This window comes from Pseudoalteromonas denitrificans DSM 6059 (assembly GCF_900112265.1).
In the GTDB taxonomy this organism is placed as follows: domain Bacteria; phylum Pseudomonadota; class Gammaproteobacteria; order Enterobacterales; family Alteromonadaceae; genus Pseudoalteromonas; species Pseudoalteromonas denitrificans.
This window is the reverse complement of sequence record NZ_FOLO01000023.1, coordinates 1-57671: the sequence shown is the minus strand read 5'-3', so window position 1 is coordinate 57671 and position 57671 is coordinate 1. Positions and strand designations below refer to the sequence as shown.

At 34.3% G+C, this 57671-nt stretch carries 54 protein-coding genes (1 of these 54 running past the window's edge); 31 read left to right on the top strand and 23 right to left on the bottom strand.

Annotated features, from left to right (window positions below; translation table 11 throughout):
- The 6 genes from BM088_RS14635 to BM088_RS14610 form a co-directional block, all read right to left on the bottom strand.
- Positions 1-435, bottom strand: partial view of a TIGR02285 family protein gene (locus tag BM088_RS14635; protein WP_177208061.1) — the 5' portion only. Its footprint begins 408 nt before the window's first position; only the first 435 of its 843 coding nucleotides appear in the window; its start codon is at positions 433-435; its stop codon lies beyond the left edge, outside the window.
- A gap of 62 nt (positions 436-497) precedes the next feature.
- A complete protein-coding gene (locus BM088_RS14630; RefSeq protein ID WP_091985531.1) occupies positions 498-860 on the bottom strand; it encodes a GFA family protein in 363 nt (120 codons plus the stop codon).
- A gap of 35 nt (positions 861-895) precedes the next feature.
- Positions 896-1672, bottom strand: a complete 777-nt coding sequence (map, locus tag BM088_RS14625; RefSeq protein WP_091985527.1) for a type I methionyl aminopeptidase — start codon at positions 1670-1672, stop codon at positions 896-898.
- Entirely contained in the window at positions 1665-1868 is a 204-nt protein-coding gene (locus tag BM088_RS14620; protein ID WP_091985524.1) for a ParD-like family protein, read from the bottom strand. Before BM088_RS14620 ends, map begins: the two co-directional genes overlap by 8 nt.
- A gap of 128 nt (positions 1869-1996) precedes the next feature.
- The gene (locus tag BM088_RS14615; RefSeq protein ID WP_091985520.1) at positions 1997-2950 is read right to left on the bottom strand and encodes an ABC transporter substrate-binding protein; all 954 of its coding nucleotides are present in this window, start codon (positions 2948-2950) and stop codon (positions 1997-1999) included.
- Between the two features lie 263 nt (positions 2951-3213).
- Positions 3214-4116 (bottom strand): LysR family transcriptional regulator, encoded by a 903-nt coding sequence (locus BM088_RS14610; RefSeq protein WP_091985516.1) that lies wholly within the window; start codon positions 4114-4116, stop codon positions 3214-3216.
- A 141-nt stretch (positions 4117-4257) separates the two neighbouring features.
- Between BM088_RS14610 and BM088_RS14605 the strand changes: the two genes are divergently transcribed.
- Positions 4258-4779, top strand: a complete 522-nt coding sequence (locus BM088_RS14605) for an NADPH-dependent FMN reductase (RefSeq protein ID WP_091985512.1) — start codon at positions 4258-4260, stop codon at positions 4777-4779.
- A gap of 264 nt (positions 4780-5043) precedes the next feature.
- Here BM088_RS14605 and BM088_RS14600 read toward each other — a convergent pair whose 3' ends face one another.
- From BM088_RS14600 to BM088_RS14585, 4 genes are all read right to left on the bottom strand, one after another.
- Entirely contained in the window at positions 5044-5247 is a 204-nt protein-coding gene (locus BM088_RS14600; RefSeq protein WP_091985507.1) for a BlaI/MecI/CopY family transcriptional regulator, read from the bottom strand.
- Positions 5248-5429: 182 nt separating this feature from the next.
- The gene (locus BM088_RS14595) at positions 5430-6983 is read right to left on the bottom strand and encodes an Ig-like domain-containing protein (protein ID WP_091985503.1); all 1554 of its coding nucleotides are present in this window, start codon (positions 6981-6983) and stop codon (positions 5430-5432) included.
- Positions 6984-7555: 572 nt separating this feature from the next.
- Positions 7556-8608 (bottom strand): NADP-dependent oxidoreductase, encoded by a 1053-nt coding sequence (locus tag BM088_RS14590; RefSeq protein WP_091985498.1) that lies wholly within the window; start codon positions 8606-8608, stop codon positions 7556-7558.
- A 9-nt stretch (positions 8609-8617) separates the two neighbouring features.
- Positions 8618-9304 carry a type 1 glutamine amidotransferase domain-containing protein gene (locus BM088_RS14585; RefSeq protein WP_091985592.1) on the bottom strand — a complete coding sequence of 229 codons (687 nt, stop codon included), beginning with the start codon at positions 9302-9304 and terminating at the stop codon, positions 8618-8620.
- Between the two features lie 156 nt (positions 9305-9460).
- Here BM088_RS14585 and BM088_RS14580 point away from each other — a divergent pair, with 156 nt between their 5' ends.
- The 7 genes from BM088_RS14580 to BM088_RS14550 all read left to right on the top strand — a co-directional run bounded on the left by BM088_RS14580 (position 9461) and on the right by BM088_RS14550 (position 18120).
- Positions 9461-10366, top strand: coding sequence for a LysR family transcriptional regulator (locus BM088_RS14580; protein WP_091985493.1), 906 nt, complete (start codon positions 9461-9463; stop codon positions 10364-10366).
- Between the two features lie 133 nt (positions 10367-10499).
- On the top strand, positions 10500-11777 hold the full coding sequence (locus BM088_RS14575) for an efflux RND transporter periplasmic adaptor subunit (RefSeq protein WP_091985489.1): 1278 nt from the start codon (positions 10500-10502) through the stop codon (positions 11775-11777).
- Between the two features lie 16 nt (positions 11778-11793).
- Positions 11794-12483, top strand: a complete 690-nt coding sequence (locus BM088_RS14570) for an ABC transporter ATP-binding protein (protein ID WP_091985485.1) — start codon at positions 11794-11796, stop codon at positions 12481-12483.
- A gap of 72 nt (positions 12484-12555) precedes the next feature.
- Positions 12556-13815, top strand: coding sequence for an ABC transporter permease (locus BM088_RS14565; RefSeq protein ID WP_177208060.1), 1260 nt, complete (start codon positions 12556-12558; stop codon positions 13813-13815).
- Positions 13816-13824: 9 nt separating this feature from the next.
- Entirely contained in the window at positions 13825-15030 is a 1206-nt protein-coding gene (locus BM088_RS14560) for an ABC transporter permease (protein WP_091985472.1), read from the top strand.
- Between the two features lie 755 nt (positions 15031-15785).
- Positions 15786-16523 (top strand): substrate-binding periplasmic protein, encoded by a 738-nt coding sequence (locus BM088_RS14555; protein ID WP_091985469.1) that lies wholly within the window; start codon positions 15786-15788, stop codon positions 16521-16523.
- 256 nt (positions 16524-16779) lie between these two features.
- A complete protein-coding gene (locus BM088_RS14550) occupies positions 16780-18120 on the top strand; it encodes a glycerophosphodiester phosphodiesterase family protein (RefSeq protein ID WP_091985465.1) in 1341 nt (446 codons plus the stop codon).
- A gap of 105 nt (positions 18121-18225) precedes the next feature.
- Here BM088_RS14550 and BM088_RS14545 read toward each other — a convergent pair whose 3' ends face one another.
- On the bottom strand, positions 18226-19425 hold the full coding sequence (locus BM088_RS14545) for a pyridoxal-phosphate-dependent aminotransferase family protein (protein WP_091985461.1): 1200 nt from the start codon (positions 19423-19425) through the stop codon (positions 18226-18228).
- Positions 19426-19880: 455 nt separating this feature from the next.
- Here BM088_RS14545 and bufA2 point away from each other — a divergent pair, with 455 nt between their 5' ends.
- The 5 genes from bufA2 (at position 19881) to BM088_RS14520 (ending at position 23412) form a co-directional block, all read left to right on the top strand.
- Complete coding sequence (gene bufA2, locus BM088_RS14540; protein WP_091985457.1) at positions 19881-20333, top strand: BufA2 family periplasmic bufferin-type metallophore; 453 nt, start codon at positions 19881-19883, stop codon at positions 20331-20333.
- Between the two features lie 76 nt (positions 20334-20409).
- Positions 20410-21258, top strand: a complete 849-nt coding sequence (gene bufB, locus BM088_RS14535) for an MNIO family bufferin maturase (RefSeq protein WP_091985454.1) — start codon at positions 20410-20412, stop codon at positions 21256-21258.
- Positions 21251-22027, top strand: coding sequence for an HvfC/BufC N-terminal domain-containing protein (locus tag BM088_RS14530; protein WP_091985450.1), 777 nt, complete (start codon positions 21251-21253; stop codon positions 22025-22027). Before bufB ends, BM088_RS14530 begins: the two co-directional genes overlap by 8 nt.
- A gap of 156 nt (positions 22028-22183) precedes the next feature.
- Complete coding sequence (locus BM088_RS14525) at positions 22184-23236, top strand: beta-propeller fold lactonase family protein (protein ID WP_177208059.1); 1053 nt, start codon at positions 22184-22186, stop codon at positions 23234-23236.
- On the top strand, positions 23206-23412 hold the full coding sequence (locus tag BM088_RS14520) for a beta-propeller fold lactonase family protein (RefSeq protein WP_091985442.1): 207 nt from the start codon (positions 23206-23208) through the stop codon (positions 23410-23412). The genes BM088_RS14525 and BM088_RS14520 overlap by 31 nt, the downstream gene beginning before the upstream one ends.
- 73 nt (positions 23413-23485) lie before the next feature.
- Here the strand turns inward: BM088_RS14520 and BM088_RS14515 are convergent, their stop codons facing one another.
- Positions 23486-27214, bottom strand: coding sequence for a two-component regulator propeller domain-containing protein (locus tag BM088_RS14515; RefSeq protein ID WP_177208058.1), 3729 nt, complete (start codon positions 27212-27214; stop codon positions 23486-23488).
- 188 nt (positions 27215-27402) lie between these two features.
- On the opposite strand from BM088_RS14515, the gene BM088_RS14510 reads away from it, so the two are divergent.
- On the top strand, positions 27403-28101 hold the full coding sequence (locus BM088_RS14510; protein WP_091985433.1) for an alpha/beta fold hydrolase: 699 nt from the start codon (positions 27403-27405) through the stop codon (positions 28099-28101).
- A complete protein-coding gene (locus BM088_RS14505; RefSeq protein ID WP_091985429.1) occupies positions 28094-28537 on the top strand; it encodes a GNAT family N-acetyltransferase in 444 nt (147 codons plus the stop codon). Before BM088_RS14510 ends, BM088_RS14505 begins: the two co-directional genes overlap by 8 nt.
- Before the next feature lie 7 nt (positions 28538-28544).
- On the opposite strand, the gene BM088_RS14500 is transcribed toward BM088_RS14505, so the two are convergent.
- Genes BM088_RS14500 through BM088_RS14490 form a run of 3 tightly spaced genes read right to left on the bottom strand, consistent with a single transcriptional unit; the run spans position 28545 to position 30522 of the window.
- The gene (locus BM088_RS14500; protein ID WP_425439317.1) at positions 28545-28889 is read right to left on the bottom strand and encodes a VOC family protein; all 345 of its coding nucleotides are present in this window, start codon (positions 28887-28889) and stop codon (positions 28545-28547) included.
- Between the two features lie 10 nt (positions 28890-28899).
- On the bottom strand, positions 28900-29586 hold the full coding sequence (locus BM088_RS14495) for a DUF4336 domain-containing protein (RefSeq protein ID WP_091985422.1): 687 nt from the start codon (positions 29584-29586) through the stop codon (positions 28900-28902).
- Between the two features lie 24 nt (positions 29587-29610).
- Entirely contained in the window at positions 29611-30522 is a 912-nt protein-coding gene (locus BM088_RS14490; protein WP_091985417.1) for a glycerophosphodiester phosphodiesterase family protein, read from the bottom strand.
- A gap of 202 nt (positions 30523-30724) precedes the next feature.
- Here BM088_RS14490 and BM088_RS14485 point away from each other — a divergent pair, with 202 nt between their 5' ends.
- From BM088_RS14485 to BM088_RS14475, 3 genes are all read left to right on the top strand, one after another.
- Complete coding sequence (locus BM088_RS14485) at positions 30725-31168, top strand: hypothetical protein (RefSeq protein ID WP_091985413.1); 444 nt, start codon at positions 30725-30727, stop codon at positions 31166-31168.
- A 12-nt stretch (positions 31169-31180) separates the two neighbouring features.
- The gene (locus BM088_RS14480) at positions 31181-31888 is read left to right on the top strand and encodes a hypothetical protein (RefSeq protein ID WP_091985408.1); all 708 of its coding nucleotides are present in this window, start codon (positions 31181-31183) and stop codon (positions 31886-31888) included.
- Between the two features lie 63 nt (positions 31889-31951).
- Positions 31952-33040, top strand: coding sequence for a TRAP transporter substrate-binding protein (locus BM088_RS14475; RefSeq protein WP_281247165.1), 1089 nt, complete (start codon positions 31952-31954; stop codon positions 33038-33040).
- Between the two features lie 110 nt (positions 33041-33150).
- Here the strand turns inward: BM088_RS14475 and BM088_RS14470 are convergent, their stop codons facing one another.
- The 4 genes from BM088_RS14470 to BM088_RS27265 form a co-directional block, all read right to left on the bottom strand.
- Entirely contained in the window at positions 33151-35121 is a 1971-nt protein-coding gene (locus tag BM088_RS14470; RefSeq protein WP_091985398.1) for a pre-peptidase C-terminal domain-containing protein, read from the bottom strand.
- 46 nt (positions 35122-35167) lie between these two features.
- Entirely contained in the window at positions 35168-35803 is a 636-nt protein-coding gene (locus BM088_RS14465) for an Lcl domain-containing protein (protein WP_091985395.1), read from the bottom strand.
- Positions 35800-37344, bottom strand: a complete 1545-nt coding sequence (locus tag BM088_RS14460; RefSeq protein WP_091985391.1) for an ethylbenzene dehydrogenase-related protein — start codon at positions 37342-37344, stop codon at positions 35800-35802. Before BM088_RS14460 ends, BM088_RS14465 begins: the two co-directional genes overlap by 4 nt.
- A gap of 404 nt (positions 37345-37748) precedes the next feature.
- Positions 37749-37916 carry a hypothetical protein gene (locus BM088_RS27265; RefSeq protein ID WP_177208056.1) on the bottom strand — a complete coding sequence of 56 codons (168 nt, stop codon included), beginning with the start codon at positions 37914-37916 and terminating at the stop codon, positions 37749-37751.
- A 242-nt stretch (positions 37917-38158) separates the two neighbouring features.
- Here BM088_RS27265 and BM088_RS14455 point away from each other — a divergent pair, with 242 nt between their 5' ends.
- From BM088_RS14455 to BM088_RS14410, 10 genes are all read left to right on the top strand, one after another.
- Positions 38159-38851: an ABC transporter ATP-binding protein gene (locus BM088_RS14455; protein ID WP_091985388.1), complete on the top strand. Its 693-nt coding sequence runs from the start codon at positions 38159-38161 to the stop codon at positions 38849-38851.
- Complete coding sequence (locus tag BM088_RS14450; RefSeq protein WP_091985385.1) at positions 38848-41325, top strand: ABC transporter permease; 2478 nt, start codon at positions 38848-38850, stop codon at positions 41323-41325. Before BM088_RS14455 ends, BM088_RS14450 begins: the two co-directional genes overlap by 4 nt.
- Positions 41326-41338: 13 nt before the next feature.
- Positions 41339-42037 (top strand): response regulator transcription factor, encoded by a 699-nt coding sequence (locus BM088_RS14445; RefSeq protein ID WP_091985382.1) that lies wholly within the window; start codon positions 41339-41341, stop codon positions 42035-42037.
- Positions 42027-43313 carry a sensor histidine kinase gene (locus BM088_RS14440; protein WP_091985378.1) on the top strand — a complete coding sequence of 429 codons (1287 nt, stop codon included), beginning with the start codon at positions 42027-42029 and terminating at the stop codon, positions 43311-43313. The genes BM088_RS14445 and BM088_RS14440 overlap by 11 nt, the downstream gene beginning before the upstream one ends.
- Positions 43314-43384: 71 nt before the next feature.
- Positions 43385-48262, top strand: coding sequence for an IPT/TIG domain-containing protein (locus BM088_RS14435; RefSeq protein ID WP_091985375.1), 4878 nt, complete (start codon positions 43385-43387; stop codon positions 48260-48262).
- Between the two features lie 77 nt (positions 48263-48339).
- Positions 48340-48543, top strand: a complete 204-nt coding sequence (locus BM088_RS14430; RefSeq protein ID WP_091985367.1) for a hypothetical protein — start codon at positions 48340-48342, stop codon at positions 48541-48543.
- A gap of 279 nt (positions 48544-48822) precedes the next feature.
- A complete protein-coding gene (locus tag BM088_RS14425) occupies positions 48823-49308 on the top strand; it encodes a hypothetical protein (RefSeq protein ID WP_091985362.1) in 486 nt (161 codons plus the stop codon).
- A 302-nt stretch (positions 49309-49610) separates the two neighbouring features.
- On the top strand, positions 49611-50018 hold the full coding sequence (locus BM088_RS14420) for a hypothetical protein (RefSeq protein ID WP_091985358.1): 408 nt from the start codon (positions 49611-49613) through the stop codon (positions 50016-50018).
- A 186-nt stretch (positions 50019-50204) separates the two neighbouring features.
- Positions 50205-50903 (top strand): HupE/UreJ family protein, encoded by a 699-nt coding sequence (locus BM088_RS14415; RefSeq protein ID WP_091985355.1) that lies wholly within the window; start codon positions 50205-50207, stop codon positions 50901-50903.
- Positions 50904-50925: 22 nt separating this feature from the next.
- Positions 50926-51462: a hypothetical protein gene (locus BM088_RS14410; RefSeq protein ID WP_091985350.1), complete on the top strand. Its 537-nt coding sequence runs from the start codon at positions 50926-50928 to the stop codon at positions 51460-51462.
- Positions 51463-51647: 185 nt separating this feature from the next.
- On the opposite strand, the gene BM088_RS14405 is transcribed toward BM088_RS14410, so the two are convergent.
- Positions 51648-52451, bottom strand: coding sequence for an ion transporter (locus BM088_RS14405; protein ID WP_091985345.1), 804 nt, complete (start codon positions 52449-52451; stop codon positions 51648-51650).
- A 390-nt stretch (positions 52452-52841) separates the two neighbouring features.
- Here BM088_RS14405 and BM088_RS14400 point away from each other — a divergent pair, with 390 nt between their 5' ends.
- On the top strand, positions 52842-53087 hold the full coding sequence (locus BM088_RS14400; RefSeq protein WP_091985343.1) for a hypothetical protein: 246 nt from the start codon (positions 52842-52844) through the stop codon (positions 53085-53087).
- 123 nt (positions 53088-53210) lie between these two features.
- Here the strand turns inward: BM088_RS14400 and BM088_RS14395 are convergent, their stop codons facing one another.
- On the bottom strand, positions 53211-53744 hold the full coding sequence (locus BM088_RS14395) for a GNAT family N-acetyltransferase (protein ID WP_091985340.1): 534 nt from the start codon (positions 53742-53744) through the stop codon (positions 53211-53213).
- Positions 53745-53869: 125 nt separating this feature from the next.
- On the opposite strand from BM088_RS14395, the gene BM088_RS14390 reads away from it, so the two are divergent.
- Positions 53870-54757: a LysR substrate-binding domain-containing protein gene (locus BM088_RS14390; protein ID WP_091985336.1), complete on the top strand. Its 888-nt coding sequence runs from the start codon at positions 53870-53872 to the stop codon at positions 54755-54757.
- A gap of 197 nt (positions 54758-54954) precedes the next feature.
- Here BM088_RS14390 and BM088_RS14385 read toward each other — a convergent pair whose 3' ends face one another.
- Positions 54955-55437, bottom strand: coding sequence for a DUF1579 domain-containing protein (locus BM088_RS14385; RefSeq protein WP_091985333.1), 483 nt, complete (start codon positions 55435-55437; stop codon positions 54955-54957).
- 101 nt (positions 55438-55538) lie between these two features.
- Here BM088_RS14385 and BM088_RS14380 point away from each other — a divergent pair, with 101 nt between their 5' ends.
- Positions 55539-56495, top strand: a complete 957-nt coding sequence (locus tag BM088_RS14380) for a helix-turn-helix transcriptional regulator (protein ID WP_091985329.1) — start codon at positions 55539-55541, stop codon at positions 56493-56495.
- 116 nt (positions 56496-56611) lie between these two features.
- On the opposite strand, the gene BM088_RS14375 is transcribed toward BM088_RS14380, so the two are convergent.
- On the bottom strand, positions 56612-57487 hold the full coding sequence (locus BM088_RS14375) for an EamA family transporter (RefSeq protein ID WP_091985325.1): 876 nt from the start codon (positions 57485-57487) through the stop codon (positions 56612-56614).
- Positions 57488-57671: the final 184 nt, after the last annotated feature.

Genomic DNA, 57671 nt, shown 5'->3' with positions numbered 1-57671 from the left:
GCGCCCTTTATCAAGGCCTAAAGTATAATCTTCTTGGCTAAGTAAGTCATCTAAAGCGATTGTTTTTTCAAATGGCAGTATTTTGTTATTGTTAAAAATGATTCTATGACTAGGGTGCGCTATGGATGATTTTGAAAAAGTCATATAACGTTTGCGCTCATCAGTGGCAAAAAGTGCAGGCAAACAAACATTTTTCTGTTTTTTAAGGTCAAAAATAGAGCGAGCCATTGAACTCACTATAATCTCGTGTCTGTATTGTGGTAATTCACTTATTATAAGTTCTAGAATCTTATCTAAAAACCCTTGGTCTTTATATTCACCTTTAAGAATTGTCACTGGCGGTGCATGATTAACTTGCCAAGTGATAGTATTACTGAGCGATTCTATACTAAAGCCAATAAAAATGAAGAAAATAAAGTTAAATAATAACTTCAATGGTATCTCACTCATAAAAGGCCGTACATTTAATTATAGAAGATATTCCTTATTCTCAGAAGTTACTCATTAATAAATTGCCATGAGTCAGCACCGTCAAAATATCTAACCTTAACTGTATTTAAAGTTTCAGGTGTTGTTAAGCGAAAATTAACGGCCATCCTGTGCTTATTTCCACGATCTGTCGGCATATAGTGCGTAATACAAGCACAGTTTTTACAATGATAAAATATGATGGTTTTATCACCATAACAATATGCGCCTAAATCTTCTTTATTAGCAATAACATTTATATCTTTAGGGTTAAAATATGCCCATAAGCTAGCATATCGACTGCAAATAGAACAATTACAGCTAGTAACAGTGTCAGTAGTATCTGGCACTGTTATTTTTATTTTGGCGCAATGGCAGCTAAGTTCAATCATTTTTTATTTATCCTTTTTGCAGAACCTTACCTTATTTAAATGATTTTTTCATCCGGCCTTAAAGTTAATACTTCAAAAGCAGTATCTGTTACTAAAATTGTATGCTCCCATTGTGCGGATAATTGTTTGTCTTTTGTGACGACAGTCCAACCATCTTTTTTGGTTTTTATTTTAGACTTACCTTGATTGATCATAGGTTCAATGGTGAATATCATGCCTGGCTTTAGCTTGAGACCCGTATTTTTTTTACCATAATGTAATACTTGTGGTTCTTCATGCATTTGGGTACCTATGCCATGACCACAATATTCCTTTACAATAGTAAAACCTGCCATATTGGCATATTTTTCAATGGCATGTCCTATGTCCCCTAAAGTTGCACCAGGCTTTACTTCTTTAATGCCTTTGCACATAGCTGCGTAAGTGACATTAACTAATTTTTTTGCCTGAGGCGTGACCTTATCAAACATATACATTTTACTTGAGTCTGTTATATAACCATTTTTTTCAAGGGTAATGTCTACATTTATAATATCAGTACATTTTAAAGTTTGAGATTCTTTTGGAATACCATGGCAAACGACATCATTCACAGAAGTATTTAATGCGTATTGATAACCATACTGACCTTTACTTGCGGGACGTGCATTTAAATTATTAATAATAAAATCCTCAACCTTATTATTAATCTGCATGGTTGAGATGCCTAAGGTGATAAAGTCATCTAGCATAGAAAATACCTGAGATAATAATTGACCTGACTCTCTCATTAACTCAATTTCTTGATCTGTTTTTATTATTACCTCACTCATTAACAACCTCTACGGTAACGCTTTCTTTTTTTAGTTGATCCTGAATGATTTCATTAAATGTTAACGTTGGATTGAATTCTGACAGCATGCCTATTTTAATCCAAAATTCAGCCTGTGAATTGATTGAACGCGTCATTACCTGACTTGATTTTCGAATTTCGTCATGTAGTTCATCTGATATTTTAACGATACCCATAGCATACACATTATATATAAAACATATATAAAGTGTATGTTTTATGTTGTTGTGGTGCAAGTGATTATTATTAAAGAATTTATAAATAATTAAGGTATAAATTAATGAAATAAATAATAAAAGTATATTTATGGGTTAGATTTAAGATCACATAGCCAAGAGTGCCATTTGGTTTGATTGTTATTGATCCAATGATCGGCTGCTTTTTTTGGTGACATCTTTTTCACATCCACTAAAGCCGCGATAGACTCGAGTTCTGAATTATTAAAGTTCATATTATTTAATATTTTAAATGCACAAGGCCATTTTTTAGGAAGATCTGTGGAAGATACTTTTTTGAGCCAACCAGCTCTGGGATTACCACAATCATATAAATAATTAGGGTTAATACCCCAGCTAGGTTGTGTTTCACATTCTATATGATGCTCTGGAAAGTCAACAAACTGGCCTTGATATACAGAGCCAACCCAATTTGGTGTCCAGTTAAAAAGTATAATTGGTTTTTTATGTTTATATGCTTTTTCTAGCTCAAACCAAAGTTGATCTGCAGTATTGGTATTTATGACTTTAAAGTTGAGGCCTAATGCGCGGACTCTGGCCTTATCTGGTTTTTCCCAAGGACCGCCAAAATAAATGCCTTTCGTTAACTGCTCTTTTCTGGAGAAAATACCTGTGCATTTCTTTAAAGCACGCCAATCTGGTAAGCCTGGGCAAAGTTTTTCTACATATTTAGGGTACCACCAGTCTTCTCTGGTGATGACCTTATAATCACCAGCATTAATAAGTTTATTTTTCGAGATTAATTGCTGGTATTTATCTGCCATAGTGCCTTCCCATACTTCGACCTGAACATGGGCAATATTATGTTTTAAAATATACCATTGGCCATCTGTTGGATAGTATACATATTCAACCGTAAAGCCTGATTTTTTAAATAAAGTACCAACAATATGAGATACAACGAGTTGTGAAGACCAGTTATTTAGAATGATTTTTATGGGAACATCTGTATTTATGACCGATGTGGAAAGGCATAAATTACTATTTGCCAGTAACATTAAAATTAAAAATGACTTTTTCATATGCACTCAATATGAATGTCTCGTTGAAACTTTAAGTTTAGTTGAATGTTCTATAAAACCCATAAATTATGATGGATATTAGTTATTTTTTAATATAAATAGGTATACTTTATTAAGGTATTTGATTGATCAAAAAATATGAATTTCAGACAAAAAAAAGCGCGTTGATATAAACGCGCTGAATATTACTCTAGGGGAAATCAACTAACTTATTAAATAGGAGTCTGCATTTTTATTAAAGTTCATTATTTTTAAAACTAATTTTACTGGGGGATTATTTCCATGAGTAAATCAATTAAGCATCTTACCTTAGGTGATAAATGCTTACGACTTGGATATAAAGCATATACCTCTACTAATTGGCTTTCGTACTCTTGAAATAAAATTTCTAATTTATTTTCTGCTAGCTCTTTTTGCATGTAAAACTCAGGTAATCTACAAATGCCATTGCCAGCGATTACCATAGCCAGTTGCATCTCTGCATTGTTGGACAAAATTGTTTGTGGCACATCAACTGAAATAGTTTCTCCAGTTAAACTTTTATATGACCAGCGTGTTGGAATCTTATGATTTGCATAACACATGCATTGATGATTTGTGAGCTCTTCAGGTTTTGTTGGTTTTCCAAATCGTTTAATATAATCAAATGAAGTAACAGTATAAGCCTTAAAGGTTTTTAATTTTTTGCATATAAGGCTAGAGTCAGTCAAGTTTGTTGTTGCGCGTATGACTAAATCATAACCATCTTGTATCACATCTACATGTCGGTCACTAAAATCTAAATCTAAGGTTACATCTGGATAGCGGTTTAAGTATTCAGCTAATACTGGTTTTAAATAAGCGGAGCCAAAACCGATAGGGCAGCTTATTTTAAGTATGCCTTTAGGTAAAATATGGCTTTGATTAAGTATGCCTTGCGCTTGTTGCGCATCTAAAATAAGTTGCTGGCATTGAATATTAAACTCTTTTCCTTCAGGCGTTAAGCTAATTGAGCGTGTCGTTCTATTTAATAACCTGACACCGAGTCTCGCTTCTAATTTATTTATTTCTTTACTGATATAAGAAGTTGAGTGGCCTGATACATTAGCTGCTGCTGAGAAGCCGCCACTTTCTACAACTTGGTTGAAAACAACTACGCCATCAAATAACTTAGTATTAAGTGTCATTTGGAAATAATCCTTTTACATTTACTATATTAATATTTATTTGGAATGAATGTATAGTGTAATCATTGAAACGTACTTAAGTCACTTTATTTTTAAAACTGATTTAATCGTTAACTAAAATACACATATTGAGGGTTTATCATGAAAGTATTAGCATTCGCAGCAAGCAATAGTAAAAGTTCAATTAATAAGCAGTTAGCAACTTATGCCGCTAATTTAGTGGATAATTCAGAAGTTGAAGTTTTAGATATAAACGATTATGAAATGCCAATTTTCAGTGAAGATCGTGAGAAAGAGTTAGGTCAACCCGAGCAGGCAAAAGCATTCTTTAAAAAACTAGGTGAAGCAGATGCAATCATCATTTCTTTCGCAGAACATAATGGTTCATATACGGCCGCATATAAAAATTTGTTTGATTGGACATCACGCATCGATATGAAAGTATTCCAAAATAAACCTATGTTAATGCTAGCGACCTCTCCTGGTCCAGGCGGAGCTTCAAGCGTATTAGCTGCAGCTTCAGGTTCTGCGCCTTACTTTGCAGCAGATGTAAAAGCGAGTTTATCTGTTCCTAGTTTTTTTGATAATTTTGATGTTGAACAAGGCAAATTAACAAACTCTGAACTGGTAGACAAATTGACAACAGCAATATCACTTTTATAAATTTTAAACCCTTAGGGGGGTTATTTTAAATAACCCCTTTTTTATAGATTATTTCCCCGTTCATTTGAACCTGTTAAAAGGTTTAACATGCTTTTAATATCAACTAGGATGTTATTAAGTCAATCAAAGATAGAGACCCTAATTTATATCACCAGCACATTCCAAGTAACTAGCAGAATGATTTTTGATAATAAAATGAGACGAGCATGACAAGTTAATAAGATTATTAGCTTCAATTCAATAGGACTCTGTACAATTTAGGCTTCATTTAGCAGCATTATCCACTTTATTGATTAACGACTTAAGCTCTTCAATTTCATTTTTACTTAATTTGTCATTATTAGCAAAGTGAGAAACCAATGAGGTAACTTGACCATTAAAAAGGCACTTTAAACAATGAGTCGATTCATATGGATAGTCGTGACATTCTTGTGTATATCTCGCTGCGTCTTTTTTGAATAGCCGCATTAATGAAATTTTAATTACATTAAGCCTTGCTTTTATTTTTGCTGTAAATAAAAAGGAGTGATATTTTTGCCATAGGAGACTAGCCCTGTTGATATGAGTGAGTTCTTTTTAGCATTGAAAATGTTAGGCGTTTTTGAATTATGGTGAATATCTAAAACGCCTTATTACTAAACTTTTTATGTTTATGAAATCATAGAACTTAATTTTTTAAGGTATCTTCTGCTTGGAATTAATATCAAGCCAAGTAAAAGAAATGCTCCCAAAGAACCACTGCTTTTTGATGAAGATGTTGTTGTTTTAGCTGCTTGTTTAGCTGAAACGGTTATGGCTACATTTGCTTCATTTGATACATCACCATTTGTATTTTTAATCGTGTATATAAAAGAGTCTGTACCACTGAATCCTGTGTCAGGTTTATAGGTTATTTCACCTGTGTCATTATTTATTGTAACGATGCCATTTTGGGCTTTGGTTATAATATTAACCGATGACATATCAAGTATGACGCCATCATTATTATCATTTGATAAAATATTTATCAAAACTTCAGAGTCTTGTTGGACATTCGCTTCATCATCTTGAGCTTGAGGTAATATAATGGGTTCTATCACATTAATTGACACTTCTGCTTGGTTGGATTTTTCACCATTGTTGTTACTGACGATATACGTAAAGGAATCCACGCCAATATATTCCACGTTAGGAACATAAGTTATTGTGCCATCTGCACTGTTTACAATTGTAGTGCCATTTTTTGGTGAAGCGGTAATTGAAATAGAACTCAGATCAAGTTGTTCATTCATTGAATTATCATTGGATAAAATATTTATTGCCACTTCAGAGTTTTGCTCAGCGATTGCGCTATCGTTTTGTGTTTTCGGAGCAGTAGAAAAATTTTCAACTAAAGTTATCTTATCTGTGTAGAAGTCTGATACAAATAATTTTGACCCATCTTTACTTGCGGCTATGCCATTGGGAAACTTAAAACCCGCTTCCTCTGAACCTTCAATAATTTCATAGTCGGCATCAGATGTTGGGATTTTATAGAGCTTTTTCCCCATCCAGCCAGAGGCATATACCATACCGTTTGAATAAGTGATATAACCAAAACCATCATCTGGAATATCGGCTAATTGAGTGATTGTTTTATCATTTGTAATTTTAAATACTTTACCGTCATTGTAATTACCTACATACATATCTCCAGCTTCATCCATGACGATACCGACGGGACCGTTAAACCTTTCATCTTCTAGCCAAATTTCATTTTCATTGGCATTTTTGACTTTATAAATTACATTTCCATTATAGCTAGTGACAAAAATTTCATCTTGTGCGTTTATTAAAACTCCGTTGACATATCCAGGGTCTAAAGTTAAGAGCACAGTCTTCATACCGTAAGGTGCTACTTTAACTAATTCTCCACTGATATAGCTGGCGATATACATATTTCCTTTTGAATCAAAATCGTGGCCGAGCGTTGCATTGAGGCCGCCGACAACATCTGTTATTTCACCAAATGAATCAATTTTACGCACTGTTGTGCCAATCGCATCGCCAAAGTTACCGGTATGCGCTATATATAAATTACCATTTTCATCAAAATTTAAAGCATCATTAAAGGCCGTTGGCATTACAGCAAAATCACTATAATCAGCTGCCATAGTGAATGAGGAAAAAGAAATTGCCATTGCAACTGCACATTTTTTAAGTCGTTTATTTTTATACTGGATCAAAAGTAATACCTCATTTTTTTATTTTTAATGACTGCATGGGAAATATAAAATTTATACTCATTTGCAGTTCAAGTTCATCAGAGAAAGACCATAGTTGCGGTCATTTCAAATCAATATAATTAATCTACTTTGCGCGACATATATCGTCTTGAAAATTACTTTGTATTTAGTTGAAATTTTATTGAAATGAACTATTTCCTTTAATAAACAATGTAATACATTTAGGTTGATAAGTGGGTTTTAGCATGACTTCAAAAGATAAATATGAAGTTTTTACTCATAAATACAATGAGTTCATAGTAACTTGATAACTATTTTATAAATATAAAATAGGCAGGGAATTTAAAAGCTATCCAATTTCTGGCTTTGGATAAAAATAGATAATTATAAATTAGTGAATATATAAATAATTTTTTAGGGGGGCAGTAATATCTGGTGGGTGTATTAAAACAGCATTTAGTTGTGTATTTACAATCAAAAATTCAAGATATAAATGTGGAATATCATTGATCCCACATTCAAAGGTTCCCGTAGAGATTAAGAGCTGTATCTATTTCGAATGATAAAGAGGGCTAGATTAAATCATCAGGTCCTAAGCGTACAACTAATTTACCAAAGTTCTTACCTTCTAATAATCCGATAAAAGCATCAACTGTATTATCTAAACCTTCAATAAGGTGTTCACGATACTTTATCTTACTTTCACTTAACCAAAGTGTCATTGCTTGGCTGAATTCATTATATCTATGACTATAGTCATCAAAAACGATAAATCCTTGCATTTTAATGCGTTTGATTAATATACTCCCCATTAATAAGGACATGCGATCAGGTCCTTCTGGCAATTCAGTTGCATTATATTGTGAAATGAGACCACATAATGGAATACGAGCACAAGGATTTAATAAAGGCATCACTACATCAAAGACTCTGCCTCCTACGTTTTCAAAGTAGACATCAATGCCCTTTGTACAAACTTGTTCTAATTGTTGCGCTAAATTATCTGACTTATGATTTAAACAATGATCAAAACCGAGTTGATCAACAGCATAAGCGCATTTTTCCTCACTGCCTGCTATTCCTATCACAGTACAGCCTTTTAATTTTGCGATTTGCCCTACTAGGCTACCTACGGCACCTGTTGCAGCTGCAACAACGACTGTTTCACCTGTCTTTGGTTGACCTATGTCTAACAACCCCATATAGGCAGTTAATCCAGGCATGCCAAGAACACCGAGTGCAAAAGATGGGTTAGCTAAATTAGGAGGAATTTTAAGTAAGTCTTTACCATCAGATAGTGCATAATCTTGCCATCCAGAAAATGCTAAGACCCAATCACCTTCTTGAAAATTATCGTTGAGTGATATCTCAATGCGGCAAACTGTTGCACCAACCATAGTTTCACCTAAAGCAATAGGTTCAGCATAAGACTTCGTATCGTTCATGCGGCCACGCATATAGGGATCCAGTGACAAATACACACTACGTAATAGAACTTGACCTTGCAAAGGACTTGGTGGTTTCTGATTTTTTATCAGGAAGTTATCTGTATTTGGTGCACCAAACGGACGAGAATCTAATGTGATACTGCGATTATTATTTTTTGTTTGTTTTGATATATTCATCTGAGTATCTTACTTAGTTATGTGAGCTAATAATTTTTGCGCTGCGATAGATGAGCTTGCAGGATTTTGTCCTGTGATCACTAAGCCATCTTGTATCGCAAAAGCATGCCAATCAGAGATTTTTTGATAATCACTACCACGTTTAATAAGCTCATCTTCAAGTAAGAATGGCACCACGTTTGTTAATTGTACGGCTTCTTCTTCAGTATTACTAAAACCCGTAATTGCTTTGTTTTTAACAACGAATTCACCTGATTTTTCTTTTGCATTTAAAAACGCAGCTGTCGCATGACATACGGCTGCAATAGGTTTATTTGCATTTAGAAATGATTCTATTAAGCCAATCGATTGGCTATTGTTTGTTAAATCCCATAATGGTCCATGACCGCCAGGATAAAAAACACCATCAAAATCATCTGAATTTATATCAGATAAAATACAGGTATTTGAAATCAAGTCTTGCGCGATTTCATCGATATTAAATCGTTTTGTAGCATCGGTTTGAAAATCAGTTAACTCACTTGTTGGATCAATAGGCGCTTGTCCACCTTTTGGTGTTACTAATGTCACACTAAAACCAGCATCAATGAATTCATAATAAGGGGCTGCAAATTCCTCTACCCAAAAACCTGTTTTTTTGCCCGTATTACCTAGCTTTGAATGTGATGTTAGAACCATTAATATTCTTTTTGATATCGTCATTTTTAATTACCTGTAAGTTTGTATGACCTTTTAAAGTATGAAATGAGTATATTATTAGTGGTTACATCTAACAATGCAGATAAATTAAACTACATTGTTTAATAAATTGATACAATTGGGTTCATTAAATTTAAGACATATGCGAGTATTATGGATATTTCATTCGAACAATTAAAAAGCATGGTGGTTTTTGCTCAAGTTGTGGAGCAGGGGAGTCTAAGCGCTGCCGCAAACCATATAGGCTTATCGCGGGCGGTGGTGAGTTACCATTTAAAAAAGCTAGAATCGCATTTAGATGTTAAGTTATTAAATCGTTCTACGCGTAGTATTTCACTCACTGAGGCAGGTAAAACATATTATCAGCGATGTCATATCATAGCTGAACAAGCTTCTGCAGCAAATCGACAGATAGAAAATTTAAAAAAAGAACCCATAGGCTTACTTAAAATTACTTGTCCAGTTAATGTGGGTTTGCAAACAATTGTGCCAGCACTGAATGAATTTAAGCGCATTTACCCAAAAATAGAGCTAGATGTAATACTTACTGATGAAGTTGTCAATATTATGAAAGAAGGGATTGATTTAGCTATAAGGGGCGCACCTTTACCTGACTCAGGTTTACAAGCCACTAAACTTTCTGTATTACCAACATGCTTATGTGGAGCACCTGAGTATTTAAAAAAACAGGGGCGCCCAATCACTCCTTTAGATTTAGATAAGCATGATTGGGTCATTTATAAGTTGACATCAGGTGTATTGGAGTTAAATAAAGGAAACCGATCTTTTACTGTGCAAATAAAGGGAAGCATTAGTACAAATAATGCTGCTGCACGTACCGCATTTATTGAAGGAGGACATGGTTTAGGGCGCATTCCAATTTATGATGCATGGCCAAAAATAAAATCAGGTTCTTTAGAGCAAGTTCTTGAGGATTATACTCTGAAGGATATCCAAATTTATGGTGTTTTCCCACCAGGTACAGCCAGGTCAAAAAAATTAAGACTTTTACTTGATTATTTGAAGTCTTACTTTGAGAAGAAAAATGTCATTATGTAGTAGTAATGGGTAATAATAATACACTTTGTATTTAAGTTAACCGTAATGTAAATATTATAAATAAACTATGTTACATCTGTGTACCTTTTTGTTAGACTTAATCTTAATACTCTAATATTACGGAAATTTCAGCATGTCTGCCATTCAGGGGACCGGGGCGCAAGACTCTATTATAGAGACTAACTCCTCATTAAAAACACGAATTGTTTATTTTATATTAGTGTTATTAATCATTATTATTACCAGCTTATCTTTGCCTGCTTTTAGTAAATGGATGTTAAGTGAACATACGGTTTCACAAACACGTATTCAAACAGCAAAAGTCAAGTTTGGCTCATTTACCCGAGATTTCTCTGTCCAAGCAAGGGTTGTTGCTGGTGTAAAACCAAAGCTTTATAGCCCCTCTCAAGGTGTGGTTACCTTTATGGTTTCTCCAGGAGATAAAGTCAATAAAAGCCAAGTTATCGCAAAAATTCACAGTCCAGAGCTTGAAAATTTATATGAGCAAGCACAAACCAGATTATCTAAATATAAAACGCAATTAGCTAGACAAAAAATACAAGCAAAACGCAGTGTATTAGAGGCTGAAAAATTAGCTGATCAGGCTTTAGTTAAACTAAATGCTGCAAAAAGAGAAATGAAACGCTCTGATGAAGCTGAATCAAAATCTTTGATCAGTGATATTGATTTTCAAAAAGCCAAGGATGATTTGCAAAATGCACAATTGGAATATAAACATGCAATTAAAGAGTCTGCTTTGGCTCTTGAAAGTTTAGAGTTTGAAGTACAATCGAGCGATCATGAAGTTATTAATCAGGCCTTAAAAGTAAAAAACTTAAAACGTCAGGTTAAGGCACTAAATATTACTTCTCCAGTGACTGGCATGATAGGCACTCGTTTTATTGAACAAAAATCTGCAGTGAATAAACATCAGGCAATTATGAATGTCATTGAGCTGGAGAACTTTGAGCTTGTTGCATCAATACCAGAGTCTTATGCTGATGATTTGGCATTAGGCATGAAAACTGAAATTATTCACAATGGCAAAAATATTACAGGTGAACTCGTCGGTATTGCCCCTGAAGTAATTAATAATAAAGTAGAAGGGCGCATTCGTTTTTCAGATAAATTACCCATGGGATTAAGGCAGAATCAGCGTTTAACGACACGTATATTATTTGAAGAAATTAATGACGTATTCTATTTACCTAGAGGTGCATTTATCGACGGTAATGGTGGTAGAGAAGCTTACCTGATAAAAGATGAAGTTGCATATAAAACAAAAATAAAGATAGGTGCTAAGAGCCTTTCCAAAGTTGAAATCATTTCAGGCTTAAAATCAGGCGATGAAGTGGTTGTCTCTCAGCTTGCACCCTTTAATAACGCACAACAGGTTGCGATCACCCAATAAATCAAGGAGCGAAATAATGTTAAAAATGTCAGGTATTTCAAAGCACTTTATCGTAGGAAATGTAAAAACTCAGGCCCTGCATTCCTTTGAACTGGAAATTAAACAAGGTGATTTTGTAGCCGTTGTAGGCCCTTCAGGCTCAGGTAAGACAACCTTTTTAAATATGACTGGTATGCTGGAGCAACCTAGTTTTGGTCAATATGAAATTGATGGGGTTCAGGTTGCTAATCTTAATGATAAAGAAAGTTCTCGGATCCGAAATGAAAAAATAGGTTTTGTATTTCAAAGCTTTAACCTTATTCCTGAATTAAATGTTTATGATAATGTAGATGTCCCTTTGAGGTATAGGCATTTTTCATCAAAAGAGCGTAAAGCAAGAATTGAAAATGCACTTGAACAAGTTGGGTTAGCTGGTCGCCATAAACATTTCCCACCGCAATTATCGGGTGGACAACAACAAAGAGTTGCCATTGCACGCGCTTTGGCTGGCAGCCCTTCAATTATCTTGGCGGATGAACCCACAGGTAATCTTGACTCAAAAATGGCGGATGGCGTAATGGCTTTATTGCATGACATAAATAAAGCTGGTACCACGATTGTTATGGTGACTCATAATGATGAACAGGCACAACAAGCTGGGCGGATTGTACATATTTCAGATGGATACTTAAGCGAAAGTACACCATTACAACAAGCAATAGCGTAGGTTTATATGTTTAATTATTATTTAAAACTTGCCTTAATAAGCATGCGAAAATCTCCTATTTTGGTTTTTTTAATGGTATTTGCATTAGCAATAGGCGTTGCGGCCTCAATGACAACAATTACAGTTAATTACTTGTCTAGTAAGAACCCTTTACCCCATAAAGAAAATAACTTATTTGCTGTACAACTTGATAATTGGTCGATAGAAAAATCTTGGAGAGAGCCTGATATAACGCCTTTTCATTTGACTTATATTGATGCTAATAATTTACTTTCTTTAGGTGAAAAGTTTAAACACTCTCCTATTGCCCAAATGGATATGCCATTGGAGTCGACCTCAATTGATGGAGAGAAAAAAACATTTATGGCGCAGGCGAAATCAGTATCTCATGATTTTTTCGCTTTGTTTGACGTGCCTTTTTTATATGGTCAGGCATGGAGTAAAGAGGATGATAAAAATAGTGCTAATTTGGTAGTAATAAGTGAAAAAACCAATAATAAGTTTTTTTCTGGCGCAAACTCAGTCGGTAAAACGCTTATTTATGGTGGCGAAGTTTTTACTATTATAGGGGTAACAAAAAAACGTACTTTTTTACCTAAACTATATGCAACAAATGTTTTTATGTTTGCTGAACCCGAAGATTTGTATTTTCCTTTCAGTACTCAAATTTCACTTGGATGGTTTAACGAAGGTAAGTCTATATATTACTGTCAAAAAGATAAAGCCAGTGATACTTATGAAAGTTTGTTACAGTCAGAATGCATGTGGATTTTATTTTGGGCTGAATTTAAAGATAAAGCAGAAAAAGAACAGTACCAACAATTTATCGATAATTATGTCTCTGATCAAAAAGCTTTGGGACGCTTCCCTAGACCACTTGATAATCGCCTAACATCAATTAAAACTTGGTTTAAATATCAAAATGTTACAAATAAAGATACACAGATTTTGATGTGGTTAGCAATTTTATTCTTATGTGTTTGTTTGTTTAATACTGTTGGATTGATGCTCGCTAAATTTACAGGAAAGTCTTCTGAAGTTGCACTTAGACGGGCTTTGGGGGCCTCTAAACAATCGATTTTTTATCAATATCTCATCGAATCTTTATGCATAGGTTTATGTGGGGGTGTATTAGGCATGTTATTGACTTTTATATCACTTGAATATTTCAAGCATATTTATACTAAGTTAAATGATCAAGTTATGACGCTTAATATTGAGCTTTTATTATCAGGTTTATTACTATCCATTCTTGCCACTCTAATAGCAGGTATTTATCCAACAATCAAAGTGAGTCGTACATCTGCCTGTATGCAGTTAAGACAAAAGTAAGGAAAGATTATGCGTGATATACCTCTTATATTGAAAGTTTTAAAAAAACAAATGACAGGTCCTTTCCTGCTCATTTTACAGATAGTGATTACGTTTACTGTGATTGTGAATGCCACATATATTATTAGTGATAAAACAAAACTGTTAGATATTCCAACAGGTGCAGATCAAGAAAACTCGTTTTATGTCAGCATTTATGCTCAAGATAAAGACATGCAAAATGAGAATCAGATTAAATCTGATATGGCACAAATAAGGTCTTTGAATACAGTCACAAGTGCTGCTCCAATTAATACTATTCCATTAATAGGAATGGGGAAGTATCAAGATTTGTATACTGACGAAAAGGAAGAAACTGGTGACTATACGGCAAAGTACTATACGGATAATGCCGTTGTGGATACGCTTGATATGGAAATTTTGATTGGTGAAGATTTTACAGAACAAGATGTACTTTATGTTAAATCAGATAGTATAAAATGGCCTGACTCTATTATCATCACAAAGGCATTTGCTGAGTTTTTGTATAAAGATGATTGGCGTCAGGCTGTTTCTAAATTATTGTACGTAGGTGATACTAGGGTCAGGGTCAAAGGAATTGTTGATAAGATGCAGTCTCCCTGGTATTTCTGGCGTAATGTTGAGTTCAGTATATTTGTACCAAGTGTCTTGATCACTGAAGAAATGAAGTACCTTGTACGCGCAAAAAAAGGTCAAAAAGATATTGCAATATCTCAGGTTGAAGCTTTACTGCTGAAAACTCCAGGACGTATGATAAATAAAATAGAAACGCTAGGTGAAGTTCGTGATAATGCCCTAAGCACTGAACAAGGTACCGTTAGCATATTAAAATCACTTATCATTACACTGTCGTTGATCACAGCTTTTGGGATTATAGGTCAAGCAAGTTATTCAATAAATGCGCGTAAAAAACAAATTGGAACAAGGCGTGCTCTGGGAGCGAGTAAACTACAAATTATTCAATACTTTTTGACAGAAAATATTTTAGTTAGCACAATCGGAATACTATTGGGTATGATAAGTTGTATCGCACTCAACCTTGTATTGGTAGATAACTTTTCTTTACCTAGGCTACCATTTTATTATTTGGGGTTTGGTGTACTTTCGATATATATCATTAGTCTTTTGTCGGTACTTTATCCCGCATATAAAGCGGCAAATATATCACCTGCAATCGCGACAAGAGAAATGTAATTACAGAAAAGTAAAAACATAAAAAGGCCATTCATTTGGCCTTTTTATAAAATTAATTACAGGATCTCATTAAAAACGTTTAGAAGTTAATCTTACACATGTGTGGTTCATATATGACTCAGTCTTAAAATTTAAACCTATGTGTATAACTGCAGACATTTTATTTACATCCTATTCTTAGCAGTTCAAGTCAGTTTTTAAAACGCGCTAATTTTAGGTGATTTTGTTTTTTAGCCTTAAACACCATTTTTTCATAGGTTGTAACCGTTTGCATATTGCCCATCATTTATAGAATCAAAACCTCATCCCATCAATGTTATTATGCAATCGCATCTGACATTTATTTTTATGAGCTAGAAAGGACGCTTAAATACCTTTAATTAGATTCGATGTAAGGTAAGGAAATGGTATTGATTTACAATCTGTGAGCTTTGCTAATACATTGTTTTAAAATTAAAATAAACTATTGAATGTAAAAGTGAGGATACAAATAAGTGCATAACGTGCACTTCTATTGGTAATGAAAGAAATAAGAGTGCACATAATCAATATTAAAGTCTGGCAGTGTAAAAACAATCTAAAACTTCATAACACACTTTACGGTATCAAACTTAGCATAATGGAAATGTTATTACGATTAACTAGAAAGATTATGCAATGATAATAAATAAAGCTTCATGCTAATAAGCTAATTTGTGTCTCCTATACTTATAGCTGAATCAAAACTAATAAAGATAAAGCTAAAGGTGAAAGTTATGAAAATAACATTTTTATTTGGATTTGTTTTATTGGTATTTAGTTCTACGGCTTTGGGTCAGTTTATTTATCTTGTCTCTACTGAATTTCCTCCTTACGTTTATGAAGAAAATGAAAGAATTAAAGGGTTCAATGTTGATCTTATTGAAGAAATCTTCAAACGTATGAATGTACCAATTGAAATTCACTTAGTTCCATGGGCAAGGGCAGTTAAGATGATTAAAGATGGAACTGCTGATGGCCTCTTTCCTTTTTTTAAAAGTGTGAATCGATTGAAGTTTACAGATTACTCGGATGCGTATACATCAGAAGATACCACGTTGTTTGTTCTAAAGAACTCACCTATTCAATGGAATGGAGACTTGAGTAGCTTAAGCCCTTATCAATTTGGCAGAGTGAGGGGCTACAATTCAGGTCCGCAATTTGAGCATCTATTAGAAAAAGGCATTATCGAAATAAGTGTGGCTACAAAAACAAGTCAAAATATTAAAAAGTTACTTGCAAAAAGATTTGATATTATGGTTGAAGAGCGACATGTCGTGCGCTTCGAATTAAAAAAAATGGGAAGGATAGGCGAGATAAAACAGCTGGCTATTATTCAAAAAAACTTATCTTATTTAGGATTTTCAAAAAAGCGCAAGCGCAAAGCAACGATTAAAGCATTCAATAAAATATTAAAACAAATGAAAAGTGATGGGAGTTATCAAAGAATAATAGATGATTTTTATACAAAATAAATTTTAAATGCATACCTAATGACAATCATCCACAGAACAAGGGGGTCAATAATAAAAGTAATTGGATTTTTGAACTATAAATAGGGTCGATTTGTCATTGCAATGCTCAAAATTTAATTGTCATCGTATTCTTTATTTTTCATTCAGTTGACTCCACCTCGTATTTAATTAAATTGTCATATTAATAACGACTTAGTGTCATATCTTACTTTTACTGTACTCCTGTTTTTAATTATAATAAATAAAATGGAAGTATATGAAACCGCGTTTTAAATTAGCTATGATCTGTGTCTCATTAATCAATTTAAATGGTTGTGATGATGACAATACTCAAATAGTCGAAGTTGAAAAGACAGTAATAGTTGAAGAAATAGTAAATGAAAAAATAGAAATTCCAGTCATTGTTACAGTGCCTGTTGGTACTGGCCCTGATATACAGGTAGGCCCTCGTCCATACTCACTGATTGAAGATATGGATAATAGTGAGCTTAAACATAAGCTACAGCAGTGTAGTGAAGGACCATTTTATAAAACTGATTTTTCGATAGGCCACCGTGGTGCGCCTATGCAGTTTCCTGAGCATACAAAAGAATCTTATGTTGCAGCAGCACGTATGGGCGCTGGTATTTTAGAGTGTGATGTTACTTTCACCAAAGATAAAGCGCTTGTTTGTCGCCATTCTCAATGCGACTTACATACAACCACTAATATTTTAGCCATTCCTGAGTTAGCAGATAAATGTTCAATTCCTTTTAGCCCGGCCGATCAGGCTGCGGGGATCAGTGCAAGTGCAAAGTGTTGTACTAGTGATATTACTTTGGCTGAATTCAAACAATTAACAGGAAAAATGGATGCATCCGATAGCAATGCAACCACAATAGCGCAATATTTAAAAGGCACAGCCGACTGGCGCACAGATTTGTATGCTAATAAAGGGACTTTGATGACACACGCACAAAGTATCACCTTATTTAAGCAATTAGGGGTGAAAATGACGCCTGAGCTTAAGTCCCCGAGTGTTGAAATGCCTTTTAATGGAATGAGCCAGCATGATTACGCACAAAAAATGTTAGATGAATATATTGCCCAAGGTATTAAACCAGAGCATGTTTATCCGCAATCTTTTAACTTTGAAGACATCAAATATTGGGTTAATAATGCCCCTGAATTTGCTGATCAGGCTGTATATTTAGATGGTCGTTATGATGACAGTGATTTTGACCATACAGACCCAAGTAGCTGGCAACCCTCTATGGAAGAGCTAACAGCACATAATATTAAAATTATCGCTCCCCCAATGTGGATGTTGATAACAATAGACAGTGATAACAAAATTGTGCCTTCTGAATATGCCAAGCAAGCCAAAGCTGCTGGCTTAGATATTATTACCTGGACACTTGAACGTTCAGGTCCACTTGACAGTGGTGGTGGTTGGTATTATCAGTCAGTTAAAGAACTGATCAATAATAATGGCGATCAACTCGTAATACTTGATGTTTTGGCAAAACAAGTCGGTGTATCAGGAGTGTTTGCAGACTGGCCGGGCACAGTAAGTTATTATGCAAGTTGTATGAATTTACCTGCAAGCATTCTGTAAAACTTGATTGCCTAGATTTTTCGAGAACTGCACGTTTTAAATGTACCTAACGGTCTTAAAACACGATTGTTAATCGATTTAAGACCGTTCAAAATCAAGTGACAATTAACAAAATTTTTGTCTCTGTAGCATGTTTTCTAGCTGCGCCATGCCTGCAGGTACATCTACTTTTATGCCTAAATCTTTAAAAGTAGAACCAAAAGCATGTATGGTTCTGAACAGGTTATGTTCGCGACACTGTTCACCCATTTGACCTATACGTACGATAGGGGGTCCAAAAGAACCGGCTATTTCAACACGATAATTTTTTGATATATGCTCGCATACTATTTTCGACTCTAGTTGTTCTGGTAAACGGATCCCGATGACCGAGTTGAGTCTGTTTTTACCATCTATATATAAGTCTAATCCTAAACTTTCAATTGCACTTTGTAGTGCTGTTGAGCAGGTTAAATGTCTTTTAAACCTTTTTTCTAATGTTTCATTACAAATAAGTCGCATTGCTTCATGAAGTGCTAATAGCCCAGAAACGGGGGCTGTATAATGATAAGAGTCTTGATGCCAAAAGTTAGAGGCAAGCATGGCATCTAAGGTCCACTGTGGAATTTGAATCACTCGGTTGCTAATGCGTTGCCAGGCTCTATCTGAAAATGCAACTAAAGACACACCAGGAATTGAACTTAGGCCTTTTTGGCCTCCTGTGATCACCGCATCTATATGCCACTCATCCATTTTTAATGGCATAGTACTGAGGGTACATACCGCATCTACAATGAGATAACAGTTAAATTCTTTAGCGAGTTTGCCAATTTCTGCTAACTGGTGGTTATAGGTGGTATTTGATGTTTCACCTTGTACAATTGTGATGACTTCAGGGGTTAATTCTTCTAAAAGTTTTCTAATTTCAACTGGGTTTGCACTTTGGCCTTCGACAATTGAAACCTGTTCAACCTCTGCACCAGCTCTTTGTGCCATTTGAGCCAAGCGATTAGAAAAAAAACCATTACAGATACTTAAAACTTTTGTATTTTTCCATACTAAATTGGCTACCGCCATTTCCATTGCTGCAGAGCCTGGGCCAGCAACACCCACAATCCAAGGAGAGTCGGTTTGAAATATGTAACCCGCCATTGATTTTACTTGATGGATTATTTTCCCCATGGTTTCGCCTAAATGATTGATCACTATCCCATTTGCATTTGCAACGGCTTGAGGAATAGGAACTGGTCCAGCGCCCATCATCAAAAGAGGTTCTTCAGGTAAAATATGATCTAGAGTATCAATTTGAGGCACTGCGATTTTCATGTTTCTTTGCTTAAGTTAAAAAGAGATCAGGAGAAAAATCGTATCATAATGTGAGGCAAGAGGTAATTCATTATTTAGAATAAATATCAGAATTTTTAAAAACCAGCTTTCTCATGCTACTAAATTGATATTTAAATTTTTATTTATAAAAAACACTACAAATAATGGGATATAAATTGAGAATATCTCAGCAAAAAATGAATAAAAATACATTGGCTATTATCGCAATAAAAAATGGTTCGTTTTAAACATATAATGAAGTGCTAAATTCCGATTTTTTGTACTTTTTTTGTTATTGAAATTTAAATCTAGTGAATTTACGACTAATCTGAAAGTTAATTCCCAAAGCTTAGGTCTTAGTTTTTAGCGTGCTTAAGCAGCTAAATATAACCAAGCTATTTAAGATATTTCTTAAACAGGGAGGGTATAAATCAAATATATAAGAGGAATTTACAATGAAAGCATTTACAGGTGTTGCAATGGCAGCAATGGTTGCAGGTTTAGTGGGTTGTAGTAGCACAGATACAACGTCAACAACTGCTGTTGCAACAACAGGTGGAACTACAGACTTAGTGCATTGCTATGATGTGAATGTATGTGGTGGTCATAATGATTGTAAAACAGCTAATAATGCCTGTGGTGGTAAAGCATCGTGTAAAGGTACTGGTTTTGTTGCTATGCCTGCAAAAGCGTGCGGTGATGTCGGTGGAAGAGTGGCTGACAAATGGGTAGGTGAAATTGCAAAAACAGAGCTGGTACATTGCAATGATGTAAATATCTGTGGCGGTCATAATGATTGTAAAACAGCTAATAATGCTTGTGGAGGCCATGCTTCATGTAAAGGAACAGGGTTTGTTTCTATGCCTGCTAAAGCGTGTGGGGATATTGGTGGTTCAGTAGATAGTTAATATTTATTGCTAAATGACATTAAACTATCAGTCAGTTTTATTTTTTGACTGATAGTTGTAAGTTTAAAAAGAAGGCATTATGCATCCATTTTTAGGTTTCGGTTTAGGTTTAAGAAGTTCACATTTTGAAGAAATTATAACAACAAAACCTGATATTGATTGGTTTGAAATTATCTCAGAAAACTACATGGTTGAAGGTGGTAAGCCATGGTATTACTTAGAAAAAATAAGGGCTGATTACCCCATAGTAATGCATGGTGTGTCAATGTCGATAGGCAGTGTTGAGCCACTAAATTTACAATATCTTGATAAGTTAAAACAGTTAGCACATAAAGTAGAGCCTAAATGGATATCAGATCATTTATGTTTCACATCTGTCGGTGGCATCAACAGTCACGATTTATTACCTATGCCATATACACAAGAAGCCCTTACACATTTAAGCGCTAGAATAACGCAAGTTCAAGAGTACTTAGGCAGAGAAATGATTTTTGAAAATGTTTCAAGCTATCTTACTTATAAAGAGTCACAAATGCCGGAATGGATTTTTTTGGCTGAATTATCAAAAAGCACGGGCTGTAAATTTTTAATGGATGTTAATAATGTTTATGTCAGTGCTAGAAACCACGATTTTGATCCTATGGAATATTTAAATGCAATTCCACACACAAGCATAGCGCAGATACATTTAGCAGGGCATCAGGACTTTGGTACCCATGTAATAGATACCCATGATGAAGATGTACCAAATCCAGTTTGGGACTTATTTCGTCAATATGCAACTTCGCTTGGGCCTACCAGTACGATGATCGAACGCGATGGTAATATACCGCCTCTCAGTAGTTTGTTAAACGAATTAAGTTATGCAAAAAGCTTGGTTGGAGATATTTGGTTTAATGAACAAGGTAATATTAAGCATGGCTAATTTAGCGAACATCCAACAACAGTTCATGGATTTATTACAAAATAAGCCGAATGATCTTATTAAGCACATTGCAAAACAAGGTGAGCTCAAAGCAAGTGAGCGTTTATCTATTTACCAAAATGCATACACAATACGATTAACGGGAGTGCTAGAACAAGATCACGAACAATTGGGAAAGTACTTAGGGGATACGTTATTTGATAAAATGGTTGCTGGGTATTTAAAGTGTTATCCTTCACAAAATACGTCATTGCGAGAGTATGGCGATAATTTACCTGTGTTTTTATCAAAAACCCCTCCTTTTAAGCAACATGTTATTTTGGCAGATATTGCATTTTTTGAACGTTTATTATTAAAAGCCTTTGATGCAAAAGAAGCTGAGACGTTAACCTCACAAATATTAGAGAGCTTAAAAGAAACTGATTGGCCTTTATTGGTTTTAAATTTGCACCCAAGTGTGCATTTAATCAGCTTTGAAACATCGGCAGTTGAGTCTTTTCAAGCACTCAAAAATGATAAAACACCGCCTAGCGCAAACACTAATAAAATAAGGCATTGGCTTATTTGGCGTACTCCGGATAAAAGAACTGAATACCGCTCTATAGATCAAGAAGAATTTATATTGTTGAATTTAATTAAAGAGAAAAAAAATTTTAGTGCACTGTGCCAAAGCTTAACAAAAGCACATAAACCAGAGACTATTGCTCCTTTGCTAATTAACTATATAAATGTTTGGTTATCTCAAGGTTTGTTAATTAAACACACTTAAAATTTTTACTTTTAGTTCAAACACATATTATCCTTATTCAACATATTAAGCTAATACAGGCTTCGTTCAAGAAATCTTTGTACTCCAATCATCAAGGCTATTTTAATAAGGTTGGTCATTATGTTAAGTCAATTCTGGTATTGGAAAAACGATTGTTTGGCATCACTTTTTCTCATTAAAAAATATGGATTACTAATTCTGATTGTTAGTGTTTTATCTGGTTGTGTGTCTACTCATAGACTGTATTTGACGCAAGAGTTGATGCGAGAAAAACAAGTTATTGAAGATAATAAGTTGGGAGTAGACGGGTTAGGAGGTGCGAGAGTTGTGGAACTGACTCCCGATGGCAGGCAGCTACTAGTTACCAGTGCAGATGATAACGCGCTGGCTATTTTTAATGTGGATTCAGATTTTAAGCTCACCTTTAATAAGGTATTTATAAACAATTCAAAAATTGATGGGTTAAATGGTGCGACATCACTGATCTTATCATCAGATGGACGCCGTGCTTATGTCGTGAGTTTTTATGACAGTGCGCTCGTAATATTTGAACAAGATAAACAAGGTATTTATCAATTTATACACGCTATAAGAGATGGTTTACCTTATGAGCAGGTTTTTAGTGATAAAGAGTCTGTGAAGGAAAAAGATAAACTTGGGCTTCTTGGTGCTTACGATATCGCTATCACCTCAGACAATAGTCAGCTATTTATAGCAAGTGTAGCGAGCAACGCAGTTTCTATTTTTGATATGACTGAAAACGGAAATGTCCTTTTTAACCAGTTAATTCGAGATAGTGATAATACTGTGTATGGGCTAGCGGGCGCAGTTAATGTCACAATTACTTCGAACAATTCTCAAGTAATCGTTGCAGGATTTAATGAAAATGCAATCACGATTTTTAATCGAGATGAAAATGGTGCTTTAGAACATAGTCAGACACTTATCAATGGAAAAGATGGGGTCAAAAATATGGTATCGCCTCAAGGCTTAGCCATGTCGCCGGATGATAACTATTTATATGCAGCGTGCTCAGGCGGGAACGCAATTGTTGTATTTGCTAAAAATGATCAAGGTAAATACTTATATATGCAATCCATCAGCAATTCTGATAATAATGTGACAGGGCTAGGGGTGCAGGGCATGTTACAACTTCTCCTGATGGGAAGCGTGTATTTGTGGCCTCAGAGTCAGATAATGCAGTCGTGACCTTGGCAAAGCGCAATGATGGCACACTGAAAATTATTTCAGTTTTTAAAAGTGAAGGAATAACAAAAGCCAATGAGCTTAACGGCGCCGCCTCAGTTTATGTTTCACCAGATGGTCAACACTTGTTAGTGACTACGGGTAAGGGTGATAGTTTAATTGTCTACAGTTTGTATTAATAAATTTTATGTAATTTTAAGCCGTAGAGGAATAAGGGGTATTGTTTAATACACGCTTAAACTTTATCACATGTCACGGAGGCGTATTAAAGACGATTTTAGACTTATCTAAAGATGTTTCAAATGAGATGTCACCTTTTTCTATAAGATGATCTAAGTGGTTTACAGCTTCGCTATAAAACTCATCAACATCTTCAATATGGTTTTCGAACAAGCTGATCCAACCGTTCCTGCCATTATTTTTAACGGCGTATAAGGCAAGATCTGCTAGTTGTAATGTTTGCTCCCAAATGAGGGCTTTCACTTGCTTTGTAATAAATGGGAAACCTGCTATGCCCATTGAACATGTTCTGTGGATTGTTCTTCCTTCACCTAAATCAAATTCATAGGCTTCAATATTGGCTCTGATCCTTTCAGCTAAAACGCCCATTTGCGCTCTTTGGATAAATCGACTCACTACTAAAAACTCTTCACCTCCCCAGCGTATTACCCAATCAAAGTCTCGGCATGTTTGTGTAATCACTTTAACAACTTGGATAAGTACTTTGTCGCCTGCATCATGTCCAAAAGTATCATTAATATATTTGAAATGATCTAAATCAATTAAGATAAAGCCAAAACCACTTTGTGATTTATCAGGCTTTTTATAATGGTCTCTTTGTACTTTGGCCAACTCTTGACCAATGAATTTATTTAAAAAACGCCTGTTATGTGCCCCTGTCAGTTGGTCTGTGAGACTGATAGCTTCTAAATCCTGACACACATTTTTAAGCTCTTTATGGGCTGATTTTAGTTTTTTATTTGCTAAAACAAGTTTTTGATAACCTAACGTATTCGCAGTTGAAATTGCGGTATAACTTGCAAGTGTGCGTATCATGCTAATTTGTTCATCAGAATATGCATTGGTTTTTAAACTTTGAATACTTAAGCAACCCATTAGTTTATTACGAATAATAAGGGGGAGATAAACAATTGTCTTCATCTCTTTTCCTGATTTTGGGATGCCTATTTGATTCTGAAAATATTTTTTAATATCTGAAGGGGTTGAAATAATTAATTCTTTTTTATTGTTTATGCACCAGGCCGCAGGGTAATTATTATCTGTTAAATCAAAATTAATTGGTTTTACTCTAATATTATTCTCAATGATTAAAGATGCATGCACTGTATTTTTATCTTTTTGTAAAATACCCAGTAGTAATACATTTGCATCAAGCACTTTATTAATTTTTTCATAAACTTGTGTCAAAACATCTTCAAAATTATGTCTTGATGTAAGCTCTTTACCTATGTCACTCAGTAATAAAATATCAGCTGTTTTTTGCTGTACTCTTTGCTCAAGTACAGTCTTTTGTGCTTTTAATCTCTGGATCCTTAATTTTACAATGGCGTATATAAGTAATAAAAATAGAGTCCAAGCCACCATTTTGAACCATGTTGTTTGAAACCATGCGGGCTGTTGATTAATTGTCATACTAAATTCATTGGGGCTCCAAATACCGTTTTTATTTGTACCACGAATATGTAAAGTGTATTTTCCAGGGTCTAAATTGGTATAGTTGAGCGTACGATGGTCTGAATCTGTAAAACTCCAATCTGTATCATATCCCTCTAATTTATAACTGTATTCAATGTTGTGTGGATTAGAGAAATCCAAAGAAGAAAATTCAATATATAAGCTTTTTGTATGAGGGGCTAATGATAAAGCTTTTATGTTCTCTGACGGTATATTTTTACCATTCACTTTCAAGTTACTGACACGTAAAGGAGGCTGATACGCCCATTTTTGGTATTGCTCAGGTTTTATTAATAATAACCCTTTAGTTCCACCATAAACTAAAGTCCCTAAGCGAGTTTTCATAAATGAACCTAACCAAGGTGTGCCTAAAGCAGACTCTGAAGAGATTGGTGATTTTTGTAATTGCCAATCTTTGGGGTTGACCATAAACCATTGAGTCCAAATACGACCTTGGTTATCTTCTAATAGGTTGCCGCCAAAATATAAGCCTGTGCGGCCCATATAAGTATTAATAGACTCAAAAACACTTGATTTACCTTGCCATTTTTTTAATTTATTTAAACCATATCGTGTATCGACCCATACTTGATTTTTACTATCAACAAGCAGTCCTGGAATATTATTGTGTGAAATAGAGTGGTTGTTTTTATCATCATGAGTGATATGAATGAAGTGTTTATTGCCTGGAAGTAGAACGTATAGACCTCCGTGAGAGCCCGCCCATATTGTGCCATCTTTTTGCTGGGCTAATGAATTAAATACATCTTGGATCTGTTTGTTAGGTTCACTTTGTGTGGTAAAAGTTTCAAAACGCTCAGTTGCGGGGTTAAAGCGATTAATACCTGCGGAAGTTGCTAGCCAGAGTTTTCCTGTTTTTGTTGGCATTATTTTACGAATATTATTATCAATTAAGCCACTCTCTGTTGTATAACGTTTTAGACTATGTGTTTTTGGTAGATACTTAAATAATCCAGTTTGGCGGGTTCCTATCCATATGGTGCCGTCAGTTTCTTGCGCCATCGACATGATCACGCCATCAAAAAATACTTTTTTTTCATTGCTATAGGGGCGAATTTTATTAATAAGACCTCTCTTTGGATCTATTATATCTATGCCATTGCCTCGGGTACCTACCCATATTAACCCTGAATTTAACTCAAGCATGGTACTAATATTTGGATAAGAAATGATATTTTTATTAATTAAGCTATGGGTAATTGTTTTAAATGCTTTATTGATAGGATTAAGCATATTTAAACTGCCCCCCCAAGTTCCTATCCAAATTAAACCTGACTTGTCGATATGAAAAGCACTGATTTCATTTAAGCTAATTGACCCTGGATTATTTTTATCATGTGTTATGTGTCTAATTACTTTTCCTGAATCAGTGCTAATGACGATAATTCCGTGAGAATAACTACCAAGCCAGATTTCATTTTCATTGGCTTGTATGATGGATAAAATCCAAGAGTTTAATAAAAAGTCTAAGTTTTTAGTATTTGCTTTTATTTGTGTTAACGCATAGTTTTGGTTAAACCAAAAGGCACCTTTTGTTTTTGTGCCTAACCAAATTTTATTATCAGTAGATTGAAAAATTTCATCTATTAGAGTCCCTTTTAGTTTTGTTTGCAGCTGAGGTATGACTGATACGTTAAAACTTTTGTTATGAGGTTTGTATTCTATTTTATTTAAGCCATTGCCAGTGCCAACCCATATGGCATTACTAGAATCTAAATGTAATGCCGTAATTCGATTATCATTTAAGCTGTTCGCTGTATCTTTGAGATGATAAAAATGGCTTATTTTGTCTGAGTTTAAATGAAATGCATTGAGTCCATGATTCGTGCCTACCCATATAGTATTATCTTTATCTGCAATGATTGTATTTATATGATTGTTACTTAGGCTATTGCTATCGTTTTTTGAATTTTTGTAATTTTGGAACGTATCTGTGGAGGGGTTGTAAACCGAAATACCATCAGAGGTGGTACCTATCCAGATTTTTCCATCAGAAGCGACAAATAGCGCACTAATATAATCACCAGAAATTGAATTTTTATCTTTGACTGAATAACTAAATTTATGAAACTGATAGCCATCATATCGGATTAAACCATGTTGCGTACCAATCCATAAAAACCCTTGATGATCTTGTGTTATCGCAGTCACTATTCCGTATGGGATCTCTTTTTTATCGCCAATAGATTTAAATATGGGTTGACCTAAGTTAAAAATATCCTTTTCATTGGCAAAAACATTCATGTTTACTAAAAATAAGATCAAAAAAATATAAAACCAATTAAACATGAGTTGGTATGTCTAAGTTTTAAAGGTATTTTAGATTATAGACTTAAATGGTTGATAACCCATATGCATAAATAATTTCAACTTTAAGTTGATTTTTGCTTGGTAAAACAACAAATATATGAAATATTTTGGCTCACTCATCATTTTAAATTGGCGTTAAACACATGAAAAAAGAGATATATTTATTACCAGGTACCATGTGTACGCAGCAGCTTTGGCATAAATTAGTTGATAGCGTACATGATGAATTTAATTTAAACTTTATTGCGATCCCAACAGGGCAGAACCTTGATGAAATAGTCGAGAATTTACATATTGCTTTACCTGAGCAACCGGCTTTTATTGTTGGGTTTTCTTTAGGGGGATATCTAGCAAGTTATTTTGCTGCTAAGTATCCAGATAAAGTAAAGAAACTCTTTATTATTTCAAACTCCCCATGTGCACTTAATTCAAATGAATTGAAACACAGAGCTACGGTTATCAAATGGATAAAGCAATATGGCTATAGCGGCATAAGTAAAAAAAGAGCGATTGGTATGGTAAATTCAGACTCACCTAATGAGGATGTTGTAAATACAATCATTGAAATGGACTCTCAACTTGGTGAAGTTGTTTTTAAATCACAGATATTAGCAACAACTGAACGACAAGACTTATCACAGAAATTAATTGAAACGGGTAAAAAAATTGTATTTTATTATAGTGAATTTGACTCTTTGGTTAATAAAGCTTGGCTTGCAGAGCATAGTGAAAGAAATAGAAATAGTTCGCTCATTGTACAAGCAGGTTCTGGACATATGTTACCTTTAGAACAAGCTCATAAATTAAAATGTTATTTAGCAAACTGGGTTAAAGATGCGTGATTTTCAAATATGTTTAAAAAGGGCAAAAGAATCGGATATCCCTTTTTTAATAAAATTAAGATCTCAGACTATGGATGCATATTTAAAAAAATCGGCCAAGCCAGTCGATGAACAGTCGCATTTAATGCGAATAAAATATTGTTTTGAGCATGCAAAAATTGTTTGTGATAACAATAAACCGATTGGCTTGTTAAAGTATTATTTATCACAATCAAAGTGGCACATAGTGCAAATACAAATCTCTCCTGAATATCAGGGGTTTGGTCTTGGAAAGACATTACTGACAAATATCATCACAGCTGCACAAAAAAATAACCAAAGCGTCTGTTTAAGCGTTTTAAAATCAAATCCAGCTAAAAATTTATATCTTAGACTTGGTTTTAAAATTAAAATGATATCAGAGTATGAAATGACTATGGTTTATTCACATGTTTGATAATGCGTTACTGAGACCATACTGCATATTCGTTATTATTTATATCTGTAAAGTGAAAGCGCCGACCCCCTGGAAATGAAAAAATCGCTTTGGTAATTTCACCGCCATGCTCTGTGATCTTAGCCTGAGTTTTTTCAAGCGTTTTACTATAAAGCACAATTAAAGCACTGCCAGTATTTTGCGTCATAGTTAAATCAGACTTATAAAAACCAGCATCAATACCACTATTACTAATGCTGCAATATTCATCGCCATAATCTATAAACGTCCATGAAAAAACCTTACTAAAAAAATCTTTGGTTTCATTTATATTCTTAACGGGGATCTCTAAATAATTTATTTTGTGATGCATATCTATATCCTTATACCCATGAAAATGAGGACTTTAAAAATTCAGTGCCGTTACCAATAATGCACTTTCCGTGAGAAATAATAATGTGTTCAGGCTGCCACTGCAACATAGTTTCAAAAGATTTTTTAGCTGCTTTCTTACCAAATATAAATGACATACGCCAATCTAATGGTGTTTTTCCATGAGGAGATACAATACCTGAGAATTTAGCAATAGGCTTTTGCCACCAATTGAATGTATCAGGTTTAAAATTTTCAATGAGGTCGGTTAAAATTAAAGTTTTTGAACTTTTATGTAAAAAAATAACTTCTTGCATGGCAGAACTACCTTTAAATATGGTTTGATCTATTTCTTCTTCCCATAATGGATCTGCAGTCATTTGAAGTGCTTTATTAAATTGTATATCAGTTCTTTTTTCTTTTAATCCGGGCGATGAAAATGTGAGTGCATTAGGGTACTGTTTGATCCAATCTGGTAAAAATAAATGATGTAATTTATTTGGGGAAATAAGAAACTTTACTTCGCCTAAATTTTTAAGTTCTTGTATTAATTCCTCTGAAATAGCTAAGGGAGAGTGTAGCCATAAAGCATTGTTTTTCAGGCGAATAACCGTCATCCTGGTGGTGTAGGGCATACCATAAAAGGAAACTGCTTCACCTTCGACCGTCCAGATATTATGTGAGATTTTGTTTAACATTTTATCTTCCTTGAATGAAAAGTATTAAAAGTTGGCAATATCTCCAGTCACTAAGCCTATGCCTTGGTTTGTGTAATTATACTGTTTTTTATGCTTATTATGTTTAGTCCAAGCATATACCTTACTGCCATTTTGTTGTGCAATAGCTGCAAATTGTGCCGGCCACCCCCAGATATATTTACCTTTTTCGGGAGGTACAAAAATATGGGTGTTTTTACAAGAGTCAGGAAAAAAGTGACTCCATCCATACAAGATATAGTCGATAAAGCATTGTTTATTCGATCTAAAACTAAGAACTTTTGCTTCGGGATTGATTTTTTTATATGTATCAATCATAAGCGTATTGCCTATAAAAAGGAGTTTGTTTTTATGTAGTGTGTCACTTGATTTCACTAACTGATTAAGTGCAGGTATCGAATATTTGTTTGGATTTTTTAGGTTAAGCCAAAATTCTTGCTTAGGATATATATTAAAAACCTCTTTAAGAGAAGGAATTCGATATCCTTTATTACGAAAAGGGAAATTTTTACCATCATCAAACGTCGCATTAAACCCGACATCTAACAGTTGTAACTGTGACAGCGTCATTTTGGCAACTTTTCCTTTGCTATTCGTGGCACAGTCAACTGTCGCGTCATGAAAAACAGCAAAGTGATTATCCCGAGTGTAATGAACATTTAAATGGATAATATCAAAGCCTGCGTCTATAGATTGTTTAATTGCGGGCAGGGTATTTTCAATATACTTATTATTTGATGGTATTAGGTTTTCAGAGCCGCAGCTTGTATTTTTCATTTGCGCGTAATTTATGTTTTGACCACCACCGCGATAGGCAACAAATTCACCTTTTGACAATAATGTAGCTGGAGGTGCTTTTAAAATTAAAAAGCCTACAAGAATAACTAATAAAATAATAGTGAATCGTTTTTTATTCAAATCAAATACTTGTTGTTTTTTTATGACTATAAAGTCTTTTTAAAGCAGCGACAAGTTAGAAGAGAAAATAGAATTAAATTGAGGTAATCTAGACTCAAATTATTTCGAAATGCATCATTTGATTGGCGTTAGAAATACTTTCGGTACGGGTTGTTTTGATAGAACATAGCTTGAGTACCTTTTTTATAGGATTAGACACTTAATGGAAAAATTTAAAAGCATCGTTTATTTAATCTTTACCTTTTTTGGTTTTTTCTTTTTACTGATGACACCATTTCAATTTTATGAGGTGTATCAAACTTCAGATGCAACTCCTCTTAAAGCACAAGTTATACATTCATCATTTGGTAAGGACAGTGATGGGTGTTGGTTTGAGTTAGAAGTGAAGGTCATTGAAACTGAAAATATAATAGAGATCAGAGATTTTGAACCTGGAGATATTTCCACATGTTCTTCAATGAAAAGTAATAAAAAGCTGCTGTACAAAGGGAAAAAAACGACAATTTTTATTACAAAAGAGGGGGATTATTATGCAAGTAAAGGCAGTTATCTTCAGGTAAGTATCATTGGTACCTTGAGTATTGTGTGGTATTTACATTTGTTTTATTTAGCGCGCAGAAATAAAAAAACAAACACTCAGGCATAAAAGAGAATAAAAGTGAATTTAGATTATACAAAGTACAGCATTTCAGAGTTATTAGATGTCGAACAAAATATTGATAAAAAAACTTACCCAGAACGTTATCAGCTTCTTTGTGAAGAAATTGCATATCGCAAATCAAATGGGGAGTATCAACAATTTTTGAAACAATGCGCCACAGATGAAAATGAAAGCAGCAATGACAAAGAGTTTATTTTATCCTTTTCATCGGGCAATAAAATGTGGGCTAGAAAAGCATTTATAGTTTTTTTTGTTGTGGTTAATCTAGGTGTATTTTTAAACTTTATATCAAGACATACAGTGACTTCATTTGATGATTTAGAAGTTTATACAACAACTATCAATCAGGTTGAATGTTTAGTTGAAACAGTTGAGGATACTGAAACAGATATAGAATATTTCTATTATGATTTAAAAGTTGGGGTTTTTTCAGCATTAAATATTGATGGTAATAAATGTCAGAAATTAGCTAAAACATTAGCCCTGGGCAATGAAGTTACTCTTTGGCAAAGTGAAGGCGTGATTTTTCAACTTATGACTGATGAAACAATGCATCTATCGTATGCTTATTTAAAACAGCAAGTTATAAAATTAAAAACTGAAAATGATTTTAGTATATTTTTAGGCTTGGCTCTTTTTTGGTTTTTTTTATATAAATCTTTAGCGAATGCGATTAAACCCGGAACCTTTAAAACAAAAAAATAAGGCATTATTTGAAATTCATCTTTCATTAACTAAAATATTAATAGGCTTTATTATTTCGGGGAGGTGGCACATGCGTGGTGCTACTCCATTCATTTGAAATTACGCTTTTGTGACTCATTATTCATTGTCTGTTTACTCTTTTCCCATTTTAATTATTCAAAACCGCTAAAAATTATTTGCAGTACTGATAACCCTGAAGGCTCCTTACATGTGGTTGCACTCAAAAAATTCACGCAATTGATTGAACTGTACTCTGAAGGCGCGCTTGTGGGGGAGGTCCATTTTAGAGGCAGTAACTTAACTCCTGAAATCATGGGAGAGGAAGTAAATGTTACCATGTTAATGTCAGGTAATAGTGGCGTTCATAAAAAAGTTCATGTAACAGCTGTTGCTGCAGGAAATGTATCTTTTAAAGCTAAAATCCTAGAGTTTTTGATGCTACCTTATATTTTTGAAGACAAATATGCAGCACAAAGGTTATTTAATAGTGAGTTAATGACTCATCAAGTAAATAAAGTTTTAATTAAAAAGCATAATATAAGAGCGTTAGGTTGGTTAATTGGCGGGTACCGTCATCTTACAAATGCAATAAAACCGATAAATAAAATAGAAGACATTCAAGGTTTAGCCATTCGAACACCTATTAATCATTTAATGGTAGAAACATATCGTGTGTTTGGCGCTAAGGTAGTGCCTCTTTCTTGGAATAAAACTTTTTTAGCATTAAAAAGTAAAAGAGTTCAAGGGCAAGAAAATCCGTATTCTGTTATTGTTGATTCAAAATTTTGGTTAGCTAATCAAAAATATATCACTAAAAATGGTCCATTTTTGTGGGTGGGTCCTATTTTAATTAATGAAACATTTTTTCAAAACCTTCCTGTAAAAATGCAAAAAATAGTAGAAAAATCCGGTGAAGAAGCATCAAAATTTCAGTGGCGTTGGTCTCATGAAAATACACAGCATTTTTTAAATATTTTAAAAGAAAATAACATGGAAATAATGGAGGTAGAAGATAAACCCAAATGGATTTCTGCAGTAAAACCACTTTGGAGAACACAATATAAAATCATTGGTTATGGCAATGAACATACAGGTAAAAAGCTGGTTGAGCGTGTTGTCAATATAACAAGTCAGGCAAAATCTGAAAATTAATTTAGCAGTCAAATTTTTGATAAAGGTTGTTGAGCATTAAAATGCATTTTGCCATAGACTCATTTTTAAAAGGCATTCATAAAAACCAACAACCTAATACACACTAAACCTTATTCATATTGGTAGGTTAAGTTAAGACCACTAAAATTTTCATAGGCTTTAATGCCAATATGCCAAGTTGTCGCTGTTGGATGAGTAACAGTGCAGCTTTCTATGTTACCTTCTTTAAAAGGCCGACATACATAGCTGTTCGATGTTGGCTTATATGTTTTTTGTAAATATAAATCAGCATCTCCAGTCCCCCCTGAAATACCGACATCAAGTTTACTCACACCGACGGGTAAATCAAAACTTGTAAAATACCAATCATCTTTGTTAACTGAAATATTATTAATTGTATCTCCTCCAGAAGTATCACCACCATTTAGGGTGAAAGTACCTGTTAAAGTGAGACCTTCAAATGTTTTATAGGCTTTGAGTACAATATAATAGGTGCCAACTTGTATCGTATTGATATTACATGACTCAGAGTTACCATCTTTGAATGGGCGACAGTCATAGCTATTTGAGCTGGGTTTTTGAGCATGTTTTACATATAAATCAGCATCACCCGATCCTCCATTTATTTCAAATGTTAAGCTACTAACACCTTGTGGTACTTGCAGTGTGAAAACGAGTTCTTGATCTTTATTTGCCTTTAAGTTTTTGAGTGGTACAGCGTTTTCTAGCACATTGTTTCCAGGAGGGTCGATTGGACCATCACCAAAATCGATAATGCTTTTACCCGTTGATGACTGTTTTAATGAAAGTGTTTCTCCTATTGTGCTTGCTACCCACCAATTAATATTATTAGGTAAGATCACAGGGTTATTTTTACGCTGTTCATAGGTTAAAGCGTCTGCACTTGCATTAAATTGTGCCGTTTTTACGTTTATAGTGTCATTTGAAACTTCAATCACTTTAAATTGTTGAATACTCGCTAAATCTATCGTCCAAGACTTAGGGTTGTTGGCTGAACGCGCAGGTGCACCCCAGCTTCCTTCACCCACAAAAACCGTGCCGCCTGTGGTTGTTGTATTATAATTACTGCCAGAAGGTTTGAGTGCTTGTGTCATTTTATTGATATGCGTATCTGACTCTACCACTAAATTCATACCGTAATCGTAGAAATTTTGCGCCCACCATGAAAATAATTCGGTATTGTCTGACTTGCCAGAATAATGGGGGTACATAGGTTTGTGATATTGAGCAAAACGCCATTTAACCGAATTACCTTGATTTATAAGATCTTGTTTTAACCAGTTATTCATAGCCGTAGCATAACTAGACCAGCCACTATTTTTAAATTGACTATTAAGTGTATAAACTCTTAGGAGTGGAGATATATCAAATGCACCATAACTATCATGGGCATTACAGGTATTATTGTTATCATAATCAATGCCAAAGACTTCACATAATGTTTTATAGTTGCCGTCTTCATGATTACCATGTGTTGCTATAAAAGGATAAATTCTTTTATAGTTGATTGAGTTTATAAGATCGTCCGAAAAAGTCAGTTGCCAGTCGTCTAAATAACGACTCATTTCTGAGGCACTGTTGGCATTGGTATAATCGCCTCCATGCATAATAAATAATGGACGAATTTTAGCCACTAATTTATTGCCTTCACGTCTTGTTGTCCATCCTGTTCGTGTATCTCCACCGGCTATTGCAATAAATGAACTATTATCTGTTGGCGCAGTTTTAAACCATAAACGTGTCCCACACCCTGCATCATCACATATCCTATAATATACAGGGCTATTAGCAGGTAAGTTATTAAGTTTAATAAATTGACTTGTTAATGAACCTGAAAATGTATGCTCCGCAGTGATATTTTTTGTACTCCAACCTTGTTCATCGGTTGTAAATCCATACTTTATATGGTGGTTATTACTTCCTGTTGGTGTAAAACCTATGGTTGCCTGAGAGCTTGGTGATGCATCCCAAATTAATCTGTGTTGTTTAGAGTCTGCAATAACCCAAGTTGAAGCGGATGCCATCGCTAAGCCAAGTATGCCCTTATAAATCATTTTCATAAAAGTTCCTATTATATTTTTGTGTATATCACGCAAAGCGCAAAGGTTAGAGTGATTTTGGTACATGACTATTTACTAAAATAACAAATGCAGCGTTTTGATAAGGTAAAACCTTTTGTTGTTGTTTACTGAAATCAATTGCTGCTGCGCCTTGTGTGATATGGCCATTAAATCGTTTTAAAGGTTTAGAGTATGTCCCACTCCAGTAATCACCTTTTTTGATTTGAATAAAATAATCATTGGCAATTTTATTTTCACCAGGGCGGTCATTTTCGACGATTAAATTTCTCAATTCGGCTTCAGTAGGCAATCGCCATCCGGTGAAACCACACAGCTTTTCTTGATTGGTTTTAGTGATCAAATCTAGTGTATCGCAGCGCTCTTTTTCAAAATAACAATCACCAGAATTCTCAATTCCTGTCACACCATTAAACCAAGAGTAGGTCCAATAACCGTCATGAATGGATTCATTATCAGTTTTTACTTCCCATAAAAGTTGCTGTTTTTGATCAAAAATACATGCCCAAGGTCCTTGCCAGGAAGTAAGTGTTATTCCATATCTGTCTACTTTTATAAAACGATTATTGGTAACCTCATTTTTTTTAGGTGTTAGTTTTGATGCAAACAAAACTGCAGTTATAAAAAGAAAAATAATGAAGCTTATTAAAATACGTATTTTCATAGGGAAGCAAATTTCAGTTTAAGTGGCCTTTCATGCCGGGTATGGGCAATTTGAGCGTGATCAAATGCAGAGGTCCATAAACACACATCATTTTTGAGTTTGATATCATGTTTAGAGCCAGTATTACGTTTTCGAGCAAGCTCTAAAGTCCAAACACCTTTGTGCCATTTTCCACGGGCTCTGATATCAGCCCTATCACCTTCAAATCGATTAGAACGATACAATACAGAAGGTAATAAAGTGCCATCTTTAAATGTATCTTTTGACTTATCGTAGGGTTTGCTTTCAAACCAAGGCAAGATCCAAGCTTTATCCGTTTTGGGATTCAAGTTTAATAAACTTGATGCTATTGGTAGACGTTTGGGAGTGATGTTTTGCTTTTGATACCAGTCCCAGTTCATGACATACGCACCACTTTCCTTACCATCTGGCGTATAACCTGCGCTATAACGTCGTTGGGCCGTACGTACTTTTTTGGCGATGCCAATGTGGTTGTCATCGGCTAAAAACATATTATTGGTGCGAACCGCTTTCCAATGCCAAAGATCGCGAATTTTGTTATCCGTACTTGCGTGATAACCTTTGTTATGGAAATTACGGGGTTTATCAGTTAATGGTTTGGGTCCAAGTTTAGCTGTACCATCACCGCCATATTGGCAACTATTAGAAACTAGTACGGCAAATTTATCTTCATAATGAACTTGCTCATCAAATTGATAAAATCCATTTTGTTGTATTGACCACTTTCCATTTTTTTTAAGTAAAGGCATATGGGTTAGGCTTTGGCTTGGGTCTTGCCATTGAAATAAAAAATAAACTTCTTCTGGGTTTGCAACTGCTTTTACTGACACTTCAGTGCTGCCATTAATAAAATTGGCACCACCAGTTGTAAATATTTTTACAGGTTTTATCTGATGCCAAAAACTTTCATTTTCTTCGCCATCAATATCAATAAATTGTTGGAAATTAATTTTATTTACTACTAAGGTGCGCGTATTGAGTGTTTTTTCAAACATAAAAAATACTAAGCAAAATGAAATAAAAACCATAAGGTAACGGGTTACTTTTACTTTTTTTAAAATGTGTAAGGGCATAATTATGGGATAAAGCTTGATCCCTAACTGCAATATGTAGATATAAGAGTGTAAAAAAATAAAAACCACAATCGCTAGACAAGCAATAAAATGAGCGTGGGGTAGGTAAGTGATAGGTGTTTGAAAGTATTTAAGCCAACCTGTTGTCAGTGCAGAAATAATAGCCATATAACCAAACCTTTTAACCCAAAGATGGTATAGGCTGTGAGATCCATTGGTATTCTTATTTTTATTACATAAAAAATTTAACCCAAGGGCTGTGAAAACCACACCTGAATATATATGAACCCAGTGCATCTCTCCTTGGGGTAATAGTGGTGATAACCAAATAAAACTGGGATCCCATACAAGCCTTATTCGCAATCCAGTCAGTATACTAGTAAAAATACATGCTATTGCTAAAAAGTGAAAAATCATAAAGTTATAGCGCTGTGAGTCTGTTTTCATTTTTATTCTTATTTGGATTAAAGAGCTAACTGGCTATCACTCTGATCATGGTTAGTTTAAATACTTGCTTGATAATTTGACTTCTTATTTCATCTAAAACAGGTTTTCTATTACAAGAAAAGTCGGTTCAAGTTATAGAAGTCACTGTTTTTTAAATTGAACATGTGATTTAAAGTTAGAATAATATACTCAGTTATTTTTACATTTTAATTACACTTATTGGGTACAAAAGATAAAGTGATTCAATAAAAAATGCAAATAAGATGTTAACTAAAAATAATTAATAGGCTGAAATAGATTCAAAAAAGAGGGTTATCGTGTGTTGTTAAATAGATAGGTTAATTTTACTTAATATAAAGATCTCTTTAGTGATGCAAGGAGATCTTAATGGTTAAAAATTTAATTTATAAACAAATCGTTCTTGTACACCACCAACCACCACCACTCATACCACATATTGGCTCGTCTGTAATTGGCCCCCCGCCTGCTACTTGTGGCGTCATATCTGCAGGTAGTGATTTTTGATCTTTAGATAGATTTTTAAGCTTTTTTTTATTTAATTTAAGTTTCATTTTTATATCCTAATTTTGATTTTTGTTTTAATTAATTTATATACCTTAAAATAGGTACTAAATTAAGTTAGTACCTTTTTTGTATAAAATAAAGATATGTACTTTATTAAAATGTAACTATTTATTTCCTTTGTGTTATTTCAATATTTTTTAATTAATTCTGCCGTTCTGTGCTTTTTCACCTTTATTTCACATATCACTATTTATAGTAGTGACAAGCTCAGTACTCACGGAATATTTATATGTCTCAAATCATTATGCTTGATGATGTTTCTCATCACTTTAAAATTAATAATCAAACTATTAGCTTATTTAATAAACTCAATTTGAAAATAAGTGCTCATCATTCTCATGCCATTATGGGACCATCTGGTGTGGGTAAATCGAGCTTATTGTTAATATTAGCTGGGCTTGAAAAACCAGTTTCAGGCAAAATGACGTTTACAGATAGAGACTGTATTAAAACTGAATTAGCGCTAAGACAGTGCTCAGGGTTTGTATTTCAACAATTTCATTTATTACCTGAACTTGATGCGCTAAACAATATTGCTTTACCCCTAAAATTGAAAGGGGATAAACATGCGATAGAGAAAGCTTTATTTTGGCTAAAACAAGTTGGTTTAGAATATAGGTCTAAGCATAAACCCAATGAACTCAGTGGGGGGGAACAACAAAGAGTTGCGATAGCACGTGCCTTTGTAACACAACCCAGTTTTGTTTTTGCAGATGAACCAACAGGAAACCTAGATACGCAAACGGCTAAGGAAATAGCCGATTTAATGTTTTCGTGCGCTAAGATAAATAAAACGGGTTTTGTAGTTGTAACACATAGTAAAGATGTATGTGACCGTGCAGATTTTTGTTATGAAATGTCCCATGGAAAAATTAATAAGGTGAATGTTCAGCATAATTTGAAACAAGGGAGTGTGGTATGAACTTGGCAATCATTAAATTAGCATGGCAGCAGTTTTGTCAGCAATATCATAGTGCAGATAGTCGGTTATTACGTTGGACACAATTTTTATTAGTACTTTTTTTGCTGACTTTAAGCATGACAACATCGTCAATCAAACATTATTTAGATACTAATTTACAGCAGTTATTAGGCGCAGACATGGTGATCAGCCAATATGAACCTATCAGCGCTTCGCATAAGAAATTTTTACACAGCCAATCTGATACCATGTCAGTGAGTAGATTGATCAATATTACACTAACAAACAAAACGTTATGGCAAAAAGTACAGCTAAAAGTGGTTGATGAATTTTATCCAATTCAAGGCAGTTTAAAAACATCCACTGAATTATCTATTAATGGAGAAACAACAGCATTTGGGCCACAACAAGGAGAGCTTTGGGTAGATTTAAGATTGTATAAAAGTTTAAATTTAGATATCGGACAATCCCTTATATTGGGTGGTCAAACTTTCATTGTTAAACGTATCATTCACCATGAACCGGACCGTATTATGGAAGGGCATAGTGTTGCAATGCGTGCAATGATCAACCAAATAGACCTTGCTAGGATACAAATAGAAAAAAATAAAACCAAATATCGTTATTTACTCAATGCAAACGAGCAACAAATAACAGGATTATTATCTTGGGTAAAAAGCACTTTACCTGCTGCAAAGTCCATGCATAAAAAGGGTAATCATCCATTAGCGTCGTTCTGGCAACGTGTTGAAAATTTTATTGGATTAGCATCAGTTTTGCTGTTTTTAATGGCTGCAATTGCAATAGATCAGGCTGGGCGCAGGCAACTGCTTAATCAAAAGCGCTTTATTGCTGTTTGTATGAGCATGGGACTAAGTCAATTTTCAAGTATTTATATGAGTTTTATTCAGTGGCTAATAAGTTTTATTTTATTATTGTTGCCCGCTATTTTACTTTCATACGTATTGCAATTTTTTGCGATTGAACAAATGCAACAAACCTTTGAGGGATTAGCAGCAAATTGGCAATTACTGCCTGTTTTGAAAACTTTAGCTGTGCTATTTTTATTGTTGCTTACATTTCAAATACCGCAATGGGTGGAAATATATCAGGTATCGGTTGCTGGACTGATAAGACAAAAATTAGACCAAAGGAACGTTATTTATCGCATCGCTTTTTCTGTTATTAGCATAGGTTTATTAACCATAGTATATTCTGATAATGCACTATTAACGGGTCTTATTTTAGGAAGTTTAGCACTGACAGTTTTTTTATTAATGGGGTTAACTTGGTTAGTACTGACAGTTGCTCAAAAGGTGACTCAAGGTGCAACGGGTTTGATCCCTTTTAGTTTTTTTATGATGAAGCAAAGGCTCTTAAGTAAAACAATGCAAATTTTAGGTGTCGGTTTATGTGCCACCCTTTTGCTATTTACTTTAAGTTTGATGAAAGACTTAGGTCAAACTATGAGTAAGTACATGCGTACCCACGATGGTAATTTAATCATATCACAAGCACAAAAATCGCATATAAATGCGTTAAAAGTTTGGTCAGAAAAATCAAACAGTGTTATTAAACAGTTAAAGCCTTTTACGTATAGTCAATTAGTAAAAGTTAATGGGAAAAGTTTAGCTGAACACTCTGATAAACCAAGCGACAGTATGGCAACCTTGCAAAAACCGGTCAGACTTCATTGGACAAACAAAATACCGAAAAATAATCAGTTAATTTCAGGAAAGTGGTGGCAAAGCAAGCCAACAAACTGGCATCAAATTTCAGTAGAAGAAGAGATAATGACTGATATGAATTTAAATTTAGGCGATACACTGCGCTTTATTATTTTAAATCAATCATATCAATTTACAATAACAGCCAGTCATGAGTTTAAGGCAGGTAAAGGAACAATGACTTTTTGGTTCCAAATTCCTTCTACAGCAAGAGAACATATAGAAGCAAATACGCTTTATATGGGCAGTATGGAATTAACTGATGAAGCTTGGTCGGGTTTATCATCCCTTTGGCAGCAGTATCCTGCTTTAAGGCTTACATCGGTGAAAGAAATCACACATAGGTTTGATCAAACTTTAACGATGATTATAAAATTAGTAAGTGTATTTAGTATTATGATTATTTTGTTTGCACTTTTGGTTATAGCAGCATCAGTACAAGGGTATGAAGCAGATGAAAAAATAAAAAATGGTTTATTACTGAGCTTTGGTCAGTCAAAGTTAATGTGTCTAAAGTTAAGTGTATTTGAATGGTGTATAACAGGCATTATTGCAAGCAGCGGCGCTGTGTTTGGAACTTGGATTGCCGGTGTTTTAATATATAAGTCTCAATTTTCGTTGACTTATACTCCTGATATAATTTGGATTATTTCAACATTATTGAGTACTGTGTTTATAGTCTGTATTGCAGGTTTAATGAATAATAAAAATAACTTAAATGTTTCGATTAAAAGGCTATTAGCATGAGGGTGAAGGTAATATGAAGTCTAAAGGGTTAAATATTTTAATTGTAGAAGATCAAAGTGATATTGCACAAAATATGATCCAATATTTGGAATCTAAAGGCCATGTTACAGATTATGCCAGTGATGGAAAACAAGGGCTGAAACTTGCCTTAGAAAACCCATTTGATGTGGTGATTTTAGATATCATGATGCCAAAAATGAGTGGTTTACAGGTATGTGAAAGTCTCAGGGAAAAAGCGACAAAATATATACCCGTACTCATGTTGACCGCTAGAGATACATTAGATGATAAAGTAAAAGGCTTTATGGTCGGTACAGATGATTATTTAACAAAACCCTTTGCATTAGAAGAAATGGAAGTCAGGTGTTTAGCACTATCAAGACGCCATTTATTACAAAAAGATAATAAAATTTGCATAGGCTCATTAGTGATAGATAGACAAACAAAACAAGTGCAACGTAATGGTATTGCAGTCAATCTAAATGCGATGAATTTTGATATTTTGCTTTACTTAGCACAATCTTACCCACAAGTTGTGACACGTTCTGAACTGTGTCAGCATTTATGGGGAGATGACCCTACAGAGTCTGATGCATTACGCTCACATATTTATCAATTACGACAAGTAATAGATAAGCCCTTTTTACTGCCCGTTTTAAAAACGGTACATGGTGTGGGTTTTACTTTGTTAGAGCATAAAAATGACGCTTAAATTTCATAAACCTTATAGTTTAGCCCGTCGCATTATGATTCAATTTTGTGCATTTTCGGTATTATTATCTGTGGTATTTAGCTTTTATAACTTTATATTTTTATATACCTTGGAAGATAGTGTTATTGAAAAAGCAGTGAAAAATGAGGTGAGATATCTTAAAGAACATTTTGATAAAACGCATCAGTGGGCAAAACCTCGAAAAGACAATATGGTTTTACACTTTAACATTGATACTTTTCCTGAAGTGGTTAAAAAAGCATATCGTCAATCACCAAATGAACGGGAGTTTTATGGCGAAAATGGCTTACATTATCATATGCAAAAAATTCAGGTGCAAAAAACGCTTACTCAATCGGAAATATTTTTACTCGCCGAGGTGAGTCAGCAATTAGTTGTGAGACCGCTGCGTAGTATCATTATTAAGTTATTATTAGTATCTACTTTAATATTAACGTTAATAGCCTGTTTTATTGGTTACCGGTTATCACGTCATTTAGTACAACCTCTCACTAAGCTAGTTAATTTAGTTCAAGATGCATCACCTCAGGATTTACCTAAAAGTTTTGCTCATCATTACCCTAATAATGAGATAGGTATTCTTGCAAATACACTTGAAAATTCAATGGTGAGAATAAATAATTTTGTATTGAGAGAACAGCATTTCACTCGAGATGCCAGTCATGAATTAAGGACCCCTATTGCAATCATTAAAAATGCAACTGAATTATTAGAGACGGGTAATTTAACTGAAACTGAATCACAAGTGGTAGTAAAACGTATCAGTCGGGCAAGTTTGCAAATGGAGCAAACGGTTAATACTTTATTATCTTTGGCAAGAGAAGAGCATACGAATGTAACGTCTTGTGTTATTAAAATTTTACCTTTGGTTGAAAAAGCCATCGTACAGCATGCATATTTATTAAATGATAAACCCGTTGAAGTTGAGGTAAATATTAGTGCAAATGAGAGTGTCAATTCACAATTGGGCATAGTGCAAATTTTAATTGCTAATCTGATTAGTAATGCATTTTCTTATACGACTGAAGGAAAAGTGATCGTTTGTTTTGAACACAATGCATTATCTGTTTTTAATTCAGGTGATGGTATTGAAAATAGTATTCAAGACTCGGTGTTAGAGCCTTTGGTTAAAGGTGAAAATAGTCAAGGATTTGGACTGGGTTTGTCTATCGTTAAACGTTTGTGCGAACACCATAAATTGACTTTGCAGATTGAGTCACAAAATGAGGGCTTAAAGGTTACCATTGAGTTTTAAGCAGGTCCGATGGAAATTACTTAAAATGTAAACTATGTTTTTGGTGGACTTTTTATCTTGTGAGACTAAAAATGAAATTGTTAACTCTAAAGTGGTTCTATCTGATTTTTATTATTCTACTAAGTGCTTGTGGTGGAGGTGGAAGCAGTAATAGTGAAGAAACTCCAACTCCAACTCCCAATCAATCACCTACAGCAAACGCAGGTGACGATCAAAATGTGGATGAAAATATCCTTGTCACTTTAAATGGTTTAGGTACAGATGCAGATGGCAGTATAGCAAGCTTTAGTTGGACACAAACTTCGGGAGATGCTGTTGTATTGACTGATGCTGGTCTGAGTAGTGCTAGCTTTACGGCTCCTAACGTAACTACAGATCAAACTCTTATATTTAATCTCATGGTTACGGATAATGGAGGTGCAACTGCAAATGATACGATTAATGTTAATGTTAAAAATATCAATCAACTCCCAATAGCAAACGCTGGACCAGATGCAAGCATCAATGAGTTTAAAAGTGTTACTTTAGATGCGTCTTTGAGTTCAGACCCTGATGGTACTATTTCAAGTTTTATATGGTCTCAGGTTGATAATGGTACACCCACTATTACATTGACAAATCATGACCAAGTTTCAGCCAGTTTTATTGCCCCTGATGTTGCAAGTTCAACCAATTTTGAATTTGAAGTAACCGTAACGGATAACGATTTAGGTGTCTCAAAAGATAATGTGATTATTACTGTTTTATCTCAAAATCCAGAACCAATAGCGAATGCAGGCCTAGATAGACGAGGTGCTACATCTAATGATGTTGCCAATGGAGTTGCTAATATATTTATTGATGGATCAGCCAGTTCAGGATTAAATTTTCAATGGAGTGTTAGCAATATGCCGGCGAATGCAACGTATCGCTTTACTTCGGCTGAAAATCCAATTACAGGTTTTATAGCTGATGTCATTGGTGATTATGAACTCGAATTGACAGTTGATAATGGTCAAAATAGTGTTGTATCTGATAAAACGATTATCACAATGATTTCAGATAGTGATGCTGATGGCTTACCTGATACTGATGATTCAGATAGAGATGGAGATGGTTTTAATAATACTGAAGATTTATTTCCAGATAATAAGGCAGCACATTTAGATAATGATCTTGATGGTACTGGCAATTATTACAACTTAGATGAAGATGGTGATGGTGTTGTTGATATTTTGGATGATTTCCCGCTAGACAATACAAAAGTGACTATGGTTAATTACTCGGAGCAAAAAGAAACTGAGAATATATTTAATCAAAATGATGGTATTTCAGTTTCTGAAAATGTAGGTGTTGTTCCTATCAAAATATCAGGATATATACGCTCAAATGCACAATCACCTGATTTGGATTATTTTAAGATTGCACTTAAAGCAGGTGTTTATAGTATTTTGTTAAATGAAGTGAAAGGTGATCTTAAAGCCAGTATGAATTTAGTGACCGCTTCGGGCGAAAGAGTGCCAACAATTGAGCAGACTTTTTTTGATGGTAAAAACAAAAAAATGAGCATCGCATTAATTCCCAACGATGGTGATTATTATCTGATCGTTGCAGATAGTAGCGGGAAAAGTGGTGATGATTGGTCTTATGATTTAACAGTTCAATCCGATTCTGATAGAGATGGTATAAATGATCAGTTAGAAAAGGCGCTAGATTTGAATCATCTTAGCTCTGATAGTGATGGAGATTCAATATCAGATTTGATTGAGTTGAATTTAATTAAAGAAAACTGGCAAGCACTCAATGATAGTGACCAAGATGGTCTACCTATTTGGTGGGATACAGATACAGATGGTGATTCCATTCCGGACTCTATTGAATATATACAAAAAAGTGATTATCCCGAACTTGATGACAGTAAAATTGCGATATTAAATGATGTTGACCAAGACAGTATTCTTAATTTTATGGATTTAGATAGTGATGGTAATGGTGTTCTTGATAAAGATGAAATAGGTGAAATGCCGTTTACACCTTTGGATACAGATAATGATAATATTCCAGATTTTATAGATTTAGATAATGATGCTGATGGCTTAGCAGATACAGATGAATCTAATGAGTTAATGAATAACCCCTTAGGTCAGGATGAAGCGGGTGACATACAAATACCATTAGCTGAACAGATTGGTATCATTTCTATCGTTAATACTAATTTGGAACTTGAAAATGTTTGTCGAAGTGGTGACTTATTGAGTGTAACAGGTATTCATTTACCATCAGTGACCACCAGTTTATGGGGAGTATTCCAAAGTGTTGATGCATCGAATGCGGTACATCCAGTATCAATTAACGATAATATTGCCACTTTTGAATGTCCACAAAATATAGTTAGCGGCACAATTGAGTTTTATTTGGCATTAGGTGATACCCGCTCTGATAGTAAAGCAATACAATCTTTAGTGATGAATACAGCCGTTCTTACAAGTGCGGGCTACGATAATACATCAAAAATAGTCACCTTAGGTGGTACAGGTTTAAATACCAACATCACGGTTCAGTTAGCAGGAGCTAGTTTAACTATAGATAATAGTTTTGGTAGTGCTGCTGAATTAACTTTTACATTACCGACATCAGCAAAGAGTGGTTTTGTTAATGTGTCTTCTATTAATGGAGAGTCTAATGCCATATGGTTGAGCGTACAGCGTACAATCAGTGGGTCTGTGAATCTCCCTGCGAACAATGTCACTATGTCAGATGTTGATATAGGATTTATGGAAGCTGTATTACCTGACGCGCAAGGTAATTTTAACTTAGATATTTCGAGTCAAGGCAACCAAACAATAGTTGCTATAATCCAAACATCAGACAGTACAGTTGAAAACCCGAAATATGCACCGTATTTATCGGCCGTTACCCTAGCAGGAGAGAGTCAAGTTGAACTATCTGCAGCAACAACTGCTTTAGCACTGATATGGGATGGTATCGGTATCAATCAATTAGTGAATGAGTCACAGCAAGTATCTGCAAAAACCTCAATCGCAGGATTGCCTGAAGTTATTTCTTTAGCTGAGGCATTAGAAAAGGCTCTAGTTGCGGATCCTTATGCACTTAATTTCACTGATACAAATTTAGTTGAAATAAATAAAGCCGCTTTACTAGCAACTGCAAATTGGGTCGCTACAAATACAAGTTCGACTAACATTTTTAACAGGAATGTAGAACTGGAAGAAATGGCAGCGACGGTTGTCCCCACCGAAGCTGATGACATCAGTGTATATGAACGCAGTGGCACGGGTAATGTTAACTTGGAGAATGATACTCAGTTATATCTTTCCGTTAAAATTACAACTACAGATGGTCAAGTTTTACAAAAACATATAACAGGTTTGAATGGAATGGCTGGGCCACAAGGTTTAGGTTTACTTTTTTGGGCATCGACGTCGGAATTTTCACATCCAGGTGGTAAAAATGCAACTGTTGAAGTCATTACAGCAGGTATAGATAAAGAACTTTCTCCTCACGTTGCTGCACCGATTAGTGTCTGGAGAAAGTTATTTTTTAGAACTTGGATTGAGCGTGTTATTTGGCCTGTAATTGGGGAGTATCTCTCAGTAATCGACGCAAGTACTATGACGAATATCATTGTTTCTGCAGCGCCAGCTTTAGTTGATACCGTTACAACTAAAGTATTGTCAGGTGATGCAACAGGGGCAATGAAAGATTTGCTTAATTTTATATGGGGAGACTTTGCAAGTGCCCCCCCTGGACCTATTACAACAGCATTAGCGAAACGTTTTGGTAAAAATATAGGTGAGGAGATCTTGAAAAAAGTTGCAGCTAAAATAGGTGCCAAGTTTGTTCCAGGTATTGGGCAAGTCGCACTCGCTTTTGAAGTTGCCGGACATGTAAACAATGGCCTTAATGCAGGAAAAGCAGTGAAAGATGTCTTAACGACAGATCAAGTGTTGCATTTTGAAGTCAGTTTTCCATTGCAGGTTGAAAGTGTGGCACCAACTAAGGTGAAATCAAATCAAGTTGCGCATACTTTTGTATTGGAAGGTGAAGGTTTTAGTAAAATTAAGCGCGGAATTTGGCCATTTGATTATTATCTAGAGCCTGAAATTACATTTACATCAGCTAATGGCAGTGTATATAAAGGCAAGGCAAGTACAATAAGCCAAGATGGTGAGAGCATGGCCGTTGATGTACCAGCGTGGTTTTTTTCAGAAACACTAGAGGGCCCTTTATCAGTAGAAGTGCATCACCCAACAGATGAAGATACAGCTAAATCAAACTTAAAAGATGCGATAGAGGTTGTACAAAACTTAGAGTTGACATCTCTTTCACCTGACAAAGGTGGTAATGATGAAGAGGTAACAATATATGGTGCTGGGTTTAGCTCTGCAATCAATATGAATGAAGTAATGGTTGGTGGTAAGGTTACGTTAGTGACAGCTGTTTCGACTGATACTTTGAAAATTATAATTCCAGATGGATTAGATGCTGGAACATATGATGTTTTGGCAAGAGTGCAAAATGATGGTGTTTGGTCGGACTGGGCTGGACCATTACAATATGAAGTACTTCAGGCCAAAATAGAAATAACGGTTTGTGACAGTGGTAACTTGAAAGATGATGCATTTGCGCTATATGTAGATGGTAAATACTTAGGCACTATGAATGCGACGAACTCGAACTACTGTAATACTTATAGACCGACTCTAAGTGAAGGGAGTCATACTGCTGTTTTAATTGGTGTTGAAGCACCTGACTCTGTTGGCACTTATAGTATTGATTTTACAGGTGTAAGTAATCTCTCTGGCTCATCTACTTCTGGAACTGATTTGACTCCAGGTGTGAGTAAATTATATAGTTTTGATGTATCTGTAACTTCATTGATGGAAGCTAAGAAATCAGATGCAATAAGACCTAATATTTTACAGGAACAGCAACAAAAAATAGAATAATATGAGATATGTGTGACTAACGAGTTAGCACTCACCAAATAAAGTTGAGTGCTAACTTAAATTAAGAGGAAAAAGTAATGTTAGAACCACGGGATAGGTGGATTTTAAAAGGAGCAGCTGTATTTGCTTTACTAGGTGCGATACAAATTCTAGTGTATGGCGAATTTGGAGCACCAACAACAGAGTCTGTGTTTAAATTTGATGGTTTAGAAAGGCTTTATTTTATAATTCCGACCTTGTTATCTATCTTTTTTTATAAGTTAAGCAATTCTAAGGAATAATTATCAACTCAAGTAAGTTATATTTTCCTTTAAAAATATGTACAAAAAATTTCTAAACCTGATTAATTGATTGTGGCATGCAGCTGAGTGTCCTTATGCATGATCTAAATCAATACACTATAATTCAATATGTTATGTAATATACATCTGCCTCGCAGTATTAGAAGTATTTCAATCAAATCATTCATTAAAACCTAGCTTAAATGTTGTTACTTTATATTAGTAAGATTGTTTACACAGAAGATGGATAATGAAAAAATTTATTTAACAGGCTTTTAAATGCAAAGTTTTGATTATTTTATTTTAGCCCGTGTCTTTCATATTATTGGCATCGTCCTATGGATAGGGGGGGTTGCCTTTGTTACTTTAGTTTTATTGCCATCGTTAAAAAAAATACCTAATAAACAAGAGCGTATGACACTATTCGAAAAGCTCGAAGGTGCTTTTTCATTTCAAGCTAAGTTTTCCACTTTAATAACGGGGCTATCTGGCGTCTATATGCTGGAATATATGAATGCTTGGTCACGATATTTGGAGTTTCAGTTTTGGTGGATGCACCTGATGACCTTGGTATGGTTCATTTTTACTGTGGTACTCTTTGTTTTAGAACCCTTATTTTCACATAAATGGTTTAACCAGCAGGCAAAGCTTAACTGTGATAAAACGTTTAAATACCTTCATATAATGCATATTGTTTTATTATCTATAAGTTTAATAGCGATATTTGGTGCGGCAGGGGGAGTTCATGGTTTGAGTTTTATTTAATTTATTAAACGGTGATTTAGCTGGTATATCATTTTTTAACATCATTTTGCCAAAATGCTGGAATAACTTCATCATATTTATGTGCAATGGCGAGAGGTTAATCCTGTGTTAAACCCATAAATTAGAAATCAAAGCCATACCCTAACTTAAACAATATAGCCTGAGTCATATCAAGGTTAATTCGATTTAACTTAAAACTTATTTATCTTTTTACATCTCAGAAATGTAGACATTACAAATTGGCTCTGTTTTAATATGCTCGATTCTTAATGAGCTCAGACTTTATCTTTAAAAGGTGTAAATTGATAAATATACATGCTTCAAAACAGTTAATACTGGCGAAGTTAACATTAGTTTTAATGCTAGTGATATTTGTATGTCAATTTTTTGCACAAAATGCTGTGGTCTCAGTTCAGTTTTCTAATGATGAACATCCATTAGGTACACAAATAAACCATCATCATAGTCACGGTCATCAGCATGGTGATAAGCATTTAAATTACGATAGTGATGTTGAATTTACATCTCAAGATATTGTAGCTCAAGACATTACAAGTCATGAGCACGCCAACCATTCCCATAATGTGTTTCATTCGTCAATTTACTCCATGTTTACGACTAATCGACTTCTGTCTGATGATATTGAAGTTTTAATTACACAGTACCAAACTTTAAGTTACGCCCCCCCAATCCCCCCACCAACAGTTTGATTTTAAGTTTATTAATTTAATACCTTTAGGTATCAAATAACTCATTTTTGAATGTATGATTTTCATATTTATATGAAAACATTCTCGTGTGGTAATCGTACACTTACATCAGATTTCAAAAATACGTATAAATATAATTTCAGTAGAAAAATATGATAATTAACTTGAAAAAAAGAGGCGCGTATTATGAATAATGTGTCTTTAAATATAATGCGATGTGTATTGGTTTTATTAGGCTTATTCGCATCATTTAACTTATTTGCACACGGTGTAGATGAAAATACAAAACAATTTTTAACGGCTAATCAAGGCGTTTCAATTATTCCTTTTATATATATTGGCGCTAAACACATGGTGACGGGTTATGATCACTTATTATTTTTAGTCGGCGTGATCTTTTTCCTATTTAGAACCAAAGATGTGGTGCTTTATGTGAGCTTATTTACTTTAGGTCATAGCGTCACTTTGTTATTAGGTGTGCTCAATGATATTCAAGTGAATGCATATTTAATTGATGCCATTATTGCTTTATCTATTGTTTATAAAGGATTTGATAATTTAGGCGGTTTTAAACGTCTTTTTGATTTTCAACCTAATACAAAAGCGGCTGTGATGATTTTTGGCTTATTTCATGGTTTTGGTTTAGCAACAAAAATTCAAGAATTCAAACTACCGGATGAAGGTTTAGTTGCCAATATCATTGCATTTAATGTAGGTGTCGAAGTAGGTCAGTTTATGGCATTGGGGCTTGTGCTTATTTTAATGAGTTTTTGGCGCAGACATTCAAGCTATATGCAATTTTCAACTATGGCAAATACTCTCCTTATGAGTGGTGGGTTAATGCTGTTTGGTCTACAAGTCACTGGCTTTTTCATAAACCGCTAATAAAAATTTTTAAGGATTATAAATGAATACGTTTAATATACCGGTACATTCAACAAAAACATTAATTAAAGCAAGTTTGATTGCAGCCACTATCGCCAGTTTAGTTTTAATCATCTGTATTTTACCTTCAGAGTATAATATTGACCCTACGGGTTTAGGTAATAAAATGGGTTTAACCAAACTTGCTCAACAAACCCACGGCACAACATCTGCTATTGAAAAGGCTGAATCAAACAGCATTGCACTTAAAAGTGATAAAGTTGAAATAGAAATACCAGCAAATAGAGGTCTTGAATATAAGCTCTTAATGGAAAAATATGCACATTTAGAATACCAATGGCAAACAAATGGTAAGCCCTTATATTTTGATTTTCATGGTGAACCTAAGGGGGATACCACAGGTTATTTTGAAAGTTTTTCAATTACCACATCAGATAATATGAAGGGCTCTTTAACTACGCCTTTTGCAGGTTCTCATGGGTGGTATTGGAAAAATACAACAGATGAGCCTGTAACAGTCACTTTAACCATTAAAGGCAATTATTTGATTAAAGGTTAAAGCCGTTTCAATAAATTGATTAATGCTTTATTGTTGGCATTAATCAATTTATATTGAGCAGCTACGAGTGATATAAGTGGTAATGGCAGGAATGCCATTACCAAACCTATAGGGGGCATTTATGGTGAGTTATATCAATCACCACTTAATTTTTTAAGGGTTATGCTTTCACTCACATTGATAATTTATTTTTGTGAAACAAGTTTAGTCAGTTCTGCTATTTGTTGTTTAAGCTCATTTACCTGACCCACTGTTGCTGGTAATTCATCATTATCTTGATGTTCTAACGCAAAGTCTGCACTTTCTTTTGTCATGACTTCAAGTACTACACCAACCATCATATTCAAAAATATAAACGCGGTTAAAAAGATGAAGCTTAAATAATAAATCCAGCTTAAAGGGTGAACAGTCATAGTTTCATACATAATGTCGGTCCAATCTTCAAATGTGGCAATACGAAAGAGTGTAAGCATTGCAATTGAAACATCTCGCCATAAAGTTTCATTAATATCGGTAAATAACATACTACCAACGGCTGCATAAATATAAAAAATGACAAACATTAATAATGCGATATATCCCATTCTAGGAATTGCTTTAAGTAAAGCATTTACTAGCATGCGAAGCTCTGGGATCATAGAGACCAAGCGTAGTACACGAAACACTCTTAATAATCTGGCAATCAATATGGTTGAGCCTGCCAGAGGTATTAAGCTGCCTAATACGATGATCACATCAAAGATATTCCAGCCTTGAGAAAAGAAGCGTTTAAAGTTATTAGTGGAAATATAACGTATGATAATTTCAACCAAAAAGAAAACTGTAATGGCAGTATCTAGCATGGCTAGAGTGCTTTCAAACCAATGTGGGAGTTCGTAGGTATGCGCGCCAACACTTAAAGCTGAAATCACTATGACAAAAATGATTAATGATTGAAATAATTTACTATTATCAAGGCGGCTAAATAGTAATTGCAAAGGAGTTAACATGTATTTTTCCATTGTAAAAAACGTAAAATTGAAATATGAGTGAAAGTTTTAATAATATTGGTCTCGACTTAAATAACTTCACTTTAGTCATTTTGGCGGAGTTTAAAGTGTTGTCTCAATAATTTCAAATATGGAACGATAACAAGGCTATTTTGCGAAGATAAAATCCAATTATACTATGCTATTGTTTCAGTAATATTTTTTAAAAGTTAAGAGAGTGGCACAGTCATGAGAAAATTATGTTTTTAATTTTATTTTCTTCAAATTCTTTAATGGCGCAAGTGGTGGCATAAAGACCATATCTGATTTGGGAATTCAACAAACCTTACCATAGAAGCAAAAGCGGGTGGTTGTTTTTGTGAAAAATTTCAAGATAAAGAAGTGATGCACATGACAGTATCATATATGAATCCAAATAATGAGATAAGAATGATAGGGGGACTAGGTCCCCTTCAAATGATGGGGATCCAAGGAGGGATGTCATGGCAATTCAAAAAAATATCAGATTCTAAAACACACATCATTCATAAGTATCAAGTTGTCGGTTTTGTACCTGACGGATTAGATAAATTGGCTGACATTGTTGATAAAGTACAAACAATTCAAGTTAATAACCTTGCTAAAAAAACTGGTTAGCCATAAATAAACCCAGGTAAATTTTTACATTATTAAACATGAGTTTGCTGCTCAAAAAACAGATGTGCACTACGCGTAAAAAGTTCAGTGTTTAATTGAACAAGCCTTTAATTTAAAGTGATATTATTTTTGATATTCACTCTTTAAAATACTATAAAAATAAAAGTCGTGAAGCGCATCATTGATTTTTTTATGTTGCCTTAAACACGCTTCACGTTTCATATTGAGTTTTTCCATCAGTTTATATGAAGCGATATTATTTATGCCGCAGCCAGCACTTATTTTATGTACAGCTAAATGTTCAAATGCGTATTTGATCAAGCCTTGCGTTGCTTCAAATGCATACCCTTGGCCCTGGTAGTTTTGGTATAAACCATATCCAATTTCAGCAATACCAGATAATTCAGGAATATAACGGAACATAAGCTCGCCAGCTAGCGTGTTATTTGATTTTAACGTGATACTAAATACCAACCTTTCATTGCTACCTTTTATCCAAGGTTTCAGTGTTTTTTTAAATCGACCAAGTGCTTGGTCTTGATTTAAAGGCGTGCAAATGTATTTAGTCCAATCAGGATCTTGCCAATGACTTAAACTTGCGCTTTCATCTTCTGCTATTACAAGCCTCATAATTAAGCGTGATGTTTCAAATTGCATTCTTTTTTCCTACAAGGTTTAACTTAAAATAATAATAGCGGTTTTATTTAACAATAATAAATGAATACATTTGCTTTGTTATGAATTAAATTAATATTAAGTCAGGTATCTAAAATGAAATTGCCATGTATAAATATTTACCACCATTAAAACCTTTACGTGCATTTGAAGCGACAGCCCGGCATATGAGCTTTAGCCTAGCAGCGAAAGAGCTATGTGTGACACAAAGCGCTGTAAGCCATCAGGTAAAAAATCTAGAATCATTTTTGGGTATGTCGCTTTTTATTCGCCAAGGAAAGCATTTGTCTTTGAGTGAAAAAGGAGGGCAGTATTTTTCATTTATTCAACGAATGTTTATTAGTTTAGATAATACCACTGCAAAAATAATGGGTTCTGCCTCAGGGGTGACCCGCATGGCTGTATATGGTTCATTTGCGATGAAATGGTTGATCCCCAGATTACCTGAATTTAGAAAAAAATATCCTGAAATTGATTTGCGTATTTCAATGTTAAGTGAAGAAGAAATTGATTTAGATTTATTAGGTGTTGATTGCGGTATTTGCTTAGGAAAAGAAAATACACAATATCAATATCATCATTTGCTTACAGAAGAGTGGTTTCCTGTTTGTAGTCCTCAAATATATGATGAGATAAAAAATAACCCCTTAGCAGAGTCATTAATGAAGTATCCATTATTAGAAGGCGATCATCAAAATGACTGGCAAAAGCTATTTGATAACTTAGGCTTAACTTTTGATAAACCACCTGTGTATCATTATTTTAGTCATGTAATTTTGCTTTTGCAGGCTGCTATAGAAGGTCAGGGAATCGCTTTAAGTAGTGATATTCTGTCAAAAGATGATATTGACTCAGGGCGATTAGTTAGACTTCCATTAAATTCAGATCAAAATATTGGCATTATCAGTCACTATTATTTTTGTTTCACAAAAGATAGGATGAAAGATTTAGATATTAAAACAGTTCAAAATTGGTTATTAAGCTTCTTTAAGTGAAATAACCTTAATAAAAACTGACTTTTCTACATTGAAGTTGACAGGTTTTGTTTTTATTAAGCTTATGTTTCAAATTTGAGAATGGTTACTTGTATAAGTTTTTTGTAATATATTACAAGTAACCCATTTACCTCAGAGTTCAATACGTACTAACTTATTAGCATGACAGTTTATCACTATTTCAAAATAGCATTGCGTTATTTACTAAAATCCATAATCCAATTTGTTTCCCATGTTCTACCTGAGTCTGTTGAAAATGCCTGTTCCCAGCGGGGTGTTTCAGGTGTGGGTAAGGTCCATATAAAACGTACTTTAATTGTTTTTCCTTGAAACATATCATCGGCATAAAAAATACCGACGCCATCTGAAAATTGACCTTTCATAGGTTCATCCAGCTGATCTACAAATCTGCCATCGACCCACCAAATAGACCACATATTTGTTTTTTTGTTATAAGTTCTAAGTGTCACAGCACAATAAGTTTCTTCTGGTAAATTGAGCAGATTGTCATCAAAATTACCATAACCCCCCAGTATTTTTTGGCTAATACAGGTCCCTTCAAATTCCTCCCACTCTTGACTGTCTATTAGTCTATGTATGCGTTTTTTATGTTTTACCTGCCACTGGCCGATAAAAAAATTAAAATCATCTGATCCTGAATGTAAGTTTTTTGTGTTCATTTATACCTCTATATAAAGTTTCTTTTCGTTAAACATTAAATATGAGTATATGTTTCATATAGGGCATAATGCGTCCTATTAAAAATAAAAAGTGTATTTTGATGGCTCAACCTACAACGCGCATTTTGGCTGTTTTAGAATTATTACAAACTTATGGTCGACTCAGTGGTGCAGAATTATCAATGCACCTTGGATTAGACAGACGTACTTTACGTCGTTATATTGTTGCACTTGAAGAGTTAGGCATTCCCATTATGACAGAGCGTGGACGCTATGGCGGGTATACTTTAATGCCTGGTTTTAAATTACAACCTATGATGTTCAATGAAAATGAAGCAATGGCCTTAGCTGTGAGTTTGATGGCAGCAAATCAATCAGGTTTAGTTCAAAATATGCTTGCTGTATCTTCTGCGCAAGCGAAGTTACAGCGTATTATGCCAAATGAATTAAAGCAAAAAGTGCAATCACTTAAGGATACTATTAGCTTAGATTTATTTTCATCGCGAGCAACCCAGCAAGAAGACAATCGTTTTTTATTAGAGTTAAGTACAGCAACAAAACAAGAAAACAGTGTAGAAATTGAATATCATGCTGCCAATGATAAAAGTACAAACAGAATAATAGACCCTTATGGTCTGGCTTTTTATTTAGGATATTGGTACTTAGTCGGTTTTTGTCGACTAAGAAAAAATATACGAATATTTCGCCTTGACCGCATTAATCAAGTAAATATAGTGACGAGTATTTTTAAACGACCTAAAGATTTTAATGTTCTTGAATATTTACGTACTGCAATTGCACAGATCCCGCGTGAATTTTCAGTTGAAGTATTATTACATACCAATCTAGAAATGGCGTATTCTTATATAGATCAAAATATGGGGCTATTAATACAAACTGATAAAGGTGTTTTATTACATCATGAATGTAGTGATTTATCTTGGTTTGCTAGGCAACTTGCTTTGTGGCCATTTAATTTCGAAATATATCAGCCAAATCAATTACATTTAGAAGTTAAAGCCCTAGCAAACCGATTACTTGAATGCTCAAAGAGTTAAGCCTCACACTAAAATATGTTGATGTGATTAGAGTTAAAAAGTGGTAATCACATATTTAAAAAAGTAAGAGTCAGGCCCGCTTTACATACAGGACATACATACTTAAAATTATGCTTTTATTTTGCAATTCGAGCATTGATTAGTTTATGTTTCAAAACATCCATTTTATTTGAAATAAGTGCACCTGTTATAATGAAAATTAATGCAATAACAATATTAATAGACCATTGACTGATCCCAAATAAAGATAAAAGTAATGAGGATATTAAAGGTGCCATAAAACTTAAAGAGGCTAATAGGCTTTTATTACCCTTTTTTAGGCTTAAATCCCATAAATAAAATGCGCCGCCTACAGGGCCTAAACCTAATAAAATAATACCTAACAATAATTTTGCATTAAATTGCCACAAACTGGTTTCGAGTATCAAATGTGCAATAAATGATAAGAGTGCGACACCTAAAGATAACCAGCCAATATCATCTACTTTATTTTTTGATTTAGATAAATACCAAGAATAGCCAGTCCAAATAATGGCACAACTAAGTGCCAAAATATAACCTGGCATATATTCTTGCTTTAAGCTTAATTTAGTATTGCCCATGATTATGACACCAACACCAATAAAGCCTATAAACCCACCTATTAAACTTTGAAATTTCATTTTGTTCGGTGAAACTAAAATCGCCAATAACATAGGCCAAAGATAGCTGATTAAACTCACTTCTATGGCTGGTGCTATTTTTAATGCCATAAAATAACAAAAATGAAAACTAAACAGGGCAGCGATACCGATAAACCATTGTTTGAACGTTAAGCAGGGTTTTATTAAAAGCGGCTCTTTAGTCAAAGCCCTTTTAATAAACATTAATGTCCATGATATAAAAAAACACAATGATAAAAGCTGAAGCGGGGGAATTGAGATGGTTAAAGTACCTAAAAGAGCCAATGCACCCCACATGAAAATGGCGTTAATACCATAAAAAGTATTCATATTATTATCCTTTAATGTCAAAGTTAAATTATGAATGACAATTAAGAGTAGTAGTGTGCTTTAAAGTCGTTTTATTACTCTTAGAAGACTGAAATATGATTACTTGATCTCAATTTATGTTAACTAACCTGAATTCTGGATAAGAAGTGAACTTATTGCCCACCTAGCGATCAGATCTTTCGAC

What these genes read in the sequence shown, in the direction of transcription:
- BM088_RS14630 (WP_091985531.1), bottom strand. Translation starts at nt 860, where the DNA reads ATGATTGAACTTAGCTGCCATTGCGCCAAAATAAAAATAACAGTGCCA.
- map (WP_091985527.1), bottom strand. Translation starts at nt 1,672, where the DNA reads ATGAGTGAGGTAATAATAAAAACAGATCAAGAAATTGAGTTAATGAGA.
- BM088_RS14620 (WP_091985524.1), bottom strand. Translation starts at nt 1,868, where the DNA reads ATGGGTATCGTTAAAATATCAGATGAACTACATGACGAAATTCGAAAA.
- BM088_RS14615 (WP_091985520.1), bottom strand. Translation starts at nt 2,950, where the DNA reads ATGAAAAAGTCATTTTTAATTTTAATGTTACTGGCAAATAGTAATTTA.
- BM088_RS14610 (WP_091985516.1), bottom strand. Translation starts at nt 4,116, where the DNA reads ATGACACTTAATACTAAGTTATTTGATGGCGTAGTTGTTTTCAACCAA.
- BM088_RS14605 (WP_091985512.1), top strand. Translation starts at nt 4,258, where the DNA reads ATGAAAGTATTAGCATTCGCAGCAAGCAATAGTAAAAGTTCAATTAAT.
- BM088_RS14600 (WP_091985507.1), bottom strand. Translation starts at nt 5,247, where the DNA reads ATGCGGCTATTCAAAAAAGACGCAGCGAGATATACACAAGAATGTCAC.
- BM088_RS14590 (WP_091985498.1), bottom strand. Translation starts at nt 8,608, where the DNA reads ATGAATATATCAAAACAAACAAAAAATAATAATCGCAGTATCACATTA.
- BM088_RS14580 (WP_091985493.1), top strand. Translation starts at nt 9,461, where the DNA reads ATGGATATTTCATTCGAACAATTAAAAAGCATGGTGGTTTTTGCTCAA.
- BM088_RS14575 (WP_091985489.1), top strand. Translation starts at nt 10,500, where the DNA reads ATGTCTGCCATTCAGGGGACCGGGGCGCAAGACTCTATTATAGAGACT.
- BM088_RS14570 (WP_091985485.1), top strand. Translation starts at nt 11,794, where the DNA reads ATGTTAAAAATGTCAGGTATTTCAAAGCACTTTATCGTAGGAAATGTA.
- BM088_RS14565 (WP_177208060.1), top strand. Translation starts at nt 12,556, where the DNA reads ATGGTATTTGCATTAGCAATAGGCGTTGCGGCCTCAATGACAACAATT.
- BM088_RS14560 (WP_091985472.1), top strand. Translation starts at nt 13,825, where the DNA reads ATGCGTGATATACCTCTTATATTGAAAGTTTTAAAAAAACAAATGACA.
- BM088_RS14555 (WP_091985469.1), top strand. Translation starts at nt 15,786, where the DNA reads ATGAAAATAACATTTTTATTTGGATTTGTTTTATTGGTATTTAGTTCT.
- BM088_RS14550 (WP_091985465.1), top strand. Translation starts at nt 16,780, where the DNA reads ATGAAACCGCGTTTTAAATTAGCTATGATCTGTGTCTCATTAATCAAT.
- BM088_RS14545 (WP_091985461.1), bottom strand. Translation starts at nt 19,425, where the DNA reads ATGAAAATCGCAGTGCCTCAAATTGATACTCTAGATCATATTTTACCT.
- bufA2 (WP_091985457.1), top strand. Translation starts at nt 19,881, where the DNA reads ATGAAAGCATTTACAGGTGTTGCAATGGCAGCAATGGTTGCAGGTTTA.
- BM088_RS14530 (WP_091985450.1), top strand. Translation starts at nt 21,251, where the DNA reads ATGGCTAATTTAGCGAACATCCAACAACAGTTCATGGATTTATTACAA.
- BM088_RS14510 (WP_091985433.1), top strand. Translation starts at nt 27,403, where the DNA reads ATGAAAAAAGAGATATATTTATTACCAGGTACCATGTGTACGCAGCAG.
- BM088_RS14505 (WP_091985429.1), top strand. Translation starts at nt 28,094, where the DNA reads ATGCGTGATTTTCAAATATGTTTAAAAAGGGCAAAAGAATCGGATATC.
- BM088_RS14500 (WP_425439317.1), bottom strand. Translation starts at nt 28,889, where the DNA reads ATGCATCACAAAATAAATTATTTAGAGATCCCCGTTAAGAATATAAAT.
- BM088_RS14495 (WP_091985422.1), bottom strand. Translation starts at nt 29,586, where the DNA reads ATGTTAAACAAAATCTCACATAATATCTGGACGGTCGAAGGTGAAGCA.
- BM088_RS14485 (WP_091985413.1), top strand. Translation starts at nt 30,725, where the DNA reads ATGGAAAAATTTAAAAGCATCGTTTATTTAATCTTTACCTTTTTTGGT.
- BM088_RS14470 (WP_091985398.1), bottom strand. Translation starts at nt 35,121, where the DNA reads ATGAAAATGATTTATAAGGGCATACTTGGCTTAGCGATGGCATCCGCT.
- BM088_RS14465 (WP_091985395.1), bottom strand. Translation starts at nt 35,803, where the DNA reads ATGAAAATACGTATTTTAATAAGCTTCATTATTTTTCTTTTTATAACT.
- BM088_RS14460 (WP_091985391.1), bottom strand. Translation starts at nt 37,344, where the DNA reads ATGAAAACAGACTCACAGCGCTATAACTTTATGATTTTTCACTTTTTA.
- BM088_RS27265 (WP_177208056.1), bottom strand. Translation starts at nt 37,916, where the DNA reads ATGAAACTTAAATTAAATAAAAAAAAGCTTAAAAATCTATCTAAAGAT.
- BM088_RS14455 (WP_091985388.1), top strand. Translation starts at nt 38,159, where the DNA reads ATGTCTCAAATCATTATGCTTGATGATGTTTCTCATCACTTTAAAATT.
- BM088_RS14450 (WP_091985385.1), top strand. Translation starts at nt 38,848, where the DNA reads ATGAACTTGGCAATCATTAAATTAGCATGGCAGCAGTTTTGTCAGCAA.
- BM088_RS14445 (WP_091985382.1), top strand. Translation starts at nt 41,339, where the DNA reads ATGAAGTCTAAAGGGTTAAATATTTTAATTGTAGAAGATCAAAGTGAT.
- BM088_RS14440 (WP_091985378.1), top strand. Translation starts at nt 42,027, where the DNA reads ATGACGCTTAAATTTCATAAACCTTATAGTTTAGCCCGTCGCATTATG.
- BM088_RS14435 (WP_091985375.1), top strand. Translation starts at nt 43,385, where the DNA reads ATGAAATTGTTAACTCTAAAGTGGTTCTATCTGATTTTTATTATTCTA.
- BM088_RS14430 (WP_091985367.1), top strand. Translation starts at nt 48,340, where the DNA reads ATGTTAGAACCACGGGATAGGTGGATTTTAAAAGGAGCAGCTGTATTT.
- BM088_RS14425 (WP_091985362.1), top strand. Translation starts at nt 48,823, where the DNA reads ATGCAAAGTTTTGATTATTTTATTTTAGCCCGTGTCTTTCATATTATT.
- BM088_RS14415 (WP_091985355.1), top strand. Translation starts at nt 50,205, where the DNA reads ATGAATAATGTGTCTTTAAATATAATGCGATGTGTATTGGTTTTATTA.
- BM088_RS14410 (WP_091985350.1), top strand. Translation starts at nt 50,926, where the DNA reads ATGAATACGTTTAATATACCGGTACATTCAACAAAAACATTAATTAAA.
- BM088_RS14405 (WP_091985345.1), bottom strand. Translation starts at nt 52,451, where the DNA reads ATGTTAACTCCTTTGCAATTACTATTTAGCCGCCTTGATAATAGTAAA.
- BM088_RS14400 (WP_091985343.1), top strand. Translation starts at nt 52,842, where the DNA reads ATGACAGTATCATATATGAATCCAAATAATGAGATAAGAATGATAGGG.
- BM088_RS14395 (WP_091985340.1), bottom strand. Translation starts at nt 53,744, where the DNA reads ATGCAATTTGAAACATCACGCTTAATTATGAGGCTTGTAATAGCAGAA.
- BM088_RS14390 (WP_091985336.1), top strand. Translation starts at nt 53,870, where the DNA reads ATGTATAAATATTTACCACCATTAAAACCTTTACGTGCATTTGAAGCG.
- BM088_RS14385 (WP_091985333.1), bottom strand. Translation starts at nt 55,437, where the DNA reads ATGAACACAAAAAACTTACATTCAGGATCAGATGATTTTAATTTTTTT.
- BM088_RS14380 (WP_091985329.1), top strand. Translation starts at nt 55,539, where the DNA reads ATGGCTCAACCTACAACGCGCATTTTGGCTGTTTTAGAATTATTACAA.
- BM088_RS14375 (WP_091985325.1), bottom strand. Translation starts at nt 57,487, where the DNA reads ATGAATACTTTTTATGGTATTAACGCCATTTTCATGTGGGGTGCATTG.